This is a genomic window from Kibdelosporangium aridum (genome assembly GCF_900176515.1).
Taxonomy (GTDB): domain Bacteria; phylum Actinomycetota; class Actinomycetes; order Mycobacteriales; family Pseudonocardiaceae; genus Kibdelosporangium; species Kibdelosporangium aridum.
In genome coordinates this window covers 228,703-285,187 of record NZ_FWXV01000012.1, presented here as the reverse complement: position 1 = coordinate 285,187, position 56,485 = coordinate 228,703, and the positions used below count along the sequence as shown (strand labels likewise).

At 66.1% G+C, this 56,485-nt stretch carries 52 protein-coding genes and 1 pseudogene (1 of these 53 cut by a window edge); 25 read left to right on the top strand and 28 right to left on the bottom strand.

Annotation, left to right across the window (positions count from 1 at the left end):
* Positions 1–16 precede the first annotated feature (16 nt).
* On the bottom strand, positions 17–1,651 hold the full coding sequence (locus tag B9C43_RS46255; RefSeq protein ID WP_235039232.1) for a phospholipid carrier-dependent glycosyltransferase: 1,635 nt from the start codon (positions 1,649–1,651) through the stop codon (positions 17–19).
* Positions 1,652–1,854: 203 nt separating this feature from the next.
* On the opposite strand from B9C43_RS46255, the gene B9C43_RS46250 reads away from it, so the two are divergent.
* Together B9C43_RS46250 and B9C43_RS46245 are read left to right on the top strand one after the other, a co-directional pair.
* A complete protein-coding gene (locus tag B9C43_RS46250) occupies positions 1,855–2,331 on the top strand; it encodes a hypothetical protein (protein WP_143447074.1) in 477 nt (158 codons plus the stop codon).
* Positions 2,324–5,068 (top strand): M48 family metallopeptidase, encoded by a 2,745-nt coding sequence (locus B9C43_RS46245; RefSeq protein ID WP_084433686.1) that lies wholly within the window; start codon positions 2,324–2,326, stop codon positions 5,066–5,068. The genes B9C43_RS46250 and B9C43_RS46245 overlap by 8 nt, the downstream gene beginning before the upstream one ends.
* Before the next feature lie 36 nt (positions 5,069–5,104).
* Here the strand turns inward: B9C43_RS46245 and B9C43_RS46240 are convergent, their stop codons facing one another.
* On the bottom strand, positions 5,105–5,710 hold the full coding sequence (locus tag B9C43_RS46240) for a helix-turn-helix domain-containing protein (RefSeq protein WP_084433685.1): 606 nt from the start codon (positions 5,708–5,710) through the stop codon (positions 5,105–5,107).
* A gap of 189 nt (positions 5,711–5,899) precedes the next feature.
* Here B9C43_RS46240 and B9C43_RS59785 point away from each other — a divergent pair, with 189 nt between their 5' ends.
* Positions 5,900–6,028 (top strand): hypothetical protein, encoded by a 129-nt coding sequence (locus B9C43_RS59785; RefSeq protein WP_268811621.1) that lies wholly within the window; start codon positions 5,900–5,902, stop codon positions 6,026–6,028.
* Here the strand turns inward: B9C43_RS59785 and B9C43_RS46235 are convergent.
* From B9C43_RS46235 to B9C43_RS46220, 4 genes are all read right to left on the bottom strand, one after another.
* A complete protein-coding gene (locus B9C43_RS46235; protein ID WP_084433684.1) occupies positions 6,014–7,690 on the bottom strand; it encodes a tetratricopeptide repeat protein in 1,677 nt (558 codons plus the stop codon). The genes B9C43_RS59785 and B9C43_RS46235 overlap by 15 nt on opposite strands.
* Positions 7,691–7,731: 41 nt before the next feature.
* A complete protein-coding gene (locus B9C43_RS46230; protein WP_084433683.1) occupies positions 7,732–9,663 on the bottom strand; it encodes a phosphorylase family protein in 1,932 nt (643 codons plus the stop codon).
* Positions 9,664–9,785: 122 nt separating this feature from the next.
* Complete coding sequence (locus B9C43_RS46225) at positions 9,786–10,016, bottom strand: cytochrome P450 (protein WP_143447073.1); 231 nt, start codon at positions 10,014–10,016, stop codon at positions 9,786–9,788.
* 112 nt (positions 10,017–10,128) lie between these two features.
* Positions 10,129–10,389, bottom strand: a complete 261-nt coding sequence (locus tag B9C43_RS46220; protein ID WP_084433681.1) for a hypothetical protein — start codon at positions 10,387–10,389, stop codon at positions 10,129–10,131.
* 24 nt (positions 10,390–10,413) lie between these two features.
* Between B9C43_RS46220 and B9C43_RS46215 the strand changes: the two genes are divergently transcribed.
* The 3 genes from B9C43_RS46215 to B9C43_RS46205 all read left to right on the top strand — a co-directional run bounded on the left by B9C43_RS46215 (position 10,414) and on the right by B9C43_RS46205 (position 13,112).
* The gene (locus tag B9C43_RS46215; RefSeq protein WP_033388434.1) at positions 10,414–10,929 is read left to right on the top strand and encodes a hypothetical protein; all 516 of its coding nucleotides are present in this window, start codon (positions 10,414–10,416) and stop codon (positions 10,927–10,929) included.
* A 120-nt stretch (positions 10,930–11,049) separates the two neighbouring features.
* Positions 11,050–12,042 carry an NADPH:quinone oxidoreductase family protein gene (locus tag B9C43_RS46210; protein ID WP_084433680.1) on the top strand — a complete coding sequence of 331 codons (993 nt, stop codon included), beginning with the start codon at positions 11,050–11,052 and terminating at the stop codon, positions 12,040–12,042.
* A gap of 74 nt (positions 12,043–12,116) precedes the next feature.
* Complete coding sequence (locus tag B9C43_RS46205) at positions 12,117–13,112, top strand: RNA polymerase subunit sigma-70 (RefSeq protein WP_084433679.1); 996 nt, start codon at positions 12,117–12,119, stop codon at positions 13,110–13,112.
* 44 nt (positions 13,113–13,156) lie between these two features.
* Here the strand turns inward: B9C43_RS46205 and B9C43_RS46200 are convergent, their stop codons facing one another.
* From B9C43_RS46200 to B9C43_RS46180, 5 genes are all read right to left on the bottom strand, one after another.
* Positions 13,157–14,224 (bottom strand): glycoside hydrolase family 76 protein, encoded by a 1,068-nt coding sequence (locus tag B9C43_RS46200; protein ID WP_051896764.1) that lies wholly within the window; start codon positions 14,222–14,224, stop codon positions 13,157–13,159.
* 88 nt (positions 14,225–14,312) lie between these two features.
* The gene (locus B9C43_RS46195; RefSeq protein ID WP_084433678.1) at positions 14,313–14,843 is read right to left on the bottom strand and encodes an RICIN domain-containing protein; all 531 of its coding nucleotides are present in this window, start codon (positions 14,841–14,843) and stop codon (positions 14,313–14,315) included.
* Positions 14,844–14,941: 98 nt separating this feature from the next.
* Positions 14,942–16,141 (bottom strand): DUF6545 domain-containing protein, encoded by a 1,200-nt coding sequence (locus tag B9C43_RS46190; RefSeq protein WP_084433677.1) that lies wholly within the window; start codon positions 16,139–16,141, stop codon positions 14,942–14,944.
* A 3-nt stretch (positions 16,142–16,144) separates the two neighbouring features.
* Complete coding sequence (locus tag B9C43_RS46185) at positions 16,145–16,684, bottom strand: hypothetical protein (RefSeq protein WP_084433676.1); 540 nt, start codon at positions 16,682–16,684, stop codon at positions 16,145–16,147.
* Positions 16,685–17,077: 393 nt separating this feature from the next.
* Entirely contained in the window at positions 17,078–17,650 is a 573-nt protein-coding gene (locus B9C43_RS46180) for a hypothetical protein (RefSeq protein ID WP_084433675.1), read from the bottom strand.
* A 567-nt stretch (positions 17,651–18,217) separates the two neighbouring features.
* On the opposite strand from B9C43_RS46180, the gene B9C43_RS46175 reads away from it, so the two are divergent.
* The 8 genes from B9C43_RS46175 to B9C43_RS46140 are packed head-to-tail and all read left to right on the top strand — an operon-like array spanning position 18,218 to position 34,669.
* On the top strand, positions 18,218–26,659 hold the full coding sequence (locus B9C43_RS46175; protein WP_084433674.1) for a type I polyketide synthase: 8,442 nt from the start codon (positions 18,218–18,220) through the stop codon (positions 26,657–26,659).
* A 34-nt stretch (positions 26,660–26,693) separates the two neighbouring features.
* The gene (locus B9C43_RS46170; RefSeq protein WP_084433673.1) at positions 26,694–28,286 is read left to right on the top strand and encodes an NAD(P)/FAD-dependent oxidoreductase; all 1,593 of its coding nucleotides are present in this window, start codon (positions 26,694–26,696) and stop codon (positions 28,284–28,286) included.
* On the top strand, positions 28,283–29,200 hold the full coding sequence (locus tag B9C43_RS46165) for an SDR family oxidoreductase (protein WP_160097186.1): 918 nt from the start codon (positions 28,283–28,285) through the stop codon (positions 29,198–29,200). Before B9C43_RS46170 ends, B9C43_RS46165 begins: the two co-directional genes overlap by 4 nt.
* On the top strand, positions 29,200–30,960 hold the full coding sequence (locus tag B9C43_RS46160; RefSeq protein ID WP_160097184.1) for a long-chain-acyl-CoA synthetase: 1,761 nt from the start codon (positions 29,200–29,202) through the stop codon (positions 30,958–30,960). Before B9C43_RS46165 ends, B9C43_RS46160 begins: the two co-directional genes overlap by 1 nt.
* A complete protein-coding gene (locus tag B9C43_RS46155; RefSeq protein ID WP_200826010.1) occupies positions 30,957–31,763 on the top strand; it encodes an alpha/beta fold hydrolase in 807 nt (268 codons plus the stop codon). The genes B9C43_RS46160 and B9C43_RS46155 overlap by 4 nt, the downstream gene beginning before the upstream one ends.
* Positions 31,763–32,239: a PaaI family thioesterase gene (locus B9C43_RS46150; RefSeq protein WP_033388420.1), complete on the top strand. Its 477-nt coding sequence runs from the start codon at positions 31,763–31,765 to the stop codon at positions 32,237–32,239. The genes B9C43_RS46155 and B9C43_RS46150 overlap by 1 nt, the downstream gene beginning before the upstream one ends.
* A gap of 55 nt (positions 32,240–32,294) precedes the next feature.
* Positions 32,295–33,677, top strand: coding sequence for a cation:proton antiporter (locus tag B9C43_RS46145; RefSeq protein WP_084433670.1), 1,383 nt, complete (start codon positions 32,295–32,297; stop codon positions 33,675–33,677).
* A gap of 50 nt (positions 33,678–33,727) precedes the next feature.
* Complete coding sequence (locus B9C43_RS46140) at positions 33,728–34,669, top strand: phosphotransferase family protein (protein ID WP_084433669.1); 942 nt, start codon at positions 33,728–33,730, stop codon at positions 34,667–34,669.
* Between the two features lie 168 nt (positions 34,670–34,837).
* On the opposite strand, the pseudogene B9C43_RS46135 reads toward B9C43_RS46140, so the two are convergent.
* The 7 genes and pseudogenes from B9C43_RS46135 to B9C43_RS46110 all read right to left on the bottom strand — a co-directional run.
* Positions 34,838–35,014, bottom strand: a pseudogene (locus B9C43_RS46135) (helix-turn-helix domain-containing protein); the annotation flags it as partial.
* Between the two features lie 125 nt (positions 35,015–35,139).
* Positions 35,140–35,262 (bottom strand): hypothetical protein, encoded by a 123-nt coding sequence (locus tag B9C43_RS59780; protein WP_268811620.1) that lies wholly within the window; start codon positions 35,260–35,262, stop codon positions 35,140–35,142.
* Between the two features lie 205 nt (positions 35,263–35,467).
* Positions 35,468–36,076, bottom strand: coding sequence for a hypothetical protein (locus tag B9C43_RS46130; protein ID WP_084433668.1), 609 nt, complete (start codon positions 36,074–36,076; stop codon positions 35,468–35,470).
* Positions 36,077–36,125: 49 nt separating this feature from the next.
* Positions 36,126–36,461: a VOC family protein gene (locus tag B9C43_RS46125; protein ID WP_084433667.1), complete on the bottom strand. Its 336-nt coding sequence runs from the start codon at positions 36,459–36,461 to the stop codon at positions 36,126–36,128.
* Positions 36,462–36,533: 72 nt separating this feature from the next.
* On the bottom strand, positions 36,534–38,144 hold the full coding sequence (locus tag B9C43_RS46120; RefSeq protein WP_084433666.1) for an alpha/beta hydrolase: 1,611 nt from the start codon (positions 38,142–38,144) through the stop codon (positions 36,534–36,536).
* Entirely contained in the window at positions 38,135–38,440 is a 306-nt protein-coding gene (locus B9C43_RS46115) for a hypothetical protein (protein ID WP_051896754.1), read from the bottom strand. Before B9C43_RS46115 ends, B9C43_RS46120 begins: the two co-directional genes overlap by 10 nt.
* A gap of 51 nt (positions 38,441–38,491) precedes the next feature.
* Complete coding sequence (locus B9C43_RS46110) at positions 38,492–40,132, bottom strand: serine/threonine protein kinase (protein WP_084433665.1); 1,641 nt, start codon at positions 40,130–40,132, stop codon at positions 38,492–38,494.
* Positions 40,133–40,173: 41 nt separating this feature from the next.
* Here B9C43_RS46110 and B9C43_RS46105 point away from each other — a divergent pair, with 41 nt between their 5' ends.
* Positions 40,174–40,740, top strand: a complete 567-nt coding sequence (locus B9C43_RS46105; protein WP_033388389.1) for an RNA polymerase sigma factor — start codon at positions 40,174–40,176, stop codon at positions 40,738–40,740.
* A gap of 78 nt (positions 40,741–40,818) precedes the next feature.
* Positions 40,819–41,142 carry a helix-turn-helix domain-containing protein gene (locus B9C43_RS46100; protein ID WP_084433664.1) on the top strand — a complete coding sequence of 108 codons (324 nt, stop codon included), beginning with the start codon at positions 40,819–40,821 and terminating at the stop codon, positions 41,140–41,142.
* Between the two features lie 3 nt (positions 41,143–41,145).
* On the opposite strand, the gene B9C43_RS46095 is transcribed toward B9C43_RS46100, so the two are convergent.
* The 4 genes from B9C43_RS46095 to B9C43_RS46080 form a co-directional block, all read right to left on the bottom strand.
* Entirely contained in the window at positions 41,146–41,736 is a 591-nt protein-coding gene (locus B9C43_RS46095) for a ClpP family protease (RefSeq protein WP_033388391.1), read from the bottom strand.
* Positions 41,733–42,341 carry a ClpP family protease gene (locus B9C43_RS46090; protein WP_033388392.1) on the bottom strand — a complete coding sequence of 203 codons (609 nt, stop codon included), beginning with the start codon at positions 42,339–42,341 and terminating at the stop codon, positions 41,733–41,735. Before B9C43_RS46090 ends, B9C43_RS46095 begins: the two co-directional genes overlap by 4 nt.
* Positions 42,342–42,405: 64 nt before the next feature.
* Positions 42,406–43,194: a hypothetical protein gene (locus B9C43_RS46085; protein ID WP_143447072.1), complete on the bottom strand. Its 789-nt coding sequence runs from the start codon at positions 43,192–43,194 to the stop codon at positions 42,406–42,408.
* A complete protein-coding gene (locus B9C43_RS46080) occupies positions 43,191–44,402 on the bottom strand; it encodes an SMI1/KNR4 family protein (protein ID WP_160097182.1) in 1,212 nt (403 codons plus the stop codon). Before B9C43_RS46080 ends, B9C43_RS46085 begins: the two co-directional genes overlap by 4 nt.
* 65 nt (positions 44,403–44,467) lie before the next feature.
* Between B9C43_RS46080 and B9C43_RS46075 the strand changes: the two genes are divergently transcribed.
* Both B9C43_RS46075 and B9C43_RS46070 read left to right on the top strand, forming a co-directional pair.
* Entirely contained in the window at positions 44,468–45,688 is a 1,221-nt protein-coding gene (locus B9C43_RS46075; RefSeq protein WP_084433661.1) for a cytochrome P450, read from the top strand.
* Between the two features lie 80 nt (positions 45,689–45,768).
* Complete coding sequence (locus B9C43_RS46070) at positions 45,769–45,984, top strand: CsbD family protein (protein ID WP_033388400.1); 216 nt, start codon at positions 45,769–45,771, stop codon at positions 45,982–45,984.
* A 45-nt stretch (positions 45,985–46,029) separates the two neighbouring features.
* Here the strand turns inward: B9C43_RS46070 and B9C43_RS46065 are convergent, their stop codons facing one another.
* The 3 genes from B9C43_RS46065 to B9C43_RS46055 all read right to left on the bottom strand — a co-directional run bounded on the left by B9C43_RS46065 (position 46,030) and on the right by B9C43_RS46055 (position 48,228).
* Positions 46,030–47,121 carry a magnesium and cobalt transport protein CorA gene (locus B9C43_RS46065; RefSeq protein WP_084433660.1) on the bottom strand — a complete coding sequence of 364 codons (1,092 nt, stop codon included), beginning with the start codon at positions 47,119–47,121 and terminating at the stop codon, positions 46,030–46,032.
* Positions 47,121–47,918, bottom strand: a complete 798-nt coding sequence (locus B9C43_RS46060; RefSeq protein WP_084433659.1) for an SDR family NAD(P)-dependent oxidoreductase — start codon at positions 47,916–47,918, stop codon at positions 47,121–47,123. Before B9C43_RS46060 ends, B9C43_RS46065 begins: the two co-directional genes overlap by 1 nt.
* A gap of 115 nt (positions 47,919–48,033) precedes the next feature.
* Positions 48,034–48,228: a DUF2795 domain-containing protein gene (locus tag B9C43_RS46055; protein WP_084433848.1), complete on the bottom strand. Its 195-nt coding sequence runs from the start codon at positions 48,226–48,228 to the stop codon at positions 48,034–48,036.
* Positions 48,229–48,320: 92 nt separating this feature from the next.
* On the opposite strand from B9C43_RS46055, the gene B9C43_RS46050 reads away from it, so the two are divergent.
* Both B9C43_RS46050 and B9C43_RS46045 read left to right on the top strand, forming a co-directional pair.
* On the top strand, positions 48,321–49,169 hold the full coding sequence (locus B9C43_RS46050) for a glycosyltransferase family 2 protein (RefSeq protein WP_143447071.1): 849 nt from the start codon (positions 48,321–48,323) through the stop codon (positions 49,167–49,169).
* 61 nt (positions 49,170–49,230) lie between these two features.
* Positions 49,231–49,857 carry a dienelactone hydrolase family protein gene (locus B9C43_RS46045; protein ID WP_033388403.1) on the top strand — a complete coding sequence of 209 codons (627 nt, stop codon included), beginning with the start codon at positions 49,231–49,233 and terminating at the stop codon, positions 49,855–49,857.
* Here B9C43_RS46045 and B9C43_RS46040 read toward each other — a convergent pair.
* Positions 49,854–51,101: an Nramp family divalent metal transporter gene (locus B9C43_RS46040; RefSeq protein ID WP_235039231.1), complete on the bottom strand. Its 1,248-nt coding sequence runs from the start codon at positions 51,099–51,101 to the stop codon at positions 49,854–49,856. The genes B9C43_RS46045 and B9C43_RS46040 overlap by 4 nt on opposite strands.
* 368 nt (positions 51,102–51,469) lie before the next feature.
* Positions 51,470–52,333, bottom strand: a complete 864-nt coding sequence (locus tag B9C43_RS46035) for a manganese catalase (RefSeq protein ID WP_033388405.1) — start codon at positions 52,331–52,333, stop codon at positions 51,470–51,472.
* A gap of 193 nt (positions 52,334–52,526) precedes the next feature.
* On the opposite strand from B9C43_RS46035, the gene B9C43_RS46030 reads away from it, so the two are divergent.
* The 5 genes from B9C43_RS46030 to B9C43_RS46015 all read left to right on the top strand — a co-directional run bounded on the left by B9C43_RS46030 (position 52,527) and on the right by B9C43_RS46015 (position 56,198).
* Positions 52,527–53,237, top strand: coding sequence for an AfsR/SARP family transcriptional regulator (locus B9C43_RS46030; RefSeq protein WP_033388406.1), 711 nt, complete (start codon positions 52,527–52,529; stop codon positions 53,235–53,237).
* Positions 53,238–53,272: 35 nt separating this feature from the next.
* On the top strand, positions 53,273–53,716 hold the full coding sequence (locus tag B9C43_RS46025; protein WP_033388407.1) for a DUF2243 domain-containing protein: 444 nt from the start codon (positions 53,273–53,275) through the stop codon (positions 53,714–53,716).
* Positions 53,713–54,906: a PP2C family protein-serine/threonine phosphatase gene (locus B9C43_RS46020; RefSeq protein ID WP_084433656.1), complete on the top strand. Its 1,194-nt coding sequence runs from the start codon at positions 53,713–53,715 to the stop codon at positions 54,904–54,906. The genes B9C43_RS46025 and B9C43_RS46020 overlap by 4 nt, the downstream gene beginning before the upstream one ends.
* Positions 54,907–54,964: 58 nt before the next feature.
* Entirely contained in the window at positions 54,965–55,108 is a 144-nt protein-coding gene (locus B9C43_RS57925; protein ID WP_200826008.1) for a hypothetical protein, read from the top strand.
* A 208-nt stretch (positions 55,109–55,316) separates the two neighbouring features.
* Positions 55,317–56,198 carry an AraC family transcriptional regulator gene (locus B9C43_RS46015; RefSeq protein WP_033388408.1) on the top strand — a complete coding sequence of 294 codons (882 nt, stop codon included), beginning with the start codon at positions 55,317–55,319 and terminating at the stop codon, positions 56,196–56,198.
* Here B9C43_RS46015 and B9C43_RS46010 read toward each other — a convergent pair.
* Positions 56,181–56,485: the 3' portion of a hypothetical protein gene (locus B9C43_RS46010; protein ID WP_033388409.1), read on the bottom strand. The gene runs 37 nt beyond the window's last position; the window shows 305 of its 342 coding nt (coding positions 38–342); its start codon lies off the right edge, out of view; its stop codon occupies positions 56,181–56,183. The genes B9C43_RS46015 and B9C43_RS46010 overlap by 18 nt on opposite strands.

The window sequence follows — 56,485 nt, the reverse complement described above, 5'->3', positions numbered from 1 at the left end:
CTATGGGGGTTTGGAGTCATGGTCGGCGGTAGATCGTGATGGAGTGGCCGACCTCGTCGATCGGTGTGCTGCTCTTGATCAGTGCCGCTAGGTGGTCATCGGCCTTGGCGATCGCGGAATCCGACACGACGAGTAGGCCACGCACGTGGTCCGGCGGTGCTTTGCGCGGATCGGCGGCGTGGATGCCGTAGTGGGTTGGAAGGCCGCTGCCTTTGTAGACAAGCCAGATTCGCTCGCCGGGGTAACGCTGCCGCAGGACCTCCGCCAGGCGGCCCAGGTCCTGGCCCCAGTCGACGTTTGAGTCGTGCAGGTGCAGATGGGTCTTTGTCGGCCCGCCGAATGCCTCGTTGGAGTACGGCAGGTAGTACGGAAACGTCCGCAGCGAGCTGACTGCGGCGAAGATGACCAGAACCGCCGCTGCGGCACGGGCCCAGCGCCGCCGTATCGCAACCACACCGGCCGCCGCGACCGCCAGGAACATCGGTACGAAGATCGCGTATCGGACGCCGAGGTCGCGGCTGCCGGTCATGGCTGCGGCCAGCAGCACGGCCGGGGGAACGAGCACGTACGGTGCCGCCGGACGCAGCCGGGAAACCATCACGACGGCACCGACCAGCCAGAGCACCAGCATGCCCAGCGGCGTCTTCACCAACAGCGCGGCTGGCAAGTAGTACCAAAGCGAACCGAGGTAGTGACGGCCGAACAAGAAGCCGCCCCAGACCTGGCCCTCGAAGCCGAACTGGACACGCATCCCGTCCCAGTACGGCTCCGGGAAGGGCAACCAGTGCAGGCCGCCTGTCGACAGGTGCGGTGGCGTTTCCCAGCGCAGCAACGGATCCACGACAAGGTAGGACGCCCACACCACGGCGATCGCGAACAGCACCATTGCCGCACCGAGCCTGAGGCGGCGGGTGCGCTTGACGGACAATACGAACAGGAGCAGTAGCACCGGAATTGCGGCCAGGGCACTCATCTTCGTGGCCAGGGCCGCACCGAAGGCAAGTCCCGCAAGGGGAACGTAAAGGACGGGACGGCGTCGTGCCCGCCACAGCAGCCAGACCGATGTCAGCAGGAAACCGGCCACCGGCACGTCGAGTGTGGCCAGCGACCCGTGCGCGATGACGTCGGGGGAGAACGCGTACAGGGCCAGCGCGGTCACGCCGCCGACGGGACCGGCCAGATCACGGGCGAACGCGAAGACGACCAGGCCGAACAGCAACGTCAGCACGATCACCGGCAACCGCGCCAGCAACATCAGCCGTCCCGGATCGTTGCCCGACTCGTACAGCACATGCCGGCCGAGTTGCGTCTGGTCACCGGCGAAGGCGGGGTCCAGGCGCGCGTCAGCGAAGGCCAGCCCGGTCGCGATGATCAGTTTTCCCAGTGGGGGATGCTCCGGGTTGTACCGCAGGCTGCGTTGCTCCACGTAGACCAGCGCCGTGCCAACGTAAACCGGCTCGTCGATGGTCGGCGTCTGCTCCACCGCCGCCGTGATCATCGCGACCGCCATCTCGGCGAGGAACGCGACCACCACAAGGGCGAACAACCACCGCCGCAGCCAGCCGAACCGCCCCGGACGTCCGCCAGGCGGCGGCAAGGCATCCGGAATCAGCTCGCCCGTGCTCAGGAATTGGCTCGTGGAGGTTGACACCCCGGAGGTCCTTCCGTGCAAGGAAACAAGTCCGTGACTGTGTGACTCCTTGCCCGGTGATTCAGTTGAGTGCTCAACCGTGTGCCGGATGTGGCAGTTCAAGCGCGGGCTGGCCGTTGGATTAGCCGGAAATTAGGGCGGACACGTCTGGTGTTGGCACAATGAGCAGCGCTCTCGTCACCTGATTGACGTGGGGAGTCGTGGTGCGCCATACGGACCAGCGGGACTTCATGATCTCCTTGGCACGCAATGCGGTCAGCACCGTCGCACCCGAAGAACTGCCGTTCTTCGAAGCGGCCAGCGAAGCGTACTTCCGGGATCCGGAGCGCGCACTGGCCGCAGACCGCGGACGCGACGAGATACTCGGGTCCGGCATCGACACCGTGGTGGCGCTGGTATCCCCGGTTGCGCTCGCTGTCGCCGCGGCGGTCTACAAGCAGCTGACGGACCAGGTTGGCGCCGCGGTCGTACGTGGCGGAGGCAGGCTCGTACGTCGCATCTTCCGGCGACGGGGTCGGCAAACCGAACCGGCCGCGCAGCTGCCCGCGACGCTCAGCGAGGACGATCTCAAGCGCGTGGCACAGGTTGTCCGGGAGCGAGCTCTGGCGCTTGGCTTGACCGGGTCGAGGGTGGACGCGCTCGTCGACGCGGTGCTGGCCAGCCTGACGAACGATGAATGATCCGCCGGTCGAGTCGCAGACCCGGGATCCGCCAGAACCGGACGGGCGCGCATGGACGCCGACCGGCACGACGGTCCGGTTCGCGTTGCTGGTCGCGCTGGTGATGGGTGCGACGCTGTTCGTTCACGCTCGGGTCGCTCCGCCGGGGCCGGTGTACTGGCTTGATGTCTCGTTGCAATGCGAGAAAAGCGTCAACCTCACTCCGCTCCCGCCATCCGACGTTCCGCTCACGCCGGGCGAGCAGCGGGAAATCGACCAACGGCGAATGGAGGATTGTCTCGGGCAGCACCTGCCGCAACGGCTTGGCTGGATGATCGGCGGGCAGCTCGGTTTGTTGCTGTTGGCCGCCGCGCTGTACCAGGTTCAACCGCGCTGGCGAATCCGGCGGCTGCGGCTCGTACCGCTGGATGTGGCTGCGGCGCCGGAGCTCGCCGCGGAACTCGACCTTCTGGTGGACCGCGCCGGGCTCAAGCGCAGACCCGTTTTCCTGATCGACCCGGTCAGTCCGCGCACCGGTGGGCTGGCCTTTGGCAGCGGCCGCAAGGGCTACGTCGCGTTGGACGCCGGACTGGTCACGCTGCACCGCACCGACAGGCGGTCGTTCCGTGCGGTTGTCCTGCACGAGCTTGCCCACCTGCGCAACGGAGATGTGCGCATCACCTACCTGACAATGGCGGTGTGGCGGACCTTCCTGGTGATTGGTCTGCTGCCCCTGCTCATCGCGTCGATCGATCCGTGGCTGTTCAGCCCGGATCCGCTGACACCGCTCTCCGGTTACTGGTCCGCCGAGTACGCCGAGTGGTTCGTCGAAGCGAGCTTGCAGTTCCTTGCACTGGTCGCGCTGGTGTACCTGTCGCGCAACGCGGTGCTCCGCGCCCGCGAGCAACATGCCGACGCCCGAGTTTCGGCCTGGCTCGGCTCGGTTGATCCCCGCGAGTGCTTCCCCGCGGCAACAGGGCGCGAGCACCCTCGATGGACCGGTTGGTGGCGCACACATCCTTCGCCGCAGGCTCGAGTGGCCGCGCTCGGCGCACCCGCCCAGCTGCTGCGGCCAGGATTCTGGGAGTCCGTCCTCGCCGGGATCGCGTTGAAGTCCGCAACCACGCAAGTGGGGCTCGCGTTGCAACTCGTCACCGCCGAGTCGGCAGACGCACGGACGCTGGTCGGGCGGATCTGGGGACTCGGGATGGCCGTGTTCATCGTCGTCACTGGCCTGCGACTGGCAGCGTTCTGCCGGGAAACAGCAGCATCCGTCTGGCGGACGGCGATAGCACCGACTGCGGGCGTGGTTGTCGGCACGCTGCTGGCATTGAACCGGACTGCCGTCGGATACCTGCCGCAGCTGCTGCCGTCGATTGCCACCCTCGTCGGGGCCTTGGTTCTGGCGTCGATCGTGCTGGCGGCGTTGTGCTGGATGAGTTGGTGTGCGGGCCTGGCCGAACACGCGCCGGTCGCTCGCCGAACAACGGCGCGGCTTGCGGCCGCGGCCACCATCGCGCTCGTCGGAGTGTCCCTGCTGCACCTCTGGGGCTGGCGGTCGATGGACAGCTACGCGAGGAACATCGGCATTGCCTTGCGCGCCACCGAGAACTACCTGCGTGACGGCGCGTGGACCGGTGCCGACGTGGTGCTGAACCGTGTGGTCCAACATCCCGTGCTCGCGTTGGCCGGCGGCAGCTTGCCGCTGCTTGCCAGCCTCACCCTGATCTGGCTGATTCCGTTGTGGCTGCAAGGGTTCGGCTCCAGCCGTCAGATCAGGCGCGCCACGATCACCGCTCTGCTCGGGGCGTTGGTCTGGCTGGCCGGGGACCTGCTCGTCCGAGTGTTCGCCCGCTGGACCGCCCTGCCGGAGAACCGCCATACCGTCGTGTTCGCGAGAGTGTTCCTGGACCGCGAGGTGGCTCTCCTGCTGATCGTCCAGTTCATGGTGACCCTGGTGCTGATCGTCCGGGGCCGTGGGCTGGCCGTCAGCCTGTTCGGCGGCGCCGCGACGGCGGTGTTCGTGATCCTCCTGCAGTGGGCACTGTGGAGCTTCGAGGGATGTCTGCCTTTCTTGCAGACCTTCTACACGGCCTGCCCGACCCCACAACCCGCGTTCGGCGGAGGACAGCTGATGCGTGCCGGTGTCCGCGGCATGATTGTCATGCTGGCCGGAGCGGGAGTAGGCGCCGCCATCGTACGTCTACGGTCCCAGGGCCAGCCCGTTGTCAGCGTGCGTTCCGGTACCCGCCGCTTCGCCGCGGCCACCGTCGCGGTGGTTGCGGTCGTCTCGGTCAGCGTGCCGGCGTTACGCCCGCGTTCGACCCAGCTGAGCGGACTTGGCGAGGCGATCGTCGCCGAGGACAACGCACAACCGTCCGCGTCCCCGCGGGACGTCCATCGAGCGTGGTTGCGGTCCGGCGGCGCCAGCCACATCAAGGAAGTAGGCGACGCATACCGCACGGTACTCGCCGAGATCGACAACCTGGCCAACACCAATTCAGCCGACGTTTCGAAGCTCGTCCCTCCGCTACAGGCGCTTACGGACGCGGCTTCCCGGGCGTCGTCGTTCCCAGGGCCGCCGGGCGAGCGATCGCAGATCTGGCAAACGGAACTGGCGAAGGTGGAGAGGGCTTGCCGGACGTTGATCGAGGCGAGCGCCACCGGCGCACGTTCCTTCACCGCCGTTCTGAGACAAGCCGCCAAGGACCTGATCGACGGGGTCATCGAGGTGGAAAACCTAGTCCACGCCCCATGAAACGGGTCAGCCCCTACCTCCCGACGAAGCGCGGTATCAGATCCAGTCGCGTTCTCTGGCCAGCATCAAGGCTTCCGTCCTGTTGCGTGCCCCGAGCCTTGCGTACAAGTCCCGCAGCAGACGGAACATCATGCGTTCGGAGTACCCGGCGCCTTCCGCGATCCGACCGACGGTCACGCCGTTCGCCAGGTCGCGGAGCCAGCCGATTTCCCGAGTCGAAGGGTGGTCGGTCGTCGGTGTGCGCTGGGTCCCTCGGCCTGCGAGGGCCTGCACCACTTCGGTGGGCAGCAGGGTGCTGCCGTCCACTGCTGCGCGGAACACCGCGCGGAGTTCTGCCTTGGAAACGTTTCGCGGCATGGCTCCGGCCGCGCCAGCCTCGATCGCGCGCAAGTAATTGGCGACGTTTTCCTCTTCGAGCATCGCGATGACGACCACATTTCCCGGCGCTTGGCAGAGATCTGACAGCAGGTCCCAGCCCGCAGCTTCGCGCACTGTCAGCAGGATGACGCGGCGGTCCGCCCCCTGGGCCCATCTGCGCAGGTCGGTCGGTTCTTCCGGCTCGATGAGCACGTCGCCCAGACATGCCATCACGCCGTGCCGGAACATCTCGAGGGGATCGGACACCGCAACCCGGACGGACATCGACGGCGCGGCCTCCTGCGAATGGACTGCTATCCCGGCAGATCCTTACCGAGAGGTGGCACGGATGCCAGCACCTCGGCCCGGTGTGTACGCCCGCATGGCAGGACCCTGACACACGAAATGCGTCATGGACCCCGCTTTCCACCCCTCCTTACCGTCGATCCGACGGGGCATGGAGAGGCCGGTTTGATGAACGCGCAGTTCAGGACGCCTGGAGGGGGCAAACGGACAAGCGACGACGGCGGTCGCGGCCCGTTGGTGGTCGCGGTGCTCGTCCTGCTCCTGCTTGCCGGTTTGGTTGTTCTAGCCGTGCTGTAGCGCACGGCCACTTCCTTCGCCCTTGGCCGCGGCGCATACCCGCTCGAGAATCTCCCGGTCAGCGGAAGATCCGAACTGCTTCAGCAGCATCGTGATCCGCTGCACGGCACCGACCGCTGGGGCGAGCTGCCGAGCCCGTCGGTAGGCGTCCACCGCGGTGTCCAAATAGGACGGCTCATTCAGCAGGGCGAGTCCGCACGCCACTAGCCCGTACGTGTCAAGGAATTGAAAGTCGTGCTCGTTCGGTTTCAACCGATTCTTCGCCGCGAGATACCCGTCGTGGAAAGCTACTCGGGCATCCTCCTTCTTGTTGTCGCGCCGGAAGGCGGCAAGCCCGACGAGGCCGAAGCCGAGCACTGACGCGCGGTTTCGGTTCGCGATGTCCGCCGCACGTGCGGCAGCGTCGAGGTCGCCGTTGGCCAGTTGAGCGATGGCAAGGATCTCCATCGAACGCCTGCACAGCATCCGGTTGCCGTTGGTGAGGCCGATCGTGACGGCTTGCTCTGCGAGGTCGATCGCACTCTTCAGTTGGCTGTCGTCCAGGGCCAGTTGCGCTTCGGCGAGCAGGCATGCGCCGTCCATGTCTCGGTTACCGAGCCTGGCAGCGTGCTGCCGGCCCGCTCGCAGGAGGCGCCTCGCTTGATCGCGCTCGCCGAGTTGGCCGTAGACCCAAGCCTCGCTGAACAGCATGGCCGGCTGATGAGCCTGATCCACAGCGCTTGGATACAGTCTCAACATCTTTCGGGCCCCCCGCAGGAGACGCAGCGCTGGGTCGAGCTTGCCCGCTCTCGCCCGGCACATCGCCAAGCCCGCGACAGCCGTCATCGCGTGTCTCTCACGGAACTGAAGAATTGCTGCCAGGCAAGCTCGGCGGCTGTGCGTTGTTGCCTGCCGCAGGTCCCCCAGGTGCAGGTATGCCTCCGTCAACTGCTCCCGCAGGACGATCCGCCGTGACGCTCGCCGGATGCCGGAAGCCAGCCCGAATGCCAGTACAAGCTCGTTCGCGGCTTTCTGGTAGTCCTCTTGCTGCATCAGCGCGCGAGCGAGCATTGACTTCGCGTCTATCTCCAGGTCTTTCGGGATCCGCTTGGCATTGAGCAGCTTCAGGAAAGGCACAAGGGCTGTGCTTGAGCCCCAGCCGTGCAGATATCCGTCGTCGACTTCACCCATGAGGTCGAACGCCGTCTGGTGGTCACCGGCCCGCAGCCTCAGTTCGATCTCCGTGAAGTGTGGCAGCAGGTCGGCGAGCCTCTGCGGATCGTCGTGCCGTTGGCCCGCGAAGTAGTCCGCCGCCTTGTGCAGCAACGCGGTCGGCGTCTGGGACGTTCGCGGGCCTGCATCGCTCCGGAGCCGCTCGATCAGGTAGTCGCGTTCGTCGAGCCCAGGCACCGAGAAGCTCTGGCCGTCGGCCTGCGCCAATCGCCGCTGCCGCAGGTGATCGAGCACAACGCGGCTGTCCAGGTCCGGTATGTCGTCTCCGATGAGGTAGTCGACCGCTGCGGCCTTGACCGGTCGGCCATAGACGGCGAGGGCTTGCAGGACCCGCTGTTCTTTACGGGGCAACTGCTCGTAGGCGCGATCGAGGAGGTGCACGACGACGCCCTTGCGCTGTCGATCCGGGAACTCAAGCAGTTTCGTGACCGAGCAACGCTCAGCCGCCATGACCCCGTACGCCAGTTGGAGTGCGCGCGGTGAACCACGTGTCAGTCGGTGTATCCGAGTTGGTCGTGACCCGGCACATCATCGAGGTTCAGCACCCGGTCCGCGTCCATCGCCTTGAGCAAGGCGAAAGCATCCCCCACTGGCAACCCTTCCCCCAATTTGTGCTGGCGCGTCGCGTCTGGGAACCGCTGTTTCACCGCCCGTGCCGTGTGCCGTCCGACGAAAAGCAGCCGTACGCCGAGCTCAGCACGCGGTACGAGGTGATCGACGATCTCTCGGAGCTCCAGATCGGCAATGTCCCCGTCGTTGTCGAGAAGGTCCTCGATCGCGTCGATCGCGACGATCACGGGCCGTCCAGCCAGCGCGTTCAGCGCGTACACCAGCTTCTCCACCCATGGCATGGATTCCCGGACCGTGCTCATGAGCTGGTCAGCCTCGTGCGTCGGTAACAACGACGCCAGACTGTCGATGACCCGATCCGGGCTTGCGGGCGAAAACCCGTGTGCTGAGAGGTAAACCAGACCGTGGACGCGCAACGGTGACGTGCCCATGCGAATACGTTCCCAGAGCCGGTGGACCATCGCGGTCTTGCCATCTCCCGCCACACCCGTCACCATCACGAGTCCGGTCCGGGCATCGCCGAGATCTCGTTCAATGTCTTCGATGTCGGCGTACCGGTCCTGAAACCATCCCTCCGGCACAGTCGGGGGTTCTCCCACGAATACTGGCTTTCCGGGGAACTGCGGTCCTGCGGGTGTTGCCTCGATTCGCCTGCCCAACCCTTCGAATGGCTGCTTTCGCACCGGCTCGGCCCGCTCGTCGACAGCCGCGTTGATGCCCGTCAGCAACGCATTCGCCGCGGAGGCGGCGTCCAGATCCACCAGATCGATGAACTGGACATCGGGCTGGCACGCCTTCACCCGGACTGACAGGACCTGCTGTCGGGCATCCTGGACGCGGTCGCTCGCCAGATAATCCGGGGACAGAACGGGGATTATCCGCTCGGCGGCAGGGGGCGGGCCCGCGGCGGCGTTCCAGTCCTGGACGAACACCTTCGGCTGCCGGCCGTCGAGTCGCAGCTGTTGGTTGACCTGCCACGCGATCCACCCTGCCCACTCATGGTCGGCGGGAACATGGCTGACAACGAAGTCGTAGGGCCTGTCGTCGGTGTCTGGCTGCTTGTCGGTGGCGCGACCGGCTAAGCGTGGCTCAGCCGTTGGTGTGGTGGAGCGAGCGAGGAGCTCGAAAGCGAACGCCGCCGCGTGCCGGGAGGCGATCGGCTGCCAGTGCTCGTCGGCGATCTCTGTCTTGCCCGACAGCAAGTCGCTGATGCCGCGGACTACGAGGGCTTCGACTGGGGCGTTGTGGTAGGCGCCCTGGAGGAAGCCGTGCGCTTCCATGTCGATGGCGACCGCGTCTCCGCAGTGCTGCTGCAGGAACCGGGCGATCGCCGATTTCTGACTACCGACTACCTTCCCACCTGCGGCGATCGGTTTGACAAAGGCCTTTGGCGCGGGGGCCGGGACAGCGGGCCGAATGCGGTGCTGCCACGCGTCGTCGCGCGCCAGTTGCTTGGCGCGTTGCACCAACCGGTAGGAAGGGGATTTGGTTTTGATGCGAGGCGAGTATTGGGTGGCTGTGTCCTTGCCGGACTCGTAGTCGTATACGTAATCGGCGACCACGACGTTTCCCAGAACGACGTCCTTCCGACCACCTGCCACACCGACGAACAGCACACACTGTGGGTCGAACACGCCGACGGCTCGTTCCAGCTCGATCCCGGCCTGTGTGTTTCCGTCGCCTGTCTGGACGAGGGCCACCTTCCAGCTGCCGCGATCGGTTGTGAAGGTACCGATCTCGTACAGGGTGCCGCGTTCCTCGTGTTCGACGAGCGGGCCCTCCAGGTGCTCGCGGACGGCCAGATACTCGTCTGGGAGTGCAGTGCAGATCACCACGGTGCCCAACACGACCATGAGCCCTCCACATGCCCATGCGAGTTTTCCGGCAGACGGACAACTCTAGTAGGCAACCCCGCCTCGTTGAACCGCACAAGAACGGCCGCTGCAGATCCAGGGCGGGCAAAAAGCCCTGGTGTTCAACGGACAACCACCAGTTTGGCTGGTATTCGCAGCGCGGTGGACGGCTCGTAGTCGATGTTCAGCTCGGTGAGCTGGCAGCCCTCGACAGATTCCAGGATGCCGATGGTGATGGCTGTCGCGTGATCGCGGCCAGGGCATTGATGTGGTCCGGCGCCGAAGGGAAGGCCGCTCGTCGCGAGGTCCACTGCTACGACCGTCCCAGTGTCGGCCGCCAGTCGGCGCGTCATGCGGACAGGAGGATCCTGCAGCAGCGTTTCGGCGACGATTGTTTCCACCGGCCGGTTTGTGTCCGCCCGGAGCATTGCCAGAGCGGCGTTTCCGACCAGGCCCGCAGTCGCGTCACATGCTTGTACCAACAGCGCGATCTTGGCCGCCTACCTGCGCCATCAGGTCGACCGGACGTCCGTCGGCATCGTCGAGCACGGCGCGGGTGTGCTCCGCGGCCAGCCGACGCAGCCCAGCAAGGTCCACCGTGGCGAGGATGCTCGTGACCTGCAGTCGGCGGCGCCACCGTACGGCCGTGTCAGTTCGGTGTGCGCCGAAACGACGGGTATCCACAATGGAAAGCCGCGCGTATCTGTTGTACCCGGCGGTGTTCACTTGCCGGCTCTATAGTGATCAACCGTGTCGGCGCGGACGAAAAAACTGGTGTTCGGGATTGCGGCAGTTCTCGCGGTTCTTGGCGTTGTCTCTGTTGTGATCCTGCTGTTCGGTTCTCCGTCGCAGACGATCTACGCGGAGACAGCCATCGACAAGAATGGCGAGCAGCTCGAGCGCAATTTCCGCGAGGGCGACACAGTGGAGTTCCAGGGCAAATCGTATGTCATGGGCGCTGACGGGTGGGCGTACCGCGAAGACGGCGAGGTTCGCTGTGCGTCGGTTTTGTCCGGGCCGCTCAACGATCCGGACGAAATCGGCGATCGCCGCGTGCAGCGCGAGAAAGACCGCCTGCCCGACGACATCCACGTCGAGGATGACCTGCGATATGACGAAGTGTCGAAAGACGCCTGGGTCGTGGCCGACTGCAATCGGCTTCGTCAGCAGCGACTGGGCTTGGCCGCGCTGGTGGGCATTCCGACACTGATGGCGTTCATGCTGGCGGTTCTCGGACGTCCTCGGCGAACGGTCGCCGATTTGTGAGAACCGCCCGCTGTCAGGGCCGATTCCTTTCCACGGTGGCCGGGGTCTGCATGGTCGACGGTGTGGCTGGCCGAAGAGGCCGGTCGCGATGAGGCAAGCTGAGAAGAGAGCTGATTTGCCGTGACCATTCCCGCCACCATGCGCGCCCTGCAGCAGACCTCGCTGAACGGCCCGCAGGACCTACGTTTGATCACCGACGCGCCGGTGCCGAGCCCTGGCCAGGGCGAGGTCCTGATCCGGGTCGTCGCCGCCGGCGTCAACTTCGCCGACATCTCCAGGGCATACGGCACGTTCCTGGGTGGCCCGCAGCCACCGTATCTGGCGGGCTTCGAGGCAGCCGGTGAGGTCGTGGCTGTGGGCGAGGCGGTGGATGGCCCACAACTGGGGGCTCACGTCATCGGCGTCGGATACGGGGCCTTCGCCGAGTACATGGTCCTGCCCGCGGCTGCGGCGACGCCGGTGCCGGTCGGCTGGAGTGCCGAGCAAGCGCTTGGCACGGTCGTGAACTGGCCCACCGCTCTTGCCGCGCTCAAGCCCCTTGGCCACATCGCCACCGGGGAGACCGTGCTGATCCACGCCGCGGCGGGCGCGACCGGCCAGGCGGCGGTGACGATGGCCAAGCACTACGGAGCGACGGTCATCGCCACCGCGTCGCCGGAGAAGCACGAGACAGTGCTGGCTGTCGGTGCCGACCACGTCCTGGACTCCCGCGCAGGCGACCTCGCCGCCGAGGTGCTGCGGTTGACCGGTGGCGCTGGTGCCGATGTGGTGCTGGAGTCGGCGGGTGGTGCCACCTTCAACGCCAGCCTTGCCGCCACCAAGCCGGTCACCGGCCGGGTCATCGTCTACGGCGTCGCAGGCGGTGAAGCGGCGATCACCAACTGGGAGTTGGTGTACAAGCACCAGGTCCACATCATCGGCCTCAACATCGGTGTACTGATCGAGGCAGCACCCCAGATCTTCGGCGAGGTGATGGGTGAGCTGTCGGCCCTTGTCGCCGCCGGCGTCCTCGCCCCCGCTCAGCCCACCACCTACGACCTCGTCGACGGCTCGAAAGCCCTAGGGGAACTGGCGGCCAGGGCGACCGTCGGCAAACTGGCCTTGGTGTCCTGACCTGGGGTTCGATTCCTTCGCAGCGGCGTCCCGGTCCTAATGAGGAGAGGACCGGGACGGACAAGGAGCAGCGCATGGCCAGCACAGTGCGGGAGGCGGAGGACCAGAACCGGTTCGCCGCCGATACCGAGCGGTTCCGCCGGGAGCTGCTGGCGCATTGCTACCGCATGGTGGGCTCGGCGCAGGACGCCGAGGATCTGGTGCAGGAAACGTATCTGCGGGCGTGGCGTTCCTACGCCGGGTTCGAGGGCCGTGCGTCGATTCGGTCCTGGCTCTACAAGATCGCAACCAACGTCTGCCTGACCGCGTTGGAGCCGCGCCGGATCCGGGTGTTGCCCTCCGGCCTGGCAGGTCCTTACGAAGGACCGGATCGCCCGCCGAGTCACGGTGCCCCAGGCGAGGTCTCGTGGCTGGAACCGTTGCCGGACCGATGGATCGCCCCGGCCGCCGACGACCCAGCCGCGGTGGTGGTCGCGCGTGAGTCGGTGAGGTTGGCGCTCATCGCGAGCCTGCAGCATCTGCCCGCCCGTCAGCGCGCGATCCTCATCCTGCGTGAGGTGCTGGCGTTCTCCGCGGCCGAAACAGCGGAAATCCTTGGCACCACAACGGCGGCGGTGAAGAGCGGCCTGCAGCGTGCCCGCGCCCGGCTGGGCGAACTGGAGTCAGCGCCCGAGGATTTGCTCGAACCGACCGACCAGCGGGCGCGTGCTCTGCTCGACGGATACATCGCAGCCTTCGAGAGCTCCGACGCCAGCCTGCTGGAACAAGTGCTGCGCACGGATGCCACGCTGGAGGCGACGCCGTTCCCCGAGTGGTACGCGGGCCGGGTGAACTGCATCCATCTGCTCGATTCGTACGTGCTGGGCGCACCAGGGGACTGGCAGATGATCGCCACGACGGCCAACGGCCAGCCCGCTGCTGCTGTGTACAAACGAGACACCGATGGCGCGCTGCGGGCACACGGCATCGTGGTGCTGGCGCCAACCGCCACCGGTGTCTCCCGCGTGGTCGAGTTCCACGATCCGGCACTGGTCGCCCTGTTCGGCTTCCCTGGCCTGCTCGCAGACTGATCCCGACGGCACACGCCAGGGCCAGAATCCTCCAATGTGGACAGTTACAGGGCCGCAGCCGCGTTGAGGGCGTCTTGGGCCGAACTCTGCCTTGCCGCGTCGGCGGAATCGAACGGCCCAGTCCAGATGAGGCCGACCTGGTTGGCGGAGTTCCTGTTGTTCTCCCAGATGGATGTGGCGTTGAGCCGGATGAAGTCGGCGTACTGCGGGCGCGGGGAGTGTGCGTTGAGGTAGCCCAGGTTCCGCATGAAGACGCCTTTGAACTGCGGACCATCCGCGCCGCACACGTCCGGTTCACACGGCTCACGCAGGATGCCGTTGGGGTACACGATTGTCGTGATGGCGGCGTTGGCAATCCGGTGCGCGGTCCGCAGCAGCTCCGGGTCTCGGGTCAGTGCGGCGAGATCGGTCAACGCGCCGAGGATCACGCCTTGGTTGTAGGTCCACGTCGGCCGGCCGTTGTTGGCGCACGAGTCGTCCAGCCCGTCGTTCACCAGCCCGGCTGAGTTGATCATGCCGCTGGCTTCGAACCACTTCCAGCCCCGGACCGCCCAGTCCAGATACTCCTTGCTGGCCGCGCCTTTCGTGCGGGCGGCAAGCCTCGCCGCGACAGAGATGAACAGCTCGTTGGGGATGGCGTTCTTGTAGTTCCTTTCCTTGTTCCACCAGATCCCGCCGCCGCAGACGTCGTCCCAGCCGGTCGTCATGTCCCCGAAGACCGAGCGCGCGGTCGCGAGGTACCGCTTGTCCTTGGTCAGGTCGTAGGCGTTGATCCAGGCCAGTGCCCACCAGCCTTCGTCGTCGTAGTAACTGTTGAAGAATCCGCCTTCGATGTTGCGGTCGTAGGTGATCGCGGCGTGCCGGGCACCGATGTCCAGCCGCTGCTGACGGGAGAGATCGATTTCGGCGTTGAACGCGTTGGCCGCGTTCCACCAGTTCGTTGTGTCGTAGAGACCAGTCTTCGGGTTGTACCAACCAGCGAGGACTGTTCCGCTCGTGCGTGCCCACCGGTCATAGCGATTGTTCCCGCCGTCTGGCTCGGCCATCGCGACACCGGGCACGAAGATCATTGCGACAAGGGCGAATACCACTGCTCTGAAGAAGGTGATCACATGATCGACCGAACCAGTGAGAACTTGCCCTGGGTACCGATGATCGAGTGAGGAACCCACGCGACGGCCAGTGGCCGCGCGCGGGCAACTACTGAATCTTGACCCAGCTCGCGTGGATGCTGTTCTCCGGAGCGCAGTCCTGCGTGGTCATCCGGCCGTTCGACGACGGTGACAGGGCGCTCAAGCACAAGGCGCTGCCGCCGATGATCCGTGGCACCCGCGGCCGCAAGGTCCATTCCCCGCTACGGGGCACTTGCGACCACCACAGCCTCTCGTTGGCCCGGTCGCAGGCCACCACTTGCACGATCCTGTCCTCGGGCGGGGGCTGGGCATGCACGCCGTCGGCATTGCGGAGGCATCCGGCGAAGTTCTCCAGCATCCAGTAACCGTTCCCCAGATCGCGCTGAGTCCACTGCTGCGCCCACAAGTCCGGGTTGCACGGGGCCTGCGTCGCAACGGGCCGCTGGAGCTCCTTGTCGTACTTCGCATCCAGGCACCAGCCGGTGGAAAAGCTGCGCCAGGAATGGGTCTCATCTGCCGCGTCGGCCGTTCCGCCGCTGGCGAACAGCAACCCGGCAACCGCGACCATCGCGAGGATTCGCATCGTCTGCCTTCCCATCGGAACACCTGTGCCCGATGCTCCGGCACTCGGTTCCCGATCACCAGGGAGCGGACTCCTACCGCCGCCGGGCGGATTTCCCGGGCACGACAGCTCGGCTATCGATCCAACAGGTGCTGTTGCGCGGTGAGGTTGGTCGCGTGGACAAGAGCCTTCGCGGGTTGCCAAAAACGAAGCAGTGTCTGCTCGTCGGGTACGTAGGCCTCACCAATGGCCGGTTCGTCCGTGGTGCCGGGCATTCGCTCGGCCGCCAGCACGATCTCGGCGACCAGCCGGATGTGCTCCTGATCCTCTTCGTGGGTGGTGGTCTCGATCAGTTCGTCGACGACCGCCGGAAGCGGCTGTACGTGCCTGGCGACGATCTCGGCCGCGTCGTGGATTTCGATTCGTCGACGGTGCAGGCGCTCCTGCGGTGAGACCTTCCAGTTGTCCGCGGGCTTCAGCTGGAACACGACCTGAGGTGCCGCGCCTGTCAGATCTCGCCACAGTGGGTATATCCGGCGTGCGGCGCGGGATTCACGATCCAGTCGCAGCAATCGCATGACGGCCTGTGCCGAGGACGGGACGAACACCACGACCACCGCGGCGAAGATGAACAGTCCGGGTTCCCCTGAAGTGAGTGCTTCGGACACCACGTCGAAGACGTGTGGCCCGAATGCCGTGGTGATTCCCGTGGCGTCCAAGGCCGTGGCGATCGCGATCGAGCAGATGGGCAGGGCGCTGAGGGCACCGAAAGCGACCAGTGCGGCCACCACGATGCGTTCCCGTACGGTGGTCGCCCGCCAAACCTTGCCCCGGCTCTTCATTGTGTAGTAGTAGGACGAAACTATTACCGGCACCGCTGAATACAACAAGATATATACGCCGAAACGCCAGCCTCCGTCGTTGGCTACGGACGACATTCCTTGTGCCCGCGCGGGATCGCTCAGAATCAGGAACGCGATGCCGACCGCCACCGCCAGTCCGATCACGATCCTGAACCGGACTCGGTAGCGCGTCGTCGGACCGTATCCGTGAAACAGCGCCATTCCCAGTCCGCATGCCCAAGCCATCACGGTCAGCCAGTGCCAAATGTCGAACACGGTGGGCAAGCCGCCGGGCACGACTCCGGCGACGCGGCGGGCGATGACCGGTTCACGCAGCAGGGCTGCCGCGGCGTCGAGACCCAGCAAGGTGTTGATCAGGCGGCCGTAGTTGGTTGTGTGCCGTACGAGGACAAGCCGGATGACCGTGATGACGACGATGAACGCTGTCGCGGAGATGGTGATCCAACTGGGCATGTGGTCGTACGGCCACATGCGCTACAGCTCTTTCAATATCGGATTGCGGCGTGGTCCGGCGGTGCGTGCGCGGAATCCGATCAGTGTCGCCATCAGCTCGGCTTCGTACTCTTCGGTGGAGGCGTAGTTGGACACCCCGCGGGCGCGGACCGTGGAAAGGTCGGTCTCGTGGCCCGGCGCCAACTCGTTGGTCAGCATCGCCCATTCCTCGGTGGCGAGCGACGTGTCCTGCCCGTGGCCGAGCAGCATGTGGCTGACCTCGTGCAAAGCCACGTGCCGTTCCACTTCGGCGTCGGACGACTGCCGGAGGAAGATCACGTCGTGGTCCTTGCACGCCAGCCACAGCCCGCACAACCCCACTGGAGCGGTCAGTGGCAGCAGCATCTGCACGATGCGCCGTCCGCGCAGGTGCTCGACCGATGCGATGAACTCCTCGATCGTCCAGTCCGGGGGGAGCTCGAGACGGTCGATGAGAGCCTGCAGGCGTGCTCGGGTGGAGGTCTTGCCTCGGGCCGGTCGCCACGGGAGTGCGGAGATGCCGCGCCGGAACTGGTCCAACATGTCAGCTGGCTCCTCGTTCGAGTGAGGCAGGACGCGCCCGCGGGGTCGGTCTCGGGGGCGTAACCGCTGTTGTGTGCTGCTGCGTCGCGGCCGGTGAAACGGAGATCGTTCGCACTTGCGGTTCCCTCCCCCCGAGGACCTTGGAGATCTGATCTTGCTCACCGCGTAGCTCGGTTTTTCGCTGCCGCCTGCGCATTGTTGTTTAGCGAAATCATCGTTCATCGGTGAACTTCGTTGTCCACCGCGGCCAGCCTGTCGGCACAAAACATAGGATGACTCGCCATCATCGGCTTGCCGGGCTCGTATATATCGTACCCGTCCCCTTCGCGATGTGTTGCGGATTTAACCGCATTGCCATCGTTGGGCCGTCCGGCGGCAAACCTTCTTCGCCGGCTACGGCTCCTGGGTGTTGTCCTGCTCTGGCTGCGCGAGTTCGGCGGTATTTTGCAGCGCCTGCAGCAAGCGGTCGATCGCTGTTTTGGGAAAGATCAGCTGATAGCCCTCGGTGTGGCTGCGTGCCCGCTTCAACTCGATGCCGAGGCGGTCGAGTTCGGTCACGAGGTTCGCGACGGACCTGTGGTTGCGAGCCAGGTTCTGCAACGCGTTCACGCCGCTCTCGACGTCGTCCTCCACCGCGGCCGCCTCAGGTTGCTCTTCCGCGGGCGGTCCCAACGTGCCGCCGTGGTGCAGAGCCGCGGTCGCGCTCCCGGCGGGCAGCCCCAGTGCCTCCAGCGCCCGGTTGTACTTCGCCTCCGTGGTGGCGCTGATCGTGTCGACCTGCCCGCTTTCGATGCGGGACTGGACATTGCGCGTCGGGCCGCCCAGGTCGTGGATGATCTGGTGCGTCACCAGTTCATCGGGAAGGTTTCGCTGCCGGAACGCCTTCAGCAGCCGTCCGAACCGCTGGCCAGCGGATTCGACTCTGTTCCGCTTCGCGGCCTCCCTGGCGCCCATCTCGTCGGCCATGGGCGGGATGATACCACCTGGCTGCGCAGAGGTGGTCATTAATGCGCGCCCATCGCCGCTATTCATGGTTTGGTGCGGCTTTGCGTTCCTTTGGCGTGCTCCAGTGGCCAGAGCGGTCGACCTGGATGCGCATATTGGACCCGATGATGCGTACCAATGCACATGGATGCGTTGACATGTGCGCGCGTGGTCGTTACGTTCGGTCCTTGAGTGCGGATTCGCGCACTGGAGGTGGGCACGGATGATCTTGGTCTGGCGCGGTCGGACTGACCCCGATGGCGTGGCGTCGCGTGTGCGGACCAGCTCAGCCGGCTTGCCGTCCAAGGCTTTTCGCGTGGACCCGTGCCTACCGATCTTCTGGGGGTGCGGTACCGATCGGCGGTCGGCCGAAAGTCATTCGGATCGCGAGTAATTGACTTGCCGGTCATTTTTCGGGGAGGGGCATGACCGTCAAGTTTCCGGCAGCCGATCTGCTGGGAGCTTGACGGTCATATCACCTTCTCAACATCGTCCCGGGGTGGATCACATGTGTCGAGATATGTGTGATGACAAAACGAAGGTAATGCGATGAATTCTGTGCACAGCTCCTCGAGCGAGGCCGAGTCGAGCGCACACGAGGGTATTGCCGTCGTGGGAATCGGTTGCCGGTTCCCAGGACACGTCTCCAGCGCCGACGATCTCTGGCGGCTTCTCCTTGACGAGAGGGATGCCGTTCAAGCGGTGCCAAAGGATCGGTGGACGGGCGCGGCCTTCTACGACCACGATGCTTCCCGGCCTGGGCATCTTCGTACGCAGGCCGGCGGATACGTCGACGACGTCGCGGCATTCGACGCGCACTTCTTCGGCATCGCGCCGACCGAGGCGGCCAGGATGGATCCGCAGCAGCGCCTCTTTCTCGAGACGACATGGGAAGCGCTGCAGGACGCGGGAATCGTCCCGGAACTGCTCGCCGGCACGAAGACCGCTGTCTACGCGGGGGTCTCCGGTCACGACTACGGCATCATCCAGCTCAATCCCGAGAACCGCTATCTGCTCGGTGGCCACACAATGGCGGGCGTCACGAACTGCATCGTGGCCAACCGCGTCTCCTACCTGCTCGACCTTCGTGGTCCCAGCATGATTGTGGACACGGCGTGTTCGTCCTCGTTGGTCGCCATTCACCTCGCGTGCCGCAGTATTCGCTCCGGCGAGGCGACGATGGCGATCGCCGGTGGAGTCGGTGCGCTGCTCATCCCCGAGACGACCATCGCGTTCAGCCAGGGGACATTCCTGTCTCCCGAAGGCCGATCCAAGTCCTTCAGCAAGTCGGCCGACGGCTACGTGCGGAGCGAGGGGTCGGGAACCGTCGTGCTGAAGCCGCTGTCCGCGGCCGTCGCCGATGGCGATCGCATTTACGCGGTGATCCGCGGTACCGCGACGAACTCGGACGGCCGCACCAATGGCATCTCCGTGCCCAGCGAGGAAGCCCAGGCACAGATGATCCTGGATGCCTGCCGCGACGCGGGCGTCGCCCCAACCAGCATCGGCTACATCGAAGCGCACGGCACGGGAACGTCCGTCGGCGACCCGATCGAGGCTCGTGCGCTCGGAAAGGCGCTGGGATCCGGGCGCAACGGGCAGGGCCCGTGCATCGTCGGCGCGGTGAAGTCGAACATGGGCCACCTCGAGCCCGCGGCCGGGATCGCCGGAATGATCAAGGCGTGCCTGGTCGTGAGCAAAGGTGAGATCCCGGCGAACATCCACGCCGAGGAGCCGAACCCGGCGATCCCGTTCGAGGAACTGGGCCTGCGGCTGGCCACGGCACGCCAACCGTGGCCGGGGGACGGGCCGCGCCTTGCAGGAGTGAACTCCTTCGGGTTCGGCGGATCCAACGCCCACGTGATCCTGGAGGGCGTTGCGGAGACGGACCGGGACGAGGAAACACAAGCCGCGACGCACGAACAGGTCCTGTTCACCCTCAGTGCCAAGACCAAAGACGCCCTTAGCGCGTACGTCGACAGTTACGCCGACTTCCTCGACGAGCCCCGCGGCGCGGCGGCGCTGCCTGCCATCGCATCCACGCAAGCACAAGCGCGTCCGCATTACGACCACCGGCTTGCCATCGTCGGGTCCTCTGTGGACGAACTGCGCGCCACTCTGCGCGATATCCAGGCAGGCTCGTCGCCCGATTCGGTGTACAGCGGCGTGAAAGCGTCCACCGCGGCGAGCGTGGCCTTCGTTTTCTCCGGTCAGGGCCCGCAGTGGTGGGGTATGGCACGTGAGTTGCTCGACGAGAGCGAGGTATTCCGGCAGACCGTCGAGCGCGTCGACGCCGAACTGGGCAAGTACGCGGACTGGTCGGTGATGGAGGAACTTCGCCGCGACGAGGCCAGCAGCCGCATCGGTGAGACGTTCATCGCCCAGCCCGCGGTTTTCGCGGTGCAGGTCGGGCTGGCGAGCTTGTGGCAGAGCTGGGGAATCGCGCCATCGGCCGTCGTCGGTCACAGCATCGGCGAAGTCGCTGCCGCCTGCGTGTCGGGTGCACTGTCCTTTGAGGACGCGGTACGGGTCATCTTCCATCGCAGCCGGGTGCAGCAGAAAGCGTCCGGCAAGGGGAAGATGCTCGCGGTCGGCCTGCCGCCGAGCGAGGTGGAAAGCCGGATCGCCGCGTACCGCGGGCGGGTGGAAGTCGCGGCGCACAACGGCCCGGAATCGGTTGCCCTCGCCGGTGATCCCGACGCGCTCGAGGAGATCGAGCGCGAGCTGGGCCGGGACAAGATCTTCTGCCGGATGCTCCAGGTCAGCGTGGCCTTCCACAGCCACCACATGGACCCGCTGAAGGACGAGCTGCTCGCCTCGCTCGCCGGGATCACCTCAGGCCCGTCGTCGATTCCGATGTACTCGACCGTCACCGCCGACGTCGTGCCCACCGGCGCGCTCGATGCCGGGTACTGGTGGCAGAACATCCGCCAGCCGGTGATGTTCGCACCCACCGTCGATCGCCTCATCGAGGACCAGCACCTGGCGTTCGTCGAGTTGGGCCCGCATCCCATTCACGCCACAGCCATCTCGGAACTGCTCGAAAAGCGTCGCGCCGAGGGAGTTGTCGTCGCGTCGTTGCACCGCAAGCAAAGCGACCGCCACACCCTGTTGAACTCACTGGCTTCGTTGTATGTGGCCGGTTACGACCCGAACTGGGCGGGTGTGTTCGACGGGATCACCGGACGCGTGCAGGTGCCGTTCTACCCATGGCAGCGTGAAACCTATTGGCTGGAAACACCGACGTCACGGGGTCGGCGGTTCCCGTCGCTGAACCACCCGCTCGTCGGGACCGAGAACCGCGCCGCGGACGAGCCGGGTAAGCGCGTATGGGAACTGGTGCTCGACCCGATCCGGTTCCCGTGGCTGGATGACCATCGTGTCCAGGGACCCATCGTCTTTCCGGCGGCGGCGTACCTCGACATGGTGTTCGGCTGCGCGCAGGACGCGTTCGGCGACGGTCCGTTCTCACTCGAGGACGTCGAATTCCGCCGAGCGCTCTTCGTGTTCGACGACCGCCCGGCTCCCGTCGTCCAAGTTGTTCTGACGCAAGCGATGCACTTCTCCGTGTATAGCCGTCAGGACAGCGACGCCGAATGGACTTTGCATTCGGTCGGGACGCTGCGGCGCGGTGCTCCCACCACCGCGCTGCCCAAACCGATCTCGGAACTTCAAGCGGAATGCCCCGTGGAGATCGATCCCGCGGAGCTCTACGCCGTTCTCGGCCGCAATGGCTTGGCTCTGGGCCCCACATTCCGTGCGGCTGTGCAGTTCTGGCGCTCGGACCGCAAGTGTCTCGCGCAGCTCGAAACACCTGCCGCCAGCGCGGACGAGGCGCCGCGTCATGCGATCCACCCAGGCGTGCTCGACTCGTGCATCACGACGCTTCCCGTCGCGTACGGCGATGTGCTGACGGGCGATGTCGTCAACCACCAAGCCAAAATGCTCTACCTGCCGGTCGAGGTCAAACGGCTCAGCTTCCACACGAGGCCGAGCGGCCGCTTGTTCGTCTACGCGCAAGCGCACGCGACCGACGACCCGATGTTCAGCTCGGGCGACTTCTGGATCGTCGACGAGGACGGAACGATCGTGGCCGAGTTCGACGGCCTGAAGTTCAAGTCCATCACCCGAAGCGCTGATGACGGTGACGCACTCGCGAACTGGTTCTACGACTTCCGTTGGCACCCGGCTGCGGTGCACAGGAAGACACGGATGCCTGCGGATTTCCTCGCCTCGGACACGACCGTGCAGGCCGCCGTCGAGCCCTTGCTCGACGAGTTGCGGAACTGGCCGGTCAACCGCGGCTACCACGCCGTGACGGAAGCGAAGATGAACCGGCTGTGCATCGACTACGTGACTGAAGCTCTGCACAACCTGGACATGGATCTGACCGAAGGCCGCCGCTTCACGCTCGACGAGGCCGCAGCGGAGATGGGAGTTCACGACAAGCACCGGCGCTACCTCGGCCGCCTGCTGGAACTGCTTGCACAGCACGGGATCGTCGAAAACGACACAGCCACCTGGCACGTGCTGCGCACGCCCGAGCGTGTCGACACTGGATCGGATCTCGCCCGGCTGCGCCGTGAACATCCCGAATGCGAGTCCGAGTACGCCCTGCTGGAGCGCTGTGGGAAGGAACTGGCCACAGTCCTTCGTGACGAGGTCAATCCCGTTGAGCTCATCTTCCCGGAGCACGAGTTCCAATCGGTCGTCGACCTGTACACGACCTCGTTCTCGTTCGAGAAGACGAACCGCATCATCAGCGAGGTCGTCGCGCAGTGCATGCGGTCGCTGCCGGCCGACCGGCCGGTGCGGGTACTCGAGATCGGCGCGGGCACGGGCGGTACGACCGGCTTCGTGCTGTCCGAACTGCCGCGTGATCGCGCGGAGTACGTGTACTCCGATGTCGGCCAGCTGTTCCTTGCCAAGGCGCGTGAGCGTTTCGCCGAATACGACTTCGTGGATTACCGGATCCTCGACATCGAGCAGGACGTCGAGGAGCAAGGGTTCGACCCGCACTACTACGACATCGTTGTGGCATCGAACGTCTTGCACGCCACCCCGAGTCTGCGGGCCACGCTGGCCAACGTGCAGCGGCTGATGACCTCCCAGGGCATGCTCCTGATCATGGAGGCCACGGTGCCGCCGCACTGGGTCGACCTGACCTTCGGGATGACCGAAGGATGGTGGAAGTTCGACGACCACGACGTTCGGCCCAGCTACCCCGTACTGACCGAAGCGCAATGGCTGGACTTCTTGCCCACCACGGGTTTTGAGCACGTCCAGGTGCTGTCGGACAAGAACACGCCGGAGGAGTCCGGTAACTCGGTCATCGTGGCGCGCGGGCAGGTGGTGGACCTCGAACCGCATCAGCCTCGCGCGCAGCAAGGGCCATGGGTCGTGCTGGCGGACGCCGAAGGTGTCGGCGAACGGTACCTCGACCTGGTGGGGGATGCCGCGGCCGGCAGCGTTCTGGTCACCCGCGGTGAGGCCTTCGAGCAGGTCGACGCCCGCAGCTTCCGGGTGCGCCCGACCAGCAGCGAGGATCTGAAGCGCGTGCTGGAGCAGGTACGAGACCACGCCGGAGAAGTGGCGGGCGTGCTGCACCTGTGGAACCTGGATTTCGCGGGATCAGAGCTCAGCACCGAGCTGCTGCCCGAGATCGAAAGCCAAGGCGCGTACAGCGTGGTCGCGTTGGTGCGGGCGGTGGAGCAGGTGAACTGGGCGAAGCAGCCGCGGTTCTGGGTGGCGACATCCGGGGCGCAGGTCCTTGACCAGGCCGAGCGCGTGGCGCCCGCGCAGCTGCCGAGCTGGGGCATCGTCCGGGTGCTGTTGAACGAGCAGATCAGCCTGCCAGCGAAGATCATCGACTTCGACCCGGCGACCTCGAACGCCGGGCAGCGGGCGTCGCAGCTGCTGGATGAACTGCTTCACGTGCGGACAGCCGACGAGGAGGTTGCCTTCCGCGGGGACGAGCGGTTCGTCGACCGCCTCGAGCACATCTCGCCCGCCGAATTCGAGGCGTCTGTCGCGACGCCCACCCGCGTGTCGGACGAAACGCCCTTCAGCTTGGCCGTTCCCAGCGAGCACGCGATCGACCAGCTTCGGTACGAAGCAAAGCCGCTGTCCGAACTCGGCCGTGGCGAGGTCGCGATCCGGCCGCTCGCCACCGGCCTGAACTTCCGGGACGTCATGCTCACGCTCGGAATGCTCGCCGAGGGAGCGACTTTCGGCGGGTTCTACGACGACAACCTCGGAGTGGAGTGCGCGGGCGTCGTCACGCAGGTCGGTGCGGATGTCGAAGGACTGGCACCGGGCGATCGCGTCATCGCCTTCGCCCGCGAGTGCTTCAGCAACCTGGTGGCCACCGACGCCCGCCTGGTCTTCAAATCCCCGTCGAACCTTTCGGACGTCGAGGCCGCGACTCTGCCGATGGCGTACCTGACCGCGTGGTACGCGCTGGTGGAGGTGGGCAGGCTCCGTGCGGGTGCCCGCGTGCTCATTCACGCCGCCGCGGGCGGCGTGGGGCTTGCTGCGGTCCACATCGCGCAGGCGCTCGGCGCGACAGTCCTGGCCACGGCGGGAAGCGAGGAAAAGCGCGGCCACCTTCGCTCGCTGGGCGTCGAGCAGGTGTACGACTCCCGTTCGCTCGCCTTCGCGGAGGAGATCCGGCAGCGCTACGACGGTGTGGACATCGTGCTGAATTCCCTTCAGGGCGAGACCATTCCGAAGAGCCTTGAGCTGCTTCGCCCACGCGGACGGTTCGTGGAGATCGGCAAGAAGGACATCTACGAGAACTACCAGCTTGGCCTGAAGCCGTTCGGCAACAACCTGAGCTACGCGGCGGTCGACATCGACCGGCTGCTGCTGGAAGACCCAGCGCTGTGCCGTCAGGTGATGACCGAGGTTCTCGACGGCGTCGCAGCAGGCACGCTGCCCGCGCTTCCGCACACCGACTTCGGTGCGGGCGACGTGGCCGCCGCGTTCCGGTACATGGCGAACGCCAAGCAGATCGGCAAGGTCGTCGTCGAACTGGCGCCGGACACCGAGCTGCTCGTCCACCGGACATCGAGTGGTCAGGAGACGCTCGATGCCGAGGGCACCTACCTGGTCACGGGCGGATACACGGGATTTGGCCTGCGGACCGCCCAATGGCTGGTCGAGCAGAGCGCACGGACCGTGGTGCTGGTCGGGCGCCGGGCGAAGACGGACGCCGAGAACGAGGCGACGATCGAGAGCATGCGGGCACAGGGCGCCACTGTGGTGCTCGAACGGGCCGACGTGTCGATCGAGGACGAGGTCAAGGGTCTGATCGAGCGGATCGCGCCGCTGCCGCCGCTGAAGGGCATCTTCCACGCGGCGATGGTGCTCGACGACGTGTCGCTGGCCGACATGACGGAGGAGCAGTTCCTTTCCGCCGTGCGGCCGAAGGTCGACGGTGCGTGGCACCTGCACAACCACACGCGTGAGCTCGACCTGGACGCGTTCGTCATGTACTCGTCGATGAGCTGGTACATCGGAACGCCCGGGCAGGCCAACTACTCGGCAGCGAACGGGTTCCTGGAAGCGCTGGCCGCGTATCGCCGCGACATGGGACTGCCTGCGTTGACGGTCAACTGGGGCGCCATCGGCGAGGTCGGCTTCATCGCGCGCAACAAGGTCGACACGCTCGCCCGGATGGGATGGACGGCGATCTCACCGGACCAGGCACTGGCCTTCGTCGGGCGGTGCCTGGCGCAAGGAGTCAGCCGCGCGAGCGTGTTCGGCGTGAACTTCGCGAAGATGAGCCAGGTCATGCCGTCGTTCCGCAGCTCGTCACGGCTTGCCCATCTGTCGATGGAAGGCGCATCGGGTTCCGGGGCAGGCGGAACGGAAGGCCTGCGGGCCGAGTTGCTCGAACTCGAGGAGGACGCGCGCGAACCGCGGCTCGTCGCGGCACTCTCCGAGCAGATCGCCCGGATCTTCGACATGCCGGTCGAGCGCCTCGCCCACGACGTCGCCCTGACCGACCTCGGGATGGACTCGCTGATGGCGGGCCAGATCCGCAACGCGCTGGCCAAGCACCTCGAGATCGACTTCCCGACCATGGGCCTGATGCGGGGGCCGACCGTCGTCGAGCTCACCAAGGAGGTTCTCGGCCAGGTCTTCGACGGCGCGGCGGGTGCCCAGCCCGAATCGGCGATGCAAGCCGCTGGTCCGGAGCGCTGGATTCACACCGTGCAGGGCCGGTCGAATTTGGCTTCGCTGCGCGTGTTCACGCTGCCGTTCGTCGGAGGCGCCGCGTCGGTCTTCGCGCCATGGCCCGACTACCTGCCCGACTCGGTCGAGGTCGTGGCGCTTCAGGCCCCAGGCCGTGAGGACCGGATCAACGAGGTGCCGATCGAGTCGATGCCGGAGTTCATCGCCGAGCTGGCCGATGCGATGCTGCCCTACCTCGACAGGTCCTTCGCCATCTACGGGCACAGCATGGGCGGGCTGCTCGCGTACGAGCTCACGAAGTACCTCGAGCAGCAGTTCGCCGAAGTCCCGACGAAGCTGATCATCGCGGGATGGCCGTCGGCCATCCACGTCGAAGACTACGTGCGCGGCCTGAAACACCTCCGGGACGGCCAGATCGTCGGCGGTGAATCGGACGACAGGGTGCTGGAAGTGTTGCGGGACAACGGTCTGCTCATGGGGCCGATCGCCGACGAGAACTCGATCAAGCCGCTGATGCCCGCGGTACGGGCGGACCTGAGGATGCTCGGCGACTATCGGTTCTCCGACGGCGTGCTGTTGCGTGCCCCGATCACGGTCCTGCACGGTGAGGAGGACCCGTTGTTCGCGGAGGACCAGCTTCGGGCTTGGGAGAAGCTGACCAGTGGCGGGTTCTCGATGACCACGGTTCCCGGCGGCCATTTGTTCATCCAGAACCCCAGCGCTGAGGTCATGGACACGATCGCCCGTGAGTTGTCCGTCAAGGACACATACCCGATGTTCACGAATCTCTGATCGGCCCGAGCTGGCTGAAGACGGAGCGGAAATCATGAAATCAGTCGAACGTTACGACGTCGTGGTGTGCGGTGGCGGTCTCGCGGGCTTGACGCTGTCGAGGCAGCTCATGCGGACCATGCCCGACCTCACGGTGCTGGTGCTGGAGCGGACCTCAGGCGACATTCCCGACGGTGCGCACAAAGTCGGGGAGGCCACCGTCGAAGGGGGTGCGCACTACCTCACCGAGCAGCTCGGCCTTACCGGATATTTCAATACGCGGCATCTGCACAAGCTGGGTCTGCGGATGTTCTTCGGCGATCCGCACGGACCATTGGAGGAGCGGCCGGAACTCGGTGCGCGGCGGTTCGCGCGTGTGCCGTCCTATCAGATCGATCGCGGCATCCTCGAACGCGATCTGCGCAAAGGCGTGCACGAACTCGGTGTCGATCTCGTCGAGGGTGCCAAGGTGCTCGACGTCGACCTTTCGTCCACTGGGGACGATCACGTCGTTCACTACCAGACGGGCGACCAGAGCGGCGAGCGCGAGGTCCGGGCGCGCTTCGTCGTGGACGCTTCCGGCCGCCACCGGCTGCTGCAGCGCAAGCTCAGCCTCGGCACCCCCAGCCCGCACGAGATCAACGCGGCTTGGTGGCGTTTCCGCGGGGAATACGACGTCGAGAAGATGGCGGCGGCCAAGAGCCCGACGTGGACGCCGAAAACGCAGGAGCGCAGGTGGTTCTCCACCAATCATCTGATGGGCCGCGGCTACTGGGTGTGGATGATCCCGTTGGCATCCGGGAACACGAGCGTCGGCATCGTCACCGACGAACGTATCCATCCTTTCAAAACCTATGCGACGGAACCGAGAGCGCGGCAATGGCTTGCCGAGCACGAGCCGACGCTCGCGGCGTTCGTCGCGCAGGCCGAGGTCCTCGACTTCCTGAAGCTGCGGAATGTCAGCTACGGATCCGAGCAAGCCTTTTCGCACAACCGATGGTCCTGTGTCGGTGAGGCCGCGGTCTTCCTGGACGCGTTCTACAGCCCGGGAACGGACTTCATCGCCTACACGAACACCATCACGACGCGGATGATCGAACTCGACCGCAAGGGCCGGCTGACCGCCGAGGTCACCCAGGAGTTCAACCGGTTGCTGCTCGAGGACCTCTGGCCGAACTACCTGCAGGTGTACCACGACAGCTATTCGATCTTCGGGCACGCGCCTGCCATGTTCACGAAGGTCCTGTGGGATACGTCGTACTACTGGACACTTCCGTGCCAGCTGCTGTTCCGCGGTCTGCTCAAGAGCGAGGGCGCGGCCGCCGAGTTCCATCCCATCGCGGCGAGGTTCCTGCCCATCCAGGCGCGCATGCAGGCGAACCTGCGTGCCTTCGCCGCGCAGGCCCCGCAGCCGGAGAAGTATCTGTTCGTCGAGTACAGCAAGGCACCTTTCTGCGCCGAACTGCACTTGGACCTCCTCACGGACAAGACCCCCGACCAGACTTTCCGTGACATGCGACGCAACATCGACCGGATGGAAGCCTGGGCGGACACGTTTGAGCAGGAAATCGCCAAGGACTGCGACCTTCCGCACAGGGAACCGGTCGCGGCCGCGATGTCGGGCCAATGGCGACAGGAGGCGATGTGACCCCCTTCGACGGCAGGGTCGCGATCATCACCGGCGGCAGCCGCGGGATCGGCAAGGCGCTGGCACTTGAGCTGGCGAGCCAGGGAGCCGCAGTGGTCGTCGCGGCCAAGACGATGGAGAGCAACGGCCGGCTGCCAGGAAGCGTGCCGGAGACCGTCCGGGAAATCGAAGCGCGCGGCGGCAAGGCCTTGGGTGTGCGCTGCGACGTTCGCGACGACGCGGATCTGAAGAACCTCGTCGACCGTGCGCTGGAACGGTTCGGTCGTATCGACATCCTGGTGAACAACGCGGGCGCGATGTGGCTTCAGGCAGTCGAAGGCACACCGCAGAAGCGGTTCGACTTGATGCTGGACATCAACTCCCGTGCACCGTTCCTCCTGGCACACCACTGCATTCCCCATATGCGGCAACAAAAATGGGGACACATCGTCACCATGAGCCCGCCGATCGGGCTTGAGGTGCTCGAGCACGTCGGCGGCAAAGTGGCTTACATGGCGTCAAAGCTCAACGCCACGCTGCTGACGCTCGGACTGGCACAAGAGCTGGCGGGACAGGGCATCGCCTGCAACTCGGTGTGGACGCAGACGCTGATCGGGACGGCGGCGACGCAGAACCTCGGCATCGGCGCCCCCGAGGATTGGCGAAGCGAGGACATCGTCGTCGACGCCACGATGGCGGTGCTCGAACAGGACCCGGAGAAACTCTGTGGCAGTACTCTGCTCGACGCGGAGATCCTCAGGCGTTTCAAGGGGATCGAGGACCTGTCGCGGTACCGGTTCGTGCCCGATCGGGAACCCACCGCGATGACGTGGGCCCGCTGGGACCTTCTCGCCGAACAGGCGCGGGAGAAGTACTTCGCCGCCATGATGGCCGCCGACGCGGCGAAAGCCTCGAAATCCGCGAAGGACGCGTAGTGTCGCTGACGCATCGAGTCCGGTCGTACGCAGTCCTCGCCCAGGGCCTGCTGGAAGGCGCGGGCTCGAACCGAACACTGGCGCTCGAACTCGAGCGCAGAAGCAGGCAACGCAGGCACGCGGCTGTTGCTTTCCTGCTCTACGAGGACCAGCGGTTCACCTACGCGCAGGCCAATCGCATCGTCAACGGCATCGCCCACGCGTATCGGGAAAGGGGCCTGCGCAAGGGCGACGTCCTCGCCTTGCTGATGGAGAACCGTCCGGAGTTCATCTGGCACTATCTGGCGGCGGGGAAGCTCGGGGTCGTCGCGGCCTTGGTCAACACGCGGGCACGTGGTGACGGGCTGGCGCACGCCTTGTCGGTGTGCGGGGCCAGTCACATGATCGTCGGTTCGGAGTGCCTGCCCGCGTTCCTGGCGATCCGCGACCGCGTGGCGGACGAAGTGATTGCCCGCTGCCTCGTGGATGAGGACGAAACGGCTGCCGCCTGCGATACCGCAGGCCTTACGCGGTTCGTGCCAAGCACGACGACCACAGATCCACCCGAGACAGCCGAACAGACCCTCGGCGACACCGGCGCCTACATTTTCACGAGCGGAACGACTGGGCGCGCCAAGGCCGCCGTCATGAGCTACCAACGGTTGACCACGGTCGGCCGGGTCACCGGCGCTCTGGCATGGCGGTTCGAACCGGGGGACGTGATCTACAACTGCCTTCCGCTGTTTCACACCAACGCTTTGGTGATCGGGCTTTCGAGCGTGCTCGCGCACGGATCCACGCTGGCGCTCGCCCGCCGGTTCTCGGCAAGTGGGTTCTGGCGCGACATTCACCGCTGCCAAGCGACCGGCTTCAACTACATCGGCGAGATGTGCCGGTATCTGGTCAACACGCCGCCCGGCGAGTTCGATCGCGGGCACCGGGTGCGTGTCATCGTCGGGCAAGGACTGCAGGCCGATGTCTGGACCGAACTGCAAGCCCGGTTCGGGATACCTCGGATCGTCGAGATGTACGCGTCCACCGAGGGCAACATCGCCACGATCAATCTGTCCGGACAGGTCGGGTCGGTCGGCAAGCTGCGCCTCGGCGGCAAGCTGGCGAAGTGGGACTTCGAGCAGGACGACTTCGTCAGGGACAACGGGCGGCTGGTCGCGTGCGGGCCCGGCGAAGTCGGGGTCCTGCTCGGGCCGATTCGCAAGCGAACACCCTTCGGCGGCTATCGCGACGAACAAGCCACCCGCGCGAAGATCGTCAAGAACGCCTTCCAGGACGGAGACGCGTTGTACAACACGGGCGACACGTTTCGCCTTGACGCGCAGAACAACCTGTATTTCGTGGACCGGCTCGGCGACACTTTCCGCTACAAGGGCGAGAACGTGTCGACCACCGAAGTGCAGGAACAACTCGTGCGGTGGCCGGGAATCGTCGCGGCCGCCGTCTACGGCGTGACGGTGCCGGGACGCGAAGGCCGTGCCGGGATGGCTGCCGTCGTTCTCGCCGAGGGTGCTCGATTCGATGGCGAGGCGCTCGCCGCGCACCTCGATTCGGCGTTGCCGCGCTACGCGCAGCCGGTCTTCATCCGTGTGCTTCCCTCGCTCGAGACGACGGCGACGTTGAAGCTGGCCAAGCTGTCACTCCAGCGAGAGGGTTTCGCCCCGAGGGACGGCGAGCCCATCTATGTACGTGATGCGGGGGACCCCAGTTATCAGGAGCTCACGCCGGAACGCTACGGCGCCGTCGTTGGGGCGAGGAGAGGGCTATGACCTTAAGAGGAACTTCTGACCCGATGGGCACGCCGTCCTCGGCGCCCCTGTTCGTCCAACGGTCGGGAACCGGGCCGTCGGTCGTACTGGTGCACGGCGGGCTGCCGCCGAACATCACCTGGTCCAGTCAACAAGAGCTGGAAACCCGGTGGACGCTCATCGTTCCGAGCCGCCGGGGCTACCCGCCCAGTCCTCCCGCGTCGTTGCAGGACTTCCTCGCCGACGCCGACGACTTGGTGGAACTCATCGCGCAGGAGCCTGGCGGCGTGCACCTGGTCGGCTTCTCGTACGGCGGCTTGGGGGCGTGTATCGCGGCCGAGCGGATGCCGGAACGGGTTCGGTCGCTGACTTTGATCGAGGTACCGCTGTGGGTCGCGGCCGAAGACGACGAAGTCGTGATGGAGCTGGCCGGCCTGGCCGACCGGTTCGCCGCGAGCGCGGACGACGCGCAGGCCGAGAGCGAGTTCTTCGCCCTTGCCGGCGTGGACCGCGACATGCTTGCCGGCGAGGATGACGGCGTTCGCCACGCGATGGGGCTGTGGCGTGAACTTCGTTCGCCGCGGGAGGCACAGCCGCGATTCGAGGTGATCACAGAGGCAGGCACGCCGACGCTGGTTTTCTCGGGAGATCACAACCCCGCACTCGAGCGGCTGTGTGATGCCCTCGCCGCCCGGCTCGACGCGCAGCGGGCCTGCCTGCCCGGAGCGGGGCATGCCGTCCAACATGCCCCGGGATTCAACGCGATGCTGGAGACTTTTCTGACAACCGCGGAGCGGAGCCGCGGCGAAGCCAGGAGCGACTGATGAGCGATGACGCGACGATTCGCGGGCACGAACAGGTTCTGCAGTGCACGTTCGACCTGTTTCGCAGCGTTGCCCCACCCGGGGTCGCCCTCGAGCTGCCCCCACCGTCGGTGAAGGCCTTCGACATCCGGTTCGAGGAATACGTTCCCGCCCGATCGTTGACCGCGACGGTGGAGGTGTCCGCGCAGCACGCGAATGCCGTGGGCCTGCTGCAGGGCGGATTCCTGTCCGCGATGTTCGACAACCTCATCGGGCCGCTCAGCTACCTCACAGCGCGTGGTCCGACGACGACGTTGGAGCTGACGACCCATTTCCTGCGCTCGGTGTTTCCCGGACAACGGCTGACGCTGACCGCCGAGGTGCGCAAGGCTGGGCGAACGGCCATTTATATCGCTGCGGAAGCACACAACGCGGAAAACAAACTGGTGGCGACGGCAATGTCCACGGTGCAAGTCATAGCGATGCCAACTCCGTAGCCGGTGGCTCACCGCCGAAGAAACGTACTGGATTTCACCATGGCGAGGCTTTCGCATGCCCACATTACTTGAGGTCACGACTCATTTCTTTCTGCAAGTCGCGGTCATTCTCATCACCTGCCGCCTGCTCTGGCCGCTTTTCCGGCGGCTCGGTCAGGTCCAAGTGGTCGCGATCATGGCCGCCGGCTTCGTACTGGGGCCGACGGTCCTCGGCTGGGCCTGGCCAGCGGCACAGGAATGGCTCTTTCCCGCCACATTGGACGTGGGCGGCGGCGCGACGACAACCCACCCGAACCTGACGGCGATCTATGTCGTCGGCCAACTCGGCCTCGTGCTGTACATGTTCCTGGTAGGTGCCTCGTTCAAACTCGAGATTCTCCGGTCGCACCTGGGAAAGGCCGGTGCCACCTCGGCCGCCGGCATCGTCGTTCCCTTGCTGCTCGGCGGCGTGGTCGGCGTGTGGCTGGTGGACCAGGGCGGCTACTTCACGAGCAAAGTCAGCAGCTGGCAAGGCGGGTTGTTCCTCGCGGCGGCGGTCGCCATCACCGCGTTCCCGATGCTGGCCTGGATCATCTACGCCTCAGGCCTGTTGAACACCAGGCTCGGCACAATGTCGCTGTCGTGTGCGGCTGTCGACGACGCCTGCGCCTGGGTGCTGCTGGCAACGGTCGTCGCCACGACAAAGGGGAGCATGTCCGGTGCGCTCCTCGCGATAGGTGGGGGACTGGCCTATTTGCTCTTCATGACCGTTGTCGCGCGCCGATTCTTGAAGCGACTGGACACCTGGACGCCAGGAAACGGCGATCGTGAACGCAGCGGTGGTCTGGCGGTCGTTCCGCTCACGATAGTTCTGCTCGTTGTGCTGCTGGCGAGTTGGTTCACCGACTACGTGGGCATCTACTCGGTCTTCGGGGCATTCGTGGCGGGGACGGTGATGCCGCGTGGGAAATTCCTCGACGCTATCCGTGAACGTTTCGAACCGTTGGTCGCCTACCTCCTGCTGCCGGCTTTCTTCATCTACTCGGGGCTCAACACCGAGCTCAACCTGATATTCGATCCACAGGTGCTGCTGGTAGCGGTCGTCGTGCTGATCGTGTCGTTCGCAGGCAAATTCGGTGCCATCGGCCTGGTTGCCCGGTGGCAGGGCATGAGCTGGCGTGAAGCAGGCGCGATGGGTGCGCTCGCCAACGCCCGCGGATTGATGGAGCTGATTCTGCTCAATATCGGCCTTTCCGCGGGCCTGATCACAGGCCAGCTCTACACGATCCTCGCCTTGATGACGATCGTCACGACCTTCCTGGCCACCCCGGTCATGCGGCTGTTCGAACGAAACGGATGGAAGAAGGGCATTGTCTTCGGGCCATCCGGCGAAGATCACAACGGTGTGGGGACCGGCACAGTGCAGAAGGACGCCACGGCACGAGAGGCCCCGCGTTAGAGGTTGAAAGGCTTTTGCGAGCGTCGCCGTGCGGATGATGGGATGGCGCGGTGCTCAACCACGATGAGGCGTTGGCCGTCCGGCCGTTGACACTGGCTTGGGTGAGCCAGCACCTGGAGGTCGGCGAACGGATCATCAGATCTGAGGCACTGCACGGCGGCATCACTGCCCAGATGCGGCGGCTGGCCATCGGCACGCGCGACGGAGGCACCCGTGACCTGGTGCTGCGAACCTTTGTCAACACGGAGCACGCCGAGGACTGGCTGAACAGGGAGGCCGGTGCCCTGACCCAGCTCGCGGGGAGCGGCGTGCCAGCTCCTGGACTGGTCGCGGTTGATCCGACCGCCGCGCATTGCGAATATCCGTCGCTGCTGATGACACATCTGGCGGGCCGGACGGTCCTCGACGACGAGGGACTGGAGACGCGTGTTCCCCTGCTGGCTCGTCAACTCGTGGCGATCCACGCGTTGCGGCCCGCCGAGCGACCCCGGGACTATGTGGCGTGGACGACCGCTGACAGCGTCGTGACTCCGAAGGGCGCCGACGCGGCGGCGTGGGCCGCAGCGATCGACGTGATCCGCAAGCCCGCGCCGCCCTATGAAGGACGATTCCTGCACCGGGACTTCCAACCCGGCAACGTGCTGTTCGACGTGCTGTCCCCAGCGCGGATCACTGGGGTCGTCGATTGGGCCCAGACCTCGTGGGGCCCGGCGGATCTCGATGTGGCGCATTGCGCCACCAATCTCGCGCTGTTGCACGGCCCGGTGTGGGGTCTCCGGTTCGTTGAGGCGTATGAGGATGCTGGCGGGGTGCTGGCCGCGGCCGCGAGCGAGCGGCTGTACTGGCTGGTGCGGGACGGGCTGGCGTGCTCTGAAGAAGTGGGGTTGGTTGCGCAGCCATGGCGGGACGCAGGCAAGACAGACCTGACGACGCGAGCCGTGGAGCAGCGGCTGGACGCCTACGTCACCGCCCTGATGGACACGCTGGGCTGAGCAGGTCATCGCCTGCGGCCTTTCAGGACGCGCAGGACTCGAAGGGCTGCCGCGCGGCGCGATGGCGATCGCGCCCACACGGCGGTCAGGGTCACGACGGCCAGCGGGCCGAGGCTCAACACGGCGATCAAGGAGGAACTTCTGACGCTTCAACGACTCTGCATCGATGCCCATGTATCTTTTTGGGACGCCCAGGCCTTGGGCGATCCGCACGAGTACGTCATAGGCCATGACCTGGCGACCTTTGAGGATCTCCGACACCTCGGACTGCGACTGGCCGGTCTGCGCGGCGATCTGCCGCTGCGAGATGCCGTGCTTTCGCAGCAGCCGGTAGACCTGACTCATCTCTCTCGCGGCGATCACCTTGCCGTCAGGGCCGCCGTGCCACTGAACACGCAGGGCGTCGCCGTCCACGACACTGTCGATCCTGGTCGCACCGCGAAGCAACGCGATCCGCCTGAGGACGCCGCTCACAGGTCGACAGGCTGTGCGGCCAGGTCATGGACCACTTCGCCGTCCACCACCACGGGAAACGTCTCGGCGAGAAAGTTCACCACCGCGTCGTTGGCGATCTCCAGCCGCAGCGAATCCACACCCGGGCCAACCCAGGGAATTCACGGGACTCGCTCGGGCGAGCTTTGGAGGCACTCACTCCAACCGGGTCAGGAGGAGCCTCAATGGCAGCCGTACTGCCGGACAGCAACCTACAACGGCCACTGCCCACTCCGGTACGGCATTCACCCGATGGATGGATCGTGGGGCAGCAAGCCCGGTTCAGTCAGCGCCGGGAGCAAGAGATCATGTCCCGTCCACTGTGGAGTCAGGCGCCGGGTCGGACTGCCGGATCCGGTATACGCGGCGGCGGTCGCCTTCCGTGAAGCCCGTCAGATCGGGGAGGTACGCGACCATCCTGCCGCTCGGCCGGGTCCACACCCACCCGTGGTCCTCGGCCGGCGGCTCCGACTCGTCCACTTTGAGCATCTTGCCGCGCAGCGCGCGGATGCCGCCCCACGCGATGTACAGCGGCAGCGCTGCGAACAGGACGAAGACCGAGAATGCGGCGTAGGCCACAACCGCGTCCTCGTCGTTGATCATCAGGTCGTGCGGAAACGCGATCACCAGGAGGGATTCCAGTCCGGCCGTGATCGCGGCGCAGATCCACAGCTGGTAGTTGCGCAGCTGACGCCGCGCCAGCACCGAGCGCTTCAGCAGGCCGACCCGGTAGTCCTCTTCGCATTCGTCGCATCTGAGGGTGACGGCCGATGCGAACACCGGGTCGTCGGGTGCGGGCGCCAGCGGCTCGGTGGGAGAGACCCGGCGCTCTGGCAACGCGCGCCTGGCGCTCGGGTCCCGTGGATTTGGCTGGCTCACCCGCAAGTGGACAAGTTCGGCTTTGCCTCTGCCCATGCAGTGCAGTAGATCCTTTGGCACCGCGTGGAACAAGCGGCCAAACCGGCTAAACAGGCGCCTCTGCAAGCGATACGCTGTTTCCGTCCGGGTCGAGGACTACGACGTGACGCACTCCGTTACCGTAGGTTTCCACTGGCTCATGGGCGATGCCGTGCGCGGCAAGCCGGGCCAGGATGTCGTCAAGGTCGGTCACGCCGAGCGTGATCATGGCTCCGCCCACCCGTTCGGCACTCCGGTCGTCGACGACGACCCACGCGTTCTCGCCGACCTGCCACAGGTACTCCTCACCGATGACCTCGTCGGCCGGGCGCCCGAAGAACGCCTCGAACCACTCCAGCGCCTTGGCCCGGTCGCTCACCTGGATCACGCTGTACAAGTCCACTCGGACCACTCCTCTCCAGTCGTTGCGCCAGGGTGGACCATCCCCGTGCCCGAAAGTCATCGGCAGTGCACGTCAACGCTTGGAATAGCCGGCGTGCTGCTCGGCTCCGGCGACCACCGCGCCCATGTTGCGCAGACTCTGCGAACCGCTGTCCAGATAGTCGCTGTGGCCGCGGATGTCGCCGCTGTCCAGGTGTTTCATGTCCTTCATCGACGCCGGGTCCGGGCCGAACGCCTGGGTGTCGGCGATCCAGTCACCGTCCGCTTCGACCAGGAAGGCGTCGGGCACCCGCAAATCCCGGACGTCATGGGTGCCGATCCCCGGTGAGCCGAAGAAGATCACGTCGTCGACGCCGGTGCCACGCTGTACGGCGTAGCTGGTCGTGAGTGAGCCGTACGAGTGGCCCATCGCGGTGACGTGCGCATCCGTCTCCCGTGACGTGTCGAGGCCGTTGAGGAACTCCGCGAGGTCCTTGCCGCTCTTCCGCGCGGAGTCCGGGCTCAACGCACTTTGGTCACCGAGAATGTCCTGCGCGGCCTGCAATGGGTCCTTCAACGGGTTGGCTTGCTGTGGTGCTTCGTATCCGAGCCAGGTGACCGTCGCGACCTCCTCGCCGGTGAACCTGCGTGCCTTCGCTTGCAGCGCGTCCATCTGCTTGCTGTACTTCACGAGTTCACCGTCCACAGTGGTGTTCACGCCGCCGGTGAACACCCCGATGTGCTTGGCGTTGTCGATGTCGCCGTCCGCCACCGCGGCTTTGACCATGTCGCCGGACGTGTCGACCATGAGCAGTTTCCGGTCGTCGGCGGCGATTGCCCCGCGGATCGCGTCGATCGAGTCCAGCTTGTCGCGCAGTTCGTCCAGTTCGGCGACTCCACCGAACATGGGGCCGTTGAACGGGTTGTTGTCCGTGAGATCACGCCGCAGCTTGTCGTAGCGTTCGCGCAAGGTGTCCTCGAGCTCGCCGAGCCGGGCACGGTTGGCCTTGTCCCGGTACTCCGCGGGAATGCCGTCCCGGTTGCCGATCCACTCAGGATGCTTTCTGAGCACCTGCTTGCGTTCGTCCTCGGTGAGACCGGCCCACCAGCCTGCGTTCGCGGCCGGGCTGCCGTTCTTCGGTGGCTTCAGGATGTCCACGCCGCCCTGACCCTCGCCCACGGCAGCGGCTTGCGTCAGGCTGTCGGCGTCACGATTGTCGACCCGGTCGCGGTCGGCTTCGCGCATGGTCTTCGCGAGCCGGTCGTCCACCTGTCCGGCGCGCCGGAGTGTCTCCTTCACCCGTGCCTTGAGCTCGGCCTTCATCCGTTCCCGGTCAGGGCTGGCCGGCATGGTCCCGAGATCGGCCACGCTGCCGTCGTCGCCGATCCGGTAGCCGCTGTCCGCGGCGAGCCAGTCGGTCGTGGCGATACCGGTGTGGATGCCTTCCACTGCTTCGGCCGCGTCACCGACCGTGCGTTTCACTGCCGCCACGCCCGCGACGATGCGTTCCATCCGGTCGACCAGCTTGCGGTGCGCTTTGCCCGCACTGCTGGCGGCTTTGCCGGTCCAGTCCGCGGGGTTGGCGGCCGCCGAGAGGTCGTCGTTGAGCTGGATCAGGGTCTCGATCTGCCGGGTCAACTGCTGGAAAACCGCTTCGAGTTCGCCGTGCCGCCACTGGCGCACGGCGCCGTACGTCAGGCCCATGCCGGACCTCCAGCAGCCATGATCTTGTTCTTCGCCTGCTGTTCCTGGTTGTCGTACTCCTGCGCCGCGGTGTCCAGCTTGCCGCCGTGTCCCTGGGCGTCGCGCGCCCACGACCTCAGGTCGCGCAGCCACTCGTCAGCCAGTTCGTGCGCTGCCGCGGCCGACTTGCCGCCGGGCAACGCGCCAGGGATCAGCCCGGCGGTGGCGGCCAGGTCGACGGATTCGGCTTCCTCGCCGGAGTACCTGATCTTCTTCGCCGCCTCACGCAGCGCTTCGGTCGAAACGGTGTAGCTCATGCGAAGTGAGATGAGCCGGCACCGGGATCGGTTAGTAACGGATCGATAACGTCAGGCGGGGGTCGGGAGCCACTCCTGGTTGGTGCCCTCGGCACAGCCGTAGCCGAACGGTGCGGCGCCGTTGAAGTACTCGGCGCGCGGCACGTCCACGCACATCCCGAGCTTGCTCTTCAGCTGCCGCGTGTCAGTCCAGTTCCACAACTGTTTGGCACTTGAGGGTGCGCAATCGGCGACCCGCAACCGATCACCCACGCCACCGCCGTCGATCGACAGACAGCGCTTCATGTGGGTGTTGTAGATCATGTACGCGTCGCCGACCTGCCAGAACTGCCAGCGCTGGCTGTAGGCGTACGTGTCGTTGGCGGGTTTTCGCTCCCACATGACCACTTCGTGGTTGTGGGTGTAGAAGTCGAGTGCGTAGGCGGTGTTTCCCCGTGAGAAGAGGAAACAGTCGACTTTGTCGCCACCGCCGCATTTGGTGAGCGTGCCGGGCAGAGGCTTGTCGGGCCCGGCAGGAGGTGGTGTCACAGCGGGCGGCGCCTGCGGCCCAGACGACTTCTGCTTGACGGATTGCGCGGACGGCGGAGGCGCAGGCGTGCTGGCGGACGAGGGAACCGTCGAAACCACCTGCTGCATAACGGTTTGCGTGGCCGTTGGCGCGACGGTGCCGTCCTGTGCGGTCCGCGTGGTCGGCCGATCTGACCACACAGTGGTGAACAGCAGCGCTGCCGTCAGCGCGATCACGCCGGCTGCGGCGGCCGCCGCGATGCCGAGTTTCTTGCGGGACTTGGCAGGCGGCGGTGCCTCGGGCGCGATCACCGCAACGGGCGGCAGAACGTGCTGGTCGGTCAGCACCTCGCCGGTCACGGCCGCGGGCGGGATGTCGGTGATGGCCGACTCGAGTTCGTGGTCGGCGTGCTCACTCAGCCGCTCCAGCTCGGCCGCGAATTCCCCGGCGGTCTGCCAGCGTTGGTCCGGGTCCTGGTGCATCGCCCGCAGTACGGCCTCGTCCGTGCCGGCCGGTAGTCCTGGCCGGAACGTGGACGGCGGGTCCGAGCTGGGCGGCTGTCCGGTGAGGGCGAAATACACCGTCGCGCCGATCCCGAAGACGTCCGCGCGAGCGTCCAGCCCGCTGCTGCTGCCGGACTGCTCCGGTGCCATGTAGCCAGGCGTGCCGACCGCCATGGTGAACCGCGAGCCGCGGTCGATGTCCCTGGCCAGGCCGAGATCGGCGATCAGCAGCCGGGCCGAGCCGTCGCTGGCGGAGCGGAAAAGCACATTGGACGGCTTGACATCGCGGTGAATCACGCCGGCGTCATGCAGATCCTGAATCGCGTGCGCGATTTCCGCGCCGTACCGCAACGCTTGACCGACGGAAATGCGGCGGTCCCGTAGTTCGTCGGCGAGGCTGCCGCGATCGGCATAAGTCATCACGAAATACGGGCGCCCGTCCGGCAATTCGTCGATGTCGTACACATCGACCACGCGCTGCGACTCGGTCCGCCGTAGAACACGGGCTTCCTTGATGAACCGCTCGCGCAAGTCCAGCCGTTGCGACCAGTTGTCGGCGAGGACCTTGATCGCCACATGATCGTCGAGACGATCGTCGTGTGCCAGCCACACCACGGCGAATCCACCGGCGCCGAGGAACCGCTTGATCGCATACCGGCCAATGAATTCGGGTGCGGGCATGGCACCATGATGGCGTATCCGCGAACGAGGTGTGGAGGCGCATGGTGATAGCCCCGGCCGATGAGCAGGCCGACCTCGAAGAGCTGGCAAAACGTTGTGCCGCAGGCGACTGCGGCGCGCTGGATGTGTTGCTGCGGCGAATTCGCCCGGAAGTTCTGCGCCGATGCGGTGCGGCGCTGTCCTACCGATCGGACGCCGAAGAAGCATGCCAGGACGTGTTGCTGCAGGTGGCCAGGAATATCGGCGATTTCGAGGGCAGATCGAAGTTTCGGACCTGGTTGTACGTGATCATCGGCAACGCGACGAGGCAGACTTATCGTTCACTGAAACAGCGCGCCGCCGAGCGCGCGGTGGAAATATTGCCGACGCAACGACCTGATCCGCGGACCACGAGTGTGATCGCGGGCGCGAGAATCGATCTTCTCGAGGCGATCGACCGGCTCGAGCAACGCGCACCCGATCTCGTCGCGCCCTTTGTCCTTCGTGACTTGTCCGATCTGGAATACGCCGAGATCTGCCGTCAGCTGAATCTGCCGTTGTCCACCGTGAAGTTCCGCATCCATGAAGCACGCAAGTTCGTCCAGCGGTATCTGTCCGCCGATTCATGAGTCCGCAATGGACCCGGGTGATTCCGCCAGCAGCGTAATCGCTGCCCCGAGGCGCCGGGCCGGTGCCAGGATGGCGATATGGCGGACATTCTTGCTTTCCACCAGAAGCGCCCCGATCGCCAGCCGGAGCCGCTCTGGCGTGAGCTGCTGGGGCGGAGCCTGCGAACGGCAAGGGAGGAGCAGGGCGGCCGGCTGGTCGACATCGCCGAGCGGGCCGGTATCTCGCCGCAGTACCTGTCGGAGATCGAACGCGGCCGCAAGGAGCCGTCCAGCGAGATGATCGCCGCGGTCACCGGTGCGTTGGGGGTCGAGCTGGCCGACCTGCTCATCGGCATCGCGGGCACTGTCCGGCGGCGCGAGGGCGCGCGCCGTCCAGCGGGACCCGTGCTCATGGCCGCCTGACACTCACAGCCGGTGGTTCAGGACGTGGTCCGCGAGCCCGTATTCGACGGCACCCGCCGCGTCGAACACCCGGTCCCGGTCGGTGTCGTGCCGCAGATCCGCCACATCACGCCCGGTGTGTGCTGACAGGATCTCCTCCAGTTGGGTACGCACCCGCACGACCTCGTCGGCCTGCAGGATGAGGTCCGGGATGGCGCCACGGCCCTGCGCCGCGGGCTGGTGCAGCACCACACGGGTGTGAGGCAACACGTAGCGATGCCCAGCCTCTCCCGCAGCCAGCAATATGGCACCTGCGGCGACCGCTTGGCCGACGCACGTCGTCGCCACCGGCGCCTTGACGAAGCGCATGGTGTCGTACAGCGCGAGCATCGCGGACGGGTCGCCGCCCTCGGAATTGATGTACAGGTTGATCTCCCGTTCCGAGTTGTCCGCGTCCAGGAACAGCAGCTGGGCGATCAACGTGTTCGCCACGCCGGAGTCGATCGCGGTGCCGAGGTAGACGATCCGCTCCGACAGCAGGTGCGAGTAGATGTCCATGATCCGCTCGCCGTTCACACTGCGCGTGATGACGTTGGGAATGGTGTACGTGCTCATGCGCGGAGCCCCATTTCGTGCGTGCGGACGGGCATGACCTGGTCGAGCCCCTCGACGATGTGGTCGATGAAGCCGTACTCGCGGGCTTGGCCGGTGGTGAACCAGCGGTCGTGCAGCGAGTCGGTGAAGACCCGTTCGATCGGCTGGCCGGTGTCCTGCGCGATCAGCCCGAGCACCGTGTCCCGTGTGTGCCGCAGATCGTCCGCCTGCACCTCGACTTCGACCGCGGATCCGCTGATCCCCGCCGATCCCTGGTGCATCAGGATGCGGGCGTGCGGCAGGGCGAAGCGTTTGCCCGCAGTGCCCGCGGACAGCAGGAACTGCCCCGCGCTGCACGCCAGCCCCAGCGCGAGCGTGGCGACGTCGCACGGCACGAGCCGCATCACGTCGCGGATGGCCAGCATCGCGGGGACGGAGCCGCCCGGCGAGTGGATCCACAACGCGATGTCCTTCTTGGGATCCTCGCTCGCCAGCGACAACAGCTGGGTGGCGAGCACTGTGCCGTTGTCGTCGTCGAGCGGGCCGTCGAGGACCAGCACCCGCTGGCTGAAGAACCGTTCGCGGAGCCGATGGTCGAACAGCGGCGGCTTTTCGTAGTTCGTCATGCCGACGACGATGCCGCCGCCCCAGTGCCGTTCGCAGGTTTCTCTGCTGTCAGCAGATCCGCCCTCAGTGGACCAGCGGCTTCGAGCGTGGCTGGTTGAAGATGTGCAGCAGGCAGCCGGAATCGTTGGTGTGCAACCGCAAGCGGTAGTCGCCGTGTCCCGCGGGCAGCGGCGGCAGGGGCAGTTTGCGGCCAGCCACTTCCCGCAGTTCGACGTGACCGGTGTGGAAGTGGCAGCTCACTTCCGCGATCCGGTCGTACGAGCGGTCGGGCCGTGGGTCGGCGGGAGAGATGATGACGGTCAACGGGAGTTCGCCTTCGGCAGTCCAGAACACCGCCGCCCCGGCAACGGCCTCGATCAGCTCCGCGGACTCGGCGTGCGGCGGGACGGGCAGGATCGCGTTGAGCGGTCCGTTCCGGTCGAGCAGGAAGAACTGCCCTGCCTTGATTCGCAGCACGAAGTCAAGGCGTTCGGTCGTCGCGGTGGTCCGCCGGTCTGGCGCGAAGTCCGTCGGAACGCCTTCGGGAAAGCCTTGCGTGGCGAGGAACTCAGCGAACTCGGCGTCGGTCACCTGCTCAGTGCGTTCGGCGATACCGGGGATGTCTCCTGGCTCGGGCGGCTCATGCATGCGGGTAACGGCCAGATAAGGGCCACTTGATTCCTGCCAGCGACTGACCATGATCGTTCCGCACGCCCGGCAGGGGACCCGGTTGACGTTGATGGTCCGGCCGGCCGAGTCGATCTCAGTCTCAGTCGGCTTCAGGACGTCATCGGGGAAGTCATGATCGTAGCCGCAGGCTCGCACGATCATGTCCGCCGCCACGTCGTCCCGGCTTGGGACGGGCCGCATCATCGTTCGCCTCTGGGGATCGACAACAACTCGTGACCCCGTTCGCGGGTCAGTGCCTGCGCCAGGTCTGGGTTGGTGAGCAGGATGATCGGGGCGAGGTGGTCGACGGTCCGGGGCCGCCAGTGCGCCATCGCCGCACGCACGGCATGCCACAGTGCGTCCGGATCAGCGGCGTGTTCCTGCAGGGCCTGCCTGATCAGTGTGTCGAATTCGGGGTTTCCGAAGCTGGTGCCGGAATTTCTCAGCCGGGCCTGGCCTTCGGCGATGGCGAGCTGGATGTCCGGCTGCTCACCGATCAGCGCCGACTGCAGGATCGAATTGCGGTAGCCCGGCGTCTTGGCGTGCTGGTTGAGCAACCACGGCATGAGCTCTTCGGTGAACAGCGGGTCGGTCAGCCAGCCGTCGGGCATGAAACCCGGGTGCAGCAACCGACTCAGCAACATCCCGGCCTGATAGTCGTTGCCCAGCAGGAGTTCGAGCTGGACACGCAGGACCGTGGCGCGAATCCGGCCGAACTCCTCGGCCTTCTCCAGTACCGCCGACGCGCCGTCGGCATCACCGGCGAGGGCGTCGAGTCGTGCCTGTTCGACCTTGACGTCCCACGAATCGCGAGTTTCCCCTGCAGGCTTGCGCATCTGGTGGAACTCGGCGTACAGGTCCTCCATCAGCGCGGTGAACGACGGGAACCTCGTCGGCGGTGCGGCTCGCCATGAGAACAGGCTATACGCCGCCCATTCCCCGTTCTCGTCGACATCACCGGGGTCGAGGAACAGGATCCCGGCATCGGCCTGCAGCGAGATCAGCAGACCCCGGCTGAACTTGTTGTCACTTGGCGAGTCTTCGTCGGCTGACTCATCCCCGAGATCCTCGTCGAAATCGTCGTCGAGGTCGTCGTCGGCGTCCTCCCACGACTCTTCCCAGAACGGTTCGATGTCACGCAACCACCCGAGGTTCGAGGTGTCCCGCATCCGCCAGACGAACATCCCGGCGTTGCGCCACCCGTCCGTCGTCAGCAGGAATTCCCGGTACGACGGCGGCAAGGTGTATCCAAGCCGCGCCTCGGCCGCGGCGACCGCCTCCTCGCTCGCCGGTGCGAACCCGAGCCATCGATCCCGCTGCACCTCCGGGTCCAGCTCAGCGGGTTCGGCGCTGCGTACCCACTCGTCGCTCCACCGGGCTAACCACTCTCGCCAATTCGCGCGCCCATTCACGGCGGCCATTATGGCGAAGACACCAAACGACGTTTGGCGTCGAACGTGCCGGGCACAGATGTGGTATGCGACTACAGAGCGGCTTCGCGGACCAGTCACTGCAGGTCATGGTCGAGGGATATGGCTGGATGCCGAACCTTCGCAGGCGCACCGCTCGTGACGTGGTGCGAACCCGTGTGATGGGGCAGCGCGCGGTGGGGTTGTGCGGGCCGCAAGCCGCGCAGTTCTTCTACGACGAGAAACACGTCCAGCGGCACGGCGCCATTCCCAGCCCGGTGCTGAGCACGCTCTTCGGGCATGGCGCGGTGCACACGCTCGACGGTGACGCGCATCGGTCTCGTAAGAGCTTTTTCCTGTCTGTGGTGACGCCGGAGTCGATCGCGTCGTTGGTCCAGTGCGTCGCCGCGGCTTGGGAGGACACGGTCATCGGGTGGCCGCCTGGGCGTGAGGTTGTCCTGTTCGACGAGGCGAGCCGCGCGTTGACTGCCGGTGTACGCCGTTGGGCCGGTCTCCCGGTGGAGACCCATGAGGTCAAAGACCTGGCGGCGGATCTGGTCGCGATGGTCGACGGGTTTGCGACCGCCGGCCCTCGGCATTGGCGTGCACGGTGGGCCCGCAACCGTCGTGAAGCCTGGCTCGCGTCGCTGATCCTGGACGTTCGCGACGGCAAGGCCGATGCACCAGCGGGATCCGCGCTCGACATCGTGGCACGCAGCCGGGAGCTGGACCTCAGGACGGCCGCTGTGGAGCTGCTCAACGTCATCCGGCCGACTGTCGCGGTCTGCTGGTTCGTCGCCTACGCCGGGCATGCGCTGCACATGTGCCCGCAGTATCGGCAACCACTTCAGGCCGACGGCGAGTTCGCGGTCGCGTTCGCCCATGAGCTGCGGCGGTTCTATCCGTTCGCGCCGTTCATCGGCGGTCGTGCCGTGCAGGACCTGACGTACGAAGGCGAAGACATCCCGGCCGGGTCGCTCGTGCTGCTCGACCTCTACGGGCAGAACCATGACAGTCGCCTGTGGACTGACCCGTACCGGTTCGACCCACGGCGGTTCCTGGACCACGAGATCGGCGAATGGGAACTGGTGCCGCAGGGCGCTGGCGATCCGCACACCGGGCACCGGTGCCCAGGCGAGCCGTTCACCGTCGCGATCCTCGCCGAACTCTGCACCCGCCTCGCGCACCTGGACTACGAGGTGCCCGACCAGGACATGACGATCTCGCTGAGCCGGATCCCGGCCCGGCCGCGCAGCGGTTTCGTGCTCGTCCCCACATCCCGGCACTGAGCACCGGGCACCGGGGTTTGATCGGCCGCCTGGGGGAATCCGATACGTGGCATTGCCGGACCAACAAGGAGGCCGATGCGATGAGCACCTTCGACAAGGCCAAGGACAAGGCCGAGCAACTCGGTGGCAAGGCCAAGGAGGGAATGGGCGAGGCCACCGACAACGAGGAACTGGAAGCGGAAGGCAAACGCGACCAGGTCACCGGTGAGGCCAAGGAAGCGGGCCACGACCTGCGGGACAAGGCCGCAGCGAAGATCCACGACGCCAAAGAGGCGTTGAAGGACGACGACCGGTGAGTGCTGAGGGCCGCCGGCAACCGCGGCGGCCCTCGCGCCGCCTAGTCAGGGCGCACGGCCCCATCCGAGCGAGATCTGCAGGACGATCAGCAGGAGCCACGTCACCAGCAGCGGAACGACCCAGATGACGGTCCGTCCGGACCCCAGCCAGCGGTTGCGCTTGAGGGCCCGGTAGACCAGCAGGCACACGCCCAGGATCACGGCGAGCACGATCGGATAGCCGTAGGTCCAGCGCAGCTCCGGCATGAAATCGAAGTTCATGCCGTACACGCCGACTGCCATCGTCGGCACCGCGATGATCGCCGCCCACGAGGTGATCTTGCGCATGTCGTTGTTCTGCTGCAGCGAGATCTTCGCCAGCGTCGCGTCCAGCAGGGTGTTCAGCAGTTCGTCCGCCCTGGACACCCGGTCGGCGACCATCGTGAGGTGGTCGTCGACGTCCCGGAAGTACGAGCGCACCTCCGGTGGCACCGTGGGCAGCTCGGTTTCGACCAGCCTGCGCAACGGGATCGCCAGCGGCGCGATCGCGCGTCGCAGCTCAAGCACTTCCCGCTTCAGCAGGTACATCTGCTCGGCACCGATCGGGCCGCCGGGCGCGAACACCACGGACTCGGTCTCCTCGATGTCCCGCTCGAACGAGTCGCTGACAGCCAGGTAGTTGTCGACGACCCGGTCGGCGATGGCGTGCAGCACCGCCGCGGGGCCGACCCGCAGTTGCTCCGGTCGCTCTTCCAGGTCACGCCGCACGTCACGCAGGTCCGAGTGGTCGCCGTGGCGCACCGTGACGATGAAGTCCTGGCCGAGGAAGGCCATGATCTCGCCCGTCTCGACGATCTCGTTCGCCGTGGTCGGTGATTCGTGCGCCATGTAATGCAAGGTCTTGAGCACCATGAACAGCATGCCGTCGTAGTGTTCGAGCTTCGGCCGTTGGTGTGCGTGCACCGCGTCCTCGACCGCCAGCTCGTGCAATCCGTACGTTTCGGCGACGCCCTGGATCTGCGCGGCGTCCGGTTCGTGCAGTCCTATCCAGACAAATCCCGAATCGTGCTTGTGCACTTCGGCCATCGCTTCGGCGTGCGACCACCGCCCGGGAAGCCGTTTGCCGTCCACGTACACGGCACAGTCCACAACAGACATCACGCTGAGCCAGGTTCGGCCATCTTCCTGTGCTGCGCGGCCAACGTGCTGTCGGGCAGCACGTTTCCGGCGACGGTCTGTGCCTTGTTCTTGGCCGAACCGGCCACCACGTGGTCCTTGCCTGCCATCAGTGCATTGTAGCCTTCCTCCGCGACCTCGGCCGCGCTGTCCTTCTTGGACTGGCCGAGCTTGGTGTCCTGCATCTGCGCCCGGTCGAAGAACTCCGTGTCGGTCGGACCGGGCATCAACGTCGTCACTGTGACACCAGTGTCGCGCAGTTCCTCGCGCACGGCCTGCCCAAAGGACTTGATGAACGCCTTCGACGCGTTGTACACGGACATGAAAGGCCCGGGCATGGTCGCGGCGATCGACGAGGTGAACAGCATCCGCCCGGCGCCGGCCTCGACCATCGGGGGCAGGAGCAGGTAGGCCAGGTGCACCGCGGAACGGACGTTGAGGTCGACGACACGCAAATGGTCTTCAAGGGCCGTCTCGCCGACAAACGCCCCATTGACGCCCACACCGGCATTGACAGCCGCGGCGGCGACCGGCCGCGCAGCCTCTGCGACGCGTACGAAGAACTCTTCCACGCCTTCGGGGCGTGCGAGGTCGGTGTGCACGGCGTCAACCTGCGCGCCCAGTTCCCGCAGACTCGCCGCCGCGGCGTCCAGTTCGTCGTCCTCGGCCACGATCACGAGGTCGAAGCCGTTGCGCGCGAACTGCTTGGCCAGTTCGAGCCCGATACCGCTGGACGCGCCGGTCACCACGGCAAGCGGTTTCTTCGTTGTCGATGTCATGCCTGGTGACTACCCGGATGTCGGCCGGCGAACCGTGCCGCCACCGCCGTGACCACAGTGGATTGTTGTGATGTCCGGCGGCGCTGACGCACGCCGCCGCCGGATCAGTTCCGCCTCAGCTCCGCGAGAACTCCTGGCTCACGGCGTTCGGGCCGTTGTACTCCCGGTCAGGTATTTTGCGCAGGTTGTCGAGCACGTCGCTGTCCGCGCCCTGCTGTTCGGCGTGCCTCACCAGGTCGTCCCGGCTCGCCGGGTAGTCGATCCCGCTGAGGTACTTCTGCATCTGGATGGGGTTGGGGTTGTCCGCCATGTTCACACCTCCTCTCCTCCGCAGCGAGGCCTACCCTTCCGCGCCGAGGAAAAACGCGTTTTCCGCCATCCTGGTTGGGTAGGCATGGTCACGTGGCTGATACAACGGTGGTGATCGCCACCCGCAACCGCGTGGACGAGCTGACTCGGACCATCACGCACCTGCAGCCGCTGCGCGTCCCGGTGATCGTTGTGGACAACGGTTCCTCCGACGACACAGTGCGTCGAATGCGGAAGGACTTCCCGTGGGTGCGCACGGTGTCGTTGGGGCGCAATGTTGGTGCGTCAGCGCGTAACCACGGTGTCCGCTTGGCACGCACGCGGTATGTGGCGTTCAGCGACGACGACTCCTGGTGGGCGCCGGACGCGTTGAGCACAGCCGAGGAACTGTTCGAACGGCATCCCCGGCTCGGTGTCATCGCAGCCAGGGTCGTGGTGCATCCAACTGGAACGGACGACCCGACGTGCGACGAGATGGCTTCTTCGGCACTGGGCCAGGCAGGCGATTTGCCCGGCCCGTCCGTACTGGGTTTCGTCTGCTGCGGCTCGGTTGTCCGACGCGAAGCGTTCCTGCAGGTAGGCGGCTTCAACCCGGTGCTGTTCTTCCCTGGGGAGGAGCGGTTGTTCTGCTGGGACATGGCGGCAGCCGGGTGGGAATGCTGTTACGTGGCCGACGCGGTGGCACATCACTGGCCTTCGGCGGTCCGCAGCCCGAGCACGGAACGCCGGCGAGCCGAGATGCGCAACGACCTGCTCACCACGTGGCTACGGCGTCGGCTTCGTGCTGCCTCCGCGCACGCCTGGTCGTTGGCCAAGCGAGGATTGCGTGATCCGGACGCGCGGGCCGCCTTGGGCGCTGCGGTGCTGCGTTTGCCCGCAGTCGTCAAGCAGCGCCGCAAGCTGCCCCCGTCGGTGGAACGTCAGGTGGAACTTCTTGGCTGAGGTCAGCGCCTAACGCCGGGTGGAAGGGGTAACCCCTCGACACCACGGAAGGGGTGACGCGATGACTATGCAGGTGAGTGTGGGGTGGGACAACGTCGAACTGCCGGGCGACCTGGTGATTCCCGCTGACGCCCGTGGGCTCGTCGTCTTCGCCCACGGATCGGGCAGTTCCCGGCACAGCCCACGCAACCAGGCCGTGGCCAGGGAGTTGCAGGACGCCAGGTTCGCCACCCTGTTGCTGGACTTGCTCACCGAGCAGGAGGAATTACGGGAGTTCCGGTTCGACATCCCGCTGCTGGCCGACCGGCTGGTGTCCGCGGTCGAGCTGGCCCGGATCCAGGTGCCTGGCCTGCCAGTCGGCCTGTTCGGCGCCAGCACCGGCGGAGCCGCGGCTTTGGTCGCGGCCGCACGCCGGGCCGCGTCGGTGCGGGCCGTGGTCTGCCGTGGTGGACGACCTGATCTCGCCGGTGACGACGCGCTGGGTCGCGTGCGGGCGCCGACTTTGCTGATCGTCGGCAGCCTCGACCAGGCCGTACTTGACCTCAACAAGCAGGCGACGCAGCGGATGACGGCCTTGACGCGGGTCGACGTCGTGGAAGGCGCGAGCCATTTGTTCGAAGAACCGGGGATGCTGCCCGAGGTGGCACGCCGGGCCGTCGAGTGGTTCGACAAGCACCTCGTGAGCTAGAGGAAGGTTCGTACCAGCAGGAACAGGTTCAGCGCCGAGACGACCACCGCCGCGGTCACGCCGAACGCCGTGACGAGACGCTTGTTCGCGTGCCTGCCCATCACGTCCCTGCGGCGGCCGAGCAGGACGAGCGGCACAAGAGCGAACGGGATGCCGAAGGACAACACGACCTGGCTGATCACCAAGGCCTGCGTGGGATCGGCACCCAGTGCGAGGATGGCCAGGGCGGGCGCCATGGTGGCGAGCCTGCGCAGACTCAGCGGGATACGGCGGCGCAGGAACCCTTCCATCACCACTTGCCCGGAGTACGTGCCGACACTGGACGCCGCCAACCCGGAAGCCAACAGGGCCAACGCGAACGCCAACGCCGCCCCGGGACCGAGCAGGTCGCCCAAGCCGCCGTGCATCTGCTCGAGAGACTCCGGCGGGGCAGAGGTCCCCGTGTGAAACGCGCCCGCCGCCACGACCAGCATGCTGACGTTGACCACACCAGCGATGGTGAGAGCGACGGCGATGTCGGCCTTGCTCGTTCGCAATGCACTGTCGCGATTGGACCCGTGATGCTGCTGGGTCAGCGCGGAGTGCAGGTAGATCACATGCGGCATCACGGTCGCACCCAGCATCCCGGTGGCCAGCAGCACGCTGTCAGTCCCGGCGAACCCAGGCACCAGCCCACCGACCGCCCCGGTCAACGGACCGAGTTGCAAGGTCTGATAAAGGAACCCGCCGAGCACGACGGCGAGCAGGCCGATGATCACCGCCTCAAACCGCCTACGCCGCAACGGTTGCAGCATGAGAATGCCCGCCGACACGATCGCGGTGATGACCGCCGCGGGCAACAGCGGTATGCCGAACAAGAGGTTGAGCGCCACTGCGGCGCCCACGAATTCGGCGAGATCGGTGGCCATCGCGACCAGTTCGGCCTGCACCCACAGCATCCCGGTGACCGGCCGGGAGTAGTGCTCACGGCACAGCTGCGGCAGGTTCCGGCCGGTGACGACGCCGAGTTTGGCGGACTGGTACTGGATGAACATGGCCAGCAGGCTCGCGCTGACGATGACCCACAGGAGCAGATAGCCGTGGGTCGCCCCACCGGACATGTTGGTGGCGAAGTTCCCGGGATCGACGTAGGCGACCGCGACGACGAACGCCGGACCCATCACCGTGGCCGCTGTCCGCAGCCTTGCGGTGACAGGGGTTCGTACTGAAGTGGCGACCATGCAGGCGTTCTCCTCGAGTGGCACCTTGGGTGGGCTCGTTGATCGCCTCTGAAGTGGCGATCGTGCAAGTGTTCTTCTCGGGTAGCGGAGGCAGGGCTCGCGGCAAAGTCTGAGCAGGGCGCGGCGCCTGGCGCTGTGCGGAAAGCCCATGCTGGCGGGCATCTCGGGTGAGCTTGTTGATCGCTTGGGGAGTGGCGATCATGCGACTGTTTCTCGAGCGGCGGGGTAGGGCTCGGCCAAGCCTGAGCAGGGCCCGCGGCGCCCGCCGTTTGCTGGAGGCTCTGCTGGTGGAGCACCTTGGGTGAGTTTGTGAAGTGGCGTCATTTCTCGATAGGCCGGGGCAGGGCTCGCGGCAGCGTCTGCCTTTGCCGTGAGCCCTGCCAGTGGGCACCTCAGGTGAGCTTCTTGATCGCTTTCTCGATCAGGCCGAGGTTTTCCGGGCTGGTCGCGTACAGCAGCGGGTCCGGTTTCGGAGCCGACGCCTTGTCACCCAACGGTTCCGGGTCCATCTTGTAGGAGAACTCGCGCATCCCGTCCGGTGCGGGCCCGCTGGCCCACCTGCCTTCGGGGCCCGCCGTGCCGTCGGAGTTGTGCCAGATCGTGCTCGCGTGTTCTTGGTACTCCTCGTCGAACAACGCACTCGGGGTCACGGGGCCCTCCAGGCCGTCCTCCTGGAGTTCTTCGATCGCCGCGAGCCACATGTTCTGGTGTGCGGTGTCTCTGGCGAGGTTGAACTTGAGCATGGCGCGCACGCCTGGGTCGTCGCTCATGTGATAGAGCCGCGCGGTCTGCAGCCTGCCTTGTGCCTCGGCGGCCACGTTCGCCCGGAAGTCGGCCATCAGATTGCCGCTGGCCACGATGTACCGGCCGTTCCACGGTACGCCGTTGCTGTCGGACAGCGTTGGCCCGCCGCCGCTGACGATCGCTTGTTGCGGGTCCATTCCGCCGATGATCGCGGCCAGTACCGGGTCTTTGTCCACCATCGCCGCCGTCGTCTGCGCCGGAGCGCCCTCCAGCAGCCGGGCGACCATGGTGGAGAGCATTTCCACGTGGCCGATCTCCTCGGTGGCCACGTCCATGATCAGGTCTTTGTACTTGCCTTCGATCCGGCAGTTCCACCCCTGGAACAGGTACTGCATGGTCACGGTCATCTCGCCCCACGCACCGCCGATGAGCTCCTGGAGCTTGCGGGCGTAGTGGGCGTCCGGGCGCTCGGGCTTCGCCTCGAACTGCAGCCTGCTGGTGTGCAGGAACATCTTGCCTCCCTTGGACTTTCGCAGAGCGCCGACGTTAGGAACACCGTGTGACCGCGACGCCTCACCGGTGCCACCAGCGCGTCACCGCCGCTGGTCAGGCGTCGAAAAAATTTGGCTGCTTCCCCGTGTTACAGCACGTTTCATGGGCATCCGACGGGTCTGGACGCCAACCCGAGCCGATGGACGAACGCCGATGACACACACCTCGCCACAGCCACGGATCCGCTTGCTCGGCGGCTTTCGTCTCGACTGTGACAGCCGCCCGGTGCACGTTGTGCCCGGTGTACGCAGGCTTCTGGCGCTGCTCGCGCTTCAGCAGACATCGATCGAACGCGCCGCCGCGGCCGCCACGCTGTGGCCGGACACGACAGCCCGGCGTGCTGCGGCGTGCTTGCGGTCGACCTTGTGGCGCCTGGTCAAATCATCCGAACCGCTGGTCGTGTCCAGTGAAGACGCGCTCGCTCTAGACGCGCGCGTGGAGGTCGACTTCCGCCGGGCGCGTGAACTGGCGGCCGTGGTCACGGCACCTGGCTGCCACCCGGACGAAACCGCGGTCACGTTGCTGCAAGCGGATTTGCTGCCAGGCTGGGACCACGATTGGGTGCACGCGGAACAGGACTGGTGGCGCCAGGCGCGGTTACGTGCCCTCGAGGCTCTCAGCCATCGGTTCCGGTCATCCGGCGACCGGCATCGGGCGTATCTGGCGGCCATGTCGGTCGTACGAACGGATCCGCTACGGGAAAGCGCGCACCGGACCCTGGTCGAGCTGCACATCGCCGACGGCAACCCGGCCGCTGCGGTGCGCCAGTACGCGAGCTATCGCACGCGTCTGCGCGACGAACTCGGCCTCAGCCCGTCACCGCAGATCCATGACTTGGTCAAGTCCCTGCTGGCCGGTGCCTAGTTGTTTCCTGCACACAGTGCCGGGTAGCCGGAGACATGCGATCCGCCTTCCCATTCGCCTGTCTGCTGCTCGGTCTGGGCGTCGGCGGTTTCATCGACGGGATCGTGCTGCACCAGCTGCTGGAGTGGCATCACATGCTCTCCGGCTGGTACCCGGCGGACATGCAGGCGAACATGGTCGCGGACGGCCTGTTCCACCTGCTGTGCCTGATCTTCGTGATGACGGGCATCGCGCTGCTGGTGCACGCCGCGCCGCAGGCCCCGGCCGACCGTGGCCGTCGTGCGTTCGGCTGGATGCTCGCCGGGTGGGGCTGGTTCAACCTTGTCGAAGGCACCGTGGACCACTTGGTGCTCGGTGTGCACCATGTCCGTGCTGGAGCGGGGCAACTCGCGTACGACTTGGCTTTCCTGGCCGTCGGAGCCGGGTTCGTCGCCATCGGCACCCTGCTTGGCCGCCACCGGGCGAAGGCGCCGGGATGACGGCCGACGGCGGTGGTTTCCGGATGCTGGCCGGCCTGCTCGAAGCAAGCCATCTGGCGCCCATGGAAACGCTGCCCGGATTGGTCGGAAAGCATTGCGCGGAAGCGGGATTCTCCGACGTGACCATCCTTGTTCCCGACCTGCGCCAGGAAAACCTGATCGCGCTGGGCCGGGATGAGGTGTCATCTGTGGACGCGGGCCTCGCCGGCCGGTCATACCGGCACGTCGAACTGATCACGTCCGATCGCGCGGCCGCGGGCTACCACTTCTGGGTCCCCTTGCTGGACGGGACCGAGCGAGTGGGCGTGCTCGGTGTGGCGTCACCGGTGCACGATGTGACCACAGTGGAGCGACTGCGTGCGCTGGCGTCGCTGATCGCCTTGATTGTGGTCAGCAAGAAGCCGCACAGCGACTCATTCGCCAGGCTTGTGCGGACCCGATCCATGTCGATGTCCGCGGAAATGGTGTGGCCGCTGATCCCGCCGCTGTCGTTCGCCACCGATGACCTCGTGATCAGCGGCCTGCTCGAACCCGCCTACGCGATCGGCGGTGACGCGTTGGACTACGCGGTTTCGGGCGACACGGTGCACCTGTCGATCTTCGACGCCATGGGACACGATCAGACGGCCGGCTTGACCGTCGCGCTCGCTGTCGGCACGTGCCGCAATTCCCGGCGGGAGAACGCAAGCCTGCCGCAGCTGAGCATCGCCATCGACGAGGCGATCGGCGCGCAGTTCGGCAAGCGCCAGTTCGCCACCGGCATCCTGGCCGAGCTCGACCACCGGACCGGGCGGCTCAGCTGGGTCAACCGCGGCCACCCGCCGCCGCTGCTGATCCGGCAGGGCCGGTGGCTGAAAGAGCTGTCCGGCAACACAAGCCCGCCCATGGGCTTCCGGTTCCCGGTCCAGCCCGTGCGCCGCGAGCAGCAGTTGGAACCGGGGGACCGGCTGCTGTTCTACACAGACGGGATCGTCGAGGCCCGTGACCACTCCGGGAAACAGTTCGGTTTGCACCGCTTCGCCGATTTCGTGGTCCGCCGCGAGGCCGACGGGCTGTCCGCGCCGGAGACCCTGCGCAGGCTCATGCACGAGATCCTGGCGTACCAGCGCGGCCGGTTGCAGGACGACGCGACCGTGCTGCTGGTGGAATGGCGCAGCCGCCGGGAGCGCCGGATGGTCGTGATGAGCTGAGGATTGTCCCGTGCACACCGTGGGTATTCACCAGAGGCCACAGTGGAGGTGTTGTGTGATGACAGGGCCAGACGAAGAACCACATGTCGACGACTTCGAAGACCCGGAAGAGTTCGCCGAAGCCGTGGGTGTCGACCCGACAGCCGAGCAGATCGACGAGTACCTCGCCGAGACGGAGAAGAATCGCGGTGACGACAGCTGACAGCGGGCTTGGACATGACCGCAGGACACCTGCGAACCCGCACCCCTGAAGGATTCCCCACAGACCATTGGCCTGGGTGACATGGAACTGGCCCAGGGCAAGGAGCTTCCGCCGTTGCTGGGCGACCACGCATTCCACAGTGAACTGGGCAACGAAGTCTGCCCGAGGTCGCCTTGTCCGCCGACGCCAGGCGATGTTTTAGTAAAACATGCGTACCGTCCTGGACGAGATCCGCGAGCTCATCGAGGTGCACGCCCGCCCGGACCTGGGCACTCCGATCCCCGGGCTGACACTGGCCAAAGTGGACTCGGTGGTGCCGGAGCACGCACTGACCGAGCCGTTGCTGGTGGTACTGGCCCAGGGCGGCAAACGCATCCTGCTGGGCGGCAACGTCCTGGAATACCGCGCCGGGCAGTGTCTGGTGGTCACCGCCAACCTGCCCATCACCGGTCACTTCGTCGATGTCAGCAGGCACGCGCCCGCGATGGGCTTGGGCCTGGTGCTGCGGCCGGAAGCCATCGCGCCGCTGCTGCTGAAGCTGCCCGCAGGACGCCTGGCCGGCAGCTCAGCCGATCTGCCCGCGATCGCGACCAGTGACGCGGGCACCGACCTGCTTGACGCCCTGGTCCGGCTGCTGAGGCTGCTCGACCGCCCGGTGGACGCGCCCGTGCTGGGCCCGCTGATCGAGCAGGAAATCCTGTGGCACCTGCTGACCGGGCCGCACGGCGAGATGGTCCGCCAGGCCGGGTTGGCCGACAGTGCCCTGTCCCAGGTCAACCGGGTGATCCAGTGGATCAGGGAGAACTACGCCGAGCCCATCCGCATCCCGGACCTCGCGCGACTGGCCGGGATGAGCGAGTCCGCGCTGCACAGGCATTTCCGCGCCGTCACCACGCTGAGCCCGTTGCAGTACCAGAAACGCATCCGGCTGCAGGAGGCGCGCTCGTTGCTGGTCGCCCGCGCCGGAGATGTCTCAGGCGTGGCGCACTTGGTCGGTTATGAGAGCACGTCGCAGTTCAGCCGCGAATACCGCCGCCAGTTCGGCGCCTCACCCAGCCAGGACGCCACCCGGCTACGTGCCGAGCCGTAGGGAGTCCCAATCGGGGTGTGCGTCGTACACGGAAGCAACCAGCCGCAGCACGTCCGGGTCACGCATGACCCTGGCCTCCGCGCGGAGGAACGCGACCTTGTCGGGAAACGGGACAGGGACGCGTTCCTCCGGCGTCTCCACCGGATCGGCCGCCACCAACAGGCCCTCGCCCTGGGTGGCGTACATGATCCGGATCCGGCCGTGCCGTTCGGCTTCGTCGAGGTACGGCAGCTCACCGGCGTTGAACCGGCGCTCGTCGTCGTCGAGCCGGGCGAGCACGAACGCAC

Coding starts and splice junctions, on each gene's coding strand:
- B9C43_RS46245 (WP_084433686.1), top strand. CDS start 2,324: ATGAATGATCCGCCGGTCGAGTCGCAGACCCGGGATCCGCCAGAACCG.
- B9C43_RS46240 (WP_084433685.1), bottom strand. CDS start 5,710: ATGTCCGTCCGGGTTGCGGTGTCCGATCCCCTCGAGATGTTCCGGCAC.
- B9C43_RS59785 (WP_268811621.1), top strand. CDS start 5,900: ATGAACGCGCAGTTCAGGACGCCTGGAGGGGGCAAACGGACAAGCGAC.
- B9C43_RS46235 (WP_084433684.1), bottom strand. CDS start 7,690: ATGGCGGCTGAGCGTTGCTCGGTCACGAAACTGCTTGAGTTCCCGGAT.
- B9C43_RS46230 (WP_084433683.1), bottom strand. CDS start 9,663: ATGGTCGTGTTGGGCACCGTGGTGATCTGCACTGCACTCCCAGACGAG.
- B9C43_RS46225 (WP_143447073.1), bottom strand. CDS start 10,016: ATGACGCGCCGACTGGCGGCCGACACTGGGACGGTCGTAGCAGTGGAC.
- B9C43_RS46205 (WP_084433679.1), top strand. CDS start 12,117: ATGGCCAGCACAGTGCGGGAGGCGGAGGACCAGAACCGGTTCGCCGCC.
- B9C43_RS46195 (WP_084433678.1), bottom strand. CDS start 14,843: ATGGGAAGGCAGACGATGCGAATCCTCGCGATGGTCGCGGTTGCCGGG.
- B9C43_RS46190 (WP_084433677.1), bottom strand. CDS start 16,141: ATGTGGCCGTACGACCACATGCCCAGTTGGATCACCATCTCCGCGACA.
- B9C43_RS46185 (WP_084433676.1), bottom strand. CDS start 16,684: ATGTTGGACCAGTTCCGGCGCGGCATCTCCGCACTCCCGTGGCGACCG.
- B9C43_RS46180 (WP_084433675.1), bottom strand. CDS start 17,650: ATGGCCGACGAGATGGGCGCCAGGGAGGCCGCGAAGCGGAACAGAGTC.
- B9C43_RS46175 (WP_084433674.1), top strand. CDS start 18,218: ATGAATTCTGTGCACAGCTCCTCGAGCGAGGCCGAGTCGAGCGCACAC.
- B9C43_RS46170 (WP_084433673.1), top strand. CDS start 26,694: ATGAAATCAGTCGAACGTTACGACGTCGTGGTGTGCGGTGGCGGTCTC.
- B9C43_RS46155 (WP_200826010.1), top strand. CDS start 30,957: ATGACCTTAAGAGGAACTTCTGACCCGATGGGCACGCCGTCCTCGGCG.
- B9C43_RS46150 (WP_033388420.1), top strand. CDS start 31,763: ATGAGCGATGACGCGACGATTCGCGGGCACGAACAGGTTCTGCAGTGC.
- B9C43_RS46145 (WP_084433670.1), top strand. CDS start 32,295: ATGCCCACATTACTTGAGGTCACGACTCATTTCTTTCTGCAAGTCGCG.
- B9C43_RS46130 (WP_084433668.1), bottom strand. CDS start 36,076: ATGGGCAGAGGCAAAGCCGAACTTGTCCACTTGCGGGTGAGCCAGCCA.
- B9C43_RS46120 (WP_084433666.1), bottom strand. CDS start 38,144: ATGGGCCTGACGTACGGCGCCGTGCGCCAGTGGCGGCACGGCGAACTC.
- B9C43_RS46115 (WP_051896754.1), bottom strand. CDS start 38,440: ATGAGCTACACCGTTTCGACCGAAGCGCTGCGTGAGGCGGCGAAGAAG.
- B9C43_RS46110 (WP_084433665.1), bottom strand. CDS start 40,132: ATGCCCGCACCCGAATTCATTGGCCGGTATGCGATCAAGCGGTTCCTC.
- B9C43_RS46105 (WP_033388389.1), top strand. CDS start 40,174: ATGGTGATAGCCCCGGCCGATGAGCAGGCCGACCTCGAAGAGCTGGCA.
- B9C43_RS46100 (WP_084433664.1), top strand. CDS start 40,819: ATGGCGGACATTCTTGCTTTCCACCAGAAGCGCCCCGATCGCCAGCCG.
- B9C43_RS46095 (WP_033388391.1), bottom strand. CDS start 41,736: ATGAGCACGTACACCATTCCCAACGTCATCACGCGCAGTGTGAACGGC.
- B9C43_RS46090 (WP_033388392.1), bottom strand. CDS start 42,341: ATGACGAACTACGAAAAGCCGCCGCTGTTCGACCATCGGCTCCGCGAA.
- B9C43_RS46085 (WP_143447072.1), bottom strand. CDS start 43,194: ATGATGCGGCCCGTCCCAAGCCGGGACGACGTGGCGGCGGACATGATC.
- B9C43_RS46075 (WP_084433661.1), top strand. CDS start 44,468: ATGCGACTACAGAGCGGCTTCGCGGACCAGTCACTGCAGGTCATGGTC.
- B9C43_RS46070 (WP_033388400.1), top strand. CDS start 45,769: ATGAGCACCTTCGACAAGGCCAAGGACAAGGCCGAGCAACTCGGTGGC.
- B9C43_RS46065 (WP_084433660.1), bottom strand. CDS start 47,121: ATGTCTGTTGTGGACTGTGCCGTGTACGTGGACGGCAAACGGCTTCCC.
- B9C43_RS46060 (WP_084433659.1), bottom strand. CDS start 47,918: ATGACATCGACAACGAAGAAACCGCTTGCCGTGGTGACCGGCGCGTCC.
- B9C43_RS46055 (WP_084433848.1), bottom strand. CDS start 48,228: ATGGCGGACAACCCCAACCCCATCCAGATGCAGAAGTACCTCAGCGGG.
- B9C43_RS46045 (WP_033388403.1), top strand. CDS start 49,231: ATGACTATGCAGGTGAGTGTGGGGTGGGACAACGTCGAACTGCCGGGC.
- B9C43_RS46035 (WP_033388405.1), bottom strand. CDS start 52,333: ATGTTCCTGCACACCAGCAGGCTGCAGTTCGAGGCGAAGCCCGAGCGC.
- B9C43_RS46030 (WP_033388406.1), top strand. CDS start 52,527: ATGACACACACCTCGCCACAGCCACGGATCCGCTTGCTCGGCGGCTTT.
- B9C43_RS46025 (WP_033388407.1), top strand. CDS start 53,273: ATGCGATCCGCCTTCCCATTCGCCTGTCTGCTGCTCGGTCTGGGCGTC.
- B9C43_RS46020 (WP_084433656.1), top strand. CDS start 53,713: ATGACGGCCGACGGCGGTGGTTTCCGGATGCTGGCCGGCCTGCTCGAA.
- B9C43_RS57925 (WP_200826008.1), top strand. CDS start 54,965: ATGACAGGGCCAGACGAAGAACCACATGTCGACGACTTCGAAGACCCG.
- B9C43_RS46015 (WP_033388408.1), top strand. CDS start 55,317: ATGCGTACCGTCCTGGACGAGATCCGCGAGCTCATCGAGGTGCACGCC.